The 44,464-nt window shown below is 45.7% G+C and carries 38 protein-coding genes, 1 pseudogene and 1 CRISPR repeat array; of the genes and pseudogenes, 16 read left to right on the forward strand and 23 right to left on the reverse strand.

The genetic code is table 11. The features are described 5' to 3' along the window. The first annotated feature begins 26 nt into the window (after positions 1–26). The 6 genes and pseudogenes from RIE73_RS22405 to RIE73_RS22430 all read left to right on the forward strand — a co-directional run bounded on the left by RIE73_RS22405 (position 27) and on the right by RIE73_RS22430 (position 6,426). Positions 27–2,339, forward strand: coding sequence for an eCIS core domain-containing protein (locus tag RIE73_RS22405; RefSeq protein ID WP_446403296.1), 2,313 nt, complete (start codon positions 27–29; stop codon positions 2,337–2,339). 18 nt (positions 2,340–2,357) lie between these two features. Next, a complete protein-coding gene (locus tag RIE73_RS22410; RefSeq protein WP_446403297.1) occupies positions 2,358–2,906 on the forward strand; it encodes a hypothetical protein in 549 nt (182 codons plus the stop codon). A gap of 79 nt (positions 2,907–2,985) precedes the next feature. After that, on the forward strand, positions 2,986–3,366 hold the full coding sequence (locus RIE73_RS22415; protein WP_446403298.1) for a hypothetical protein: 381 nt from the start codon (positions 2,986–2,988) through the stop codon (positions 3,364–3,366). Between the two features lie 47 nt (positions 3,367–3,413). Next, positions 3,414–5,678: an eCIS core domain-containing protein gene (locus RIE73_RS22420; protein WP_446403299.1), complete on the forward strand. Its 2,265-nt coding sequence runs from the start codon at positions 3,414–3,416 to the stop codon at positions 5,676–5,678. A gap of 11 nt (positions 5,679–5,689) precedes the next feature. Further along, positions 5,690–5,813 (forward strand): annotated as a pseudogene (locus tag RIE73_RS22425) (antitoxin); the annotation flags it as partial. A 451-nt stretch (positions 5,814–6,264) separates the two neighbouring features. Beyond that, positions 6,265–6,426, forward strand: coding sequence for a hypothetical protein (locus RIE73_RS22430; protein WP_446403300.1), 162 nt, complete (start codon positions 6,265–6,267; stop codon positions 6,424–6,426). A gap of 64 nt (positions 6,427–6,490) precedes the next feature. Here RIE73_RS22430 and selD read toward each other — a convergent pair whose 3' ends face one another. Beyond that, a complete protein-coding gene (gene selD, locus RIE73_RS22435; RefSeq protein WP_446403301.1) occupies positions 6,491–8,773 on the reverse strand; it encodes a selenide, water dikinase SelD in 2,283 nt (760 codons plus the stop codon). Between the two features lie 290 nt (positions 8,774–9,063). On the opposite strand from selD, the gene RIE73_RS22440 reads away from it, so the two are divergent. Both RIE73_RS22440 and RIE73_RS22445 read left to right on the forward strand, forming a co-directional pair. Continuing rightward, a complete protein-coding gene (locus RIE73_RS22440; protein WP_446403302.1) occupies positions 9,064–9,993 on the forward strand; it encodes an esterase-like activity of phytase family protein in 930 nt (309 codons plus the stop codon). 191 nt (positions 9,994–10,184) lie between these two features. Beyond that, a complete protein-coding gene (locus tag RIE73_RS22445; protein ID WP_446403303.1) occupies positions 10,185–10,847 on the forward strand; it encodes an HAD family hydrolase in 663 nt (220 codons plus the stop codon). A gap of 138 nt (positions 10,848–10,985) precedes the next feature. Here RIE73_RS22445 and RIE73_RS22450 read toward each other — a convergent pair whose 3' ends face one another. The 6 genes from RIE73_RS22450 to RIE73_RS22475 form a co-directional block, all read right to left on the reverse strand. Further along, entirely contained in the window at positions 10,986–11,534 is a 549-nt protein-coding gene (locus tag RIE73_RS22450) for a Uma2 family endonuclease (protein ID WP_446403304.1), read from the reverse strand. Positions 11,535–11,683: 149 nt separating this feature from the next. Next, positions 11,684–11,887 (reverse strand): hypothetical protein, encoded by a 204-nt coding sequence (locus RIE73_RS22455; protein WP_446403305.1) that lies wholly within the window; start codon positions 11,885–11,887, stop codon positions 11,684–11,686. A gap of 28 nt (positions 11,888–11,915) precedes the next feature. Further along, a complete protein-coding gene (locus tag RIE73_RS22460) occupies positions 11,916–13,751 on the reverse strand; it encodes a VWA domain-containing protein (RefSeq protein WP_446403306.1) in 1,836 nt (611 codons plus the stop codon). 111 nt (positions 13,752–13,862) lie between these two features. Continuing rightward, entirely contained in the window at positions 13,863–16,073 is a 2,211-nt protein-coding gene (locus tag RIE73_RS22465) for a caspase family protein (protein ID WP_446403307.1), read from the reverse strand. Between the two features lie 594 nt (positions 16,074–16,667). After that, positions 16,668–17,528, reverse strand: coding sequence for an EamA family transporter (locus RIE73_RS22470; RefSeq protein ID WP_446403308.1), 861 nt, complete (start codon positions 17,526–17,528; stop codon positions 16,668–16,670). 146 nt (positions 17,529–17,674) lie between these two features. Then, positions 17,675–17,833: a hypothetical protein gene (locus RIE73_RS22475; RefSeq protein WP_446403309.1), complete on the reverse strand. Its 159-nt coding sequence runs from the start codon at positions 17,831–17,833 to the stop codon at positions 17,675–17,677. Between the two features lie 156 nt (positions 17,834–17,989). Between RIE73_RS22475 and RIE73_RS22480 the strand changes: the two genes are divergently transcribed. Together RIE73_RS22480 and RIE73_RS22485 are read left to right on the forward strand one after the other, a co-directional pair. Next, positions 17,990–19,099 (forward strand): TRAP transporter substrate-binding protein, encoded by a 1,110-nt coding sequence (locus tag RIE73_RS22480; protein WP_446403310.1) that lies wholly within the window; start codon positions 17,990–17,992, stop codon positions 19,097–19,099. A gap of 198 nt (positions 19,100–19,297) precedes the next feature. Further along, a complete protein-coding gene (locus RIE73_RS22485) occupies positions 19,298–19,801 on the forward strand; it encodes a DUF3172 domain-containing protein (protein WP_006098983.1) in 504 nt (167 codons plus the stop codon). 157 nt (positions 19,802–19,958) lie between these two features. Here the strand turns inward: RIE73_RS22485 and RIE73_RS22490 are convergent, their stop codons facing one another. The 3 genes from RIE73_RS22490 to RIE73_RS22500 all read right to left on the reverse strand — a co-directional run bounded on the left by RIE73_RS22490 (position 19,959) and on the right by RIE73_RS22500 (position 24,725). Then, positions 19,959–22,274: a heavy metal translocating P-type ATPase gene (locus tag RIE73_RS22490; protein WP_446403311.1), complete on the reverse strand. Its 2,316-nt coding sequence runs from the start codon at positions 22,272–22,274 to the stop codon at positions 19,959–19,961. Positions 22,275–22,609: 335 nt separating this feature from the next. Then, complete coding sequence (locus RIE73_RS22495; RefSeq protein WP_446403312.1) at positions 22,610–23,614, reverse strand: pentapeptide repeat-containing protein; 1,005 nt, start codon at positions 23,612–23,614, stop codon at positions 22,610–22,612. Positions 23,615–23,975: 361 nt separating this feature from the next. Beyond that, positions 23,976–24,725 carry a DUF561 domain-containing protein gene (locus RIE73_RS22500; protein ID WP_446403313.1) on the reverse strand — a complete coding sequence of 250 codons (750 nt, stop codon included), beginning with the start codon at positions 24,723–24,725 and terminating at the stop codon, positions 23,976–23,978. Positions 24,726–24,925: 200 nt separating this feature from the next. Between RIE73_RS22500 and RIE73_RS22505 the strand changes: the two genes are divergently transcribed. The 4 genes from RIE73_RS22505 (at position 24,926) to RIE73_RS22520 (ending at position 27,678) form a co-directional block, all read left to right on the forward strand. Further along, positions 24,926–26,017, forward strand: a complete 1,092-nt coding sequence (locus RIE73_RS22505) for a protein kinase domain-containing protein (protein WP_446403314.1) — start codon at positions 24,926–24,928, stop codon at positions 26,015–26,017. A 3-nt stretch (positions 26,018–26,020) separates the two neighbouring features. Beyond that, a complete protein-coding gene (locus RIE73_RS22510; RefSeq protein ID WP_446403315.1) occupies positions 26,021–26,452 on the forward strand; it encodes an acyl-CoA thioesterase in 432 nt (143 codons plus the stop codon). Next, the gene (locus tag RIE73_RS22515; RefSeq protein ID WP_446403316.1) at positions 26,421–26,732 is read left to right on the forward strand and encodes a hypothetical protein; all 312 of its coding nucleotides are present in this window, start codon (positions 26,421–26,423) and stop codon (positions 26,730–26,732) included. Before RIE73_RS22510 ends, RIE73_RS22515 begins: the two co-directional genes overlap by 32 nt. A gap of 757 nt (positions 26,733–27,489) precedes the next feature. Continuing rightward, a complete protein-coding gene (locus RIE73_RS22520) occupies positions 27,490–27,678 on the forward strand; it encodes a hypothetical protein (protein WP_446403317.1) in 189 nt (62 codons plus the stop codon). A 254-nt stretch (positions 27,679–27,932) separates the two neighbouring features. On the opposite strand, the gene cas6 is transcribed toward RIE73_RS22520, so the two are convergent. The 13 genes from cas6 to cas3 all read right to left on the reverse strand — a co-directional run bounded on the left by cas6 (position 27,933) and on the right by cas3 (position 42,778). Next, complete coding sequence (gene cas6, locus RIE73_RS22525; protein ID WP_446403318.1) at positions 27,933–28,763, reverse strand: CRISPR-associated endoribonuclease Cas6; 831 nt, start codon at positions 28,761–28,763, stop codon at positions 27,933–27,935. Positions 28,764–28,882: 119 nt separating this feature from the next. Beyond that, positions 28,883–29,119, reverse strand: coding sequence for a DUF5615 family PIN-like protein (locus RIE73_RS22530; RefSeq protein WP_446403319.1), 237 nt, complete (start codon positions 29,117–29,119; stop codon positions 28,883–28,885). After that, positions 29,116–29,364 (reverse strand): DUF433 domain-containing protein, encoded by a 249-nt coding sequence (locus tag RIE73_RS22535; RefSeq protein WP_446403320.1) that lies wholly within the window; start codon positions 29,362–29,364, stop codon positions 29,116–29,118. The genes RIE73_RS22530 and RIE73_RS22535 overlap by 4 nt, the downstream gene beginning before the upstream one ends. A gap of 10 nt (positions 29,365–29,374) precedes the next feature. Continuing rightward, positions 29,375–31,197: a CRISPR direct-repeat array (repeat unit 37 nt; unit sequence GTTCCAATCCCTGATAGGGATTATAGAGGATTTCGAC). Positions 31,198–31,447: 250 nt separating this feature from the next. Then, the gene (gene cas2, locus RIE73_RS22540; RefSeq protein ID WP_446403332.1) at positions 31,448–31,720 is read right to left on the reverse strand and encodes a CRISPR-associated endonuclease Cas2; all 273 of its coding nucleotides are present in this window, start codon (positions 31,718–31,720) and stop codon (positions 31,448–31,450) included. 2 nt (positions 31,721–31,722) lie between these two features. Continuing rightward, positions 31,723–32,724 (reverse strand): type I-D CRISPR-associated endonuclease Cas1d, encoded by a 1,002-nt coding sequence (gene cas1d / locus RIE73_RS22545; RefSeq protein WP_446403321.1) that lies wholly within the window; start codon positions 32,722–32,724, stop codon positions 31,723–31,725. Between the two features lie 288 nt (positions 32,725–33,012). After that, on the reverse strand, positions 33,013–33,606 hold the full coding sequence (gene cas4, locus RIE73_RS22550) for a CRISPR-associated protein Cas4 (protein WP_446403322.1): 594 nt from the start codon (positions 33,604–33,606) through the stop codon (positions 33,013–33,015). 67 nt (positions 33,607–33,673) lie between these two features. Beyond that, positions 33,674–34,378 carry a type I-D CRISPR-associated protein Cas5/Csc1 gene (gene cas5d / locus RIE73_RS22555; RefSeq protein WP_446403323.1) on the reverse strand — a complete coding sequence of 235 codons (705 nt, stop codon included), beginning with the start codon at positions 34,376–34,378 and terminating at the stop codon, positions 33,674–33,676. A 310-nt stretch (positions 34,379–34,688) separates the two neighbouring features. Next, positions 34,689–35,705, reverse strand: a complete 1,017-nt coding sequence (cas7d, locus tag RIE73_RS22560; protein WP_446403324.1) for a type I-D CRISPR-associated protein Cas7/Csc2 — start codon at positions 35,703–35,705, stop codon at positions 34,689–34,691. Positions 35,706–35,915: 210 nt separating this feature from the next. Beyond that, a complete protein-coding gene (cas10d, locus tag RIE73_RS22565; protein ID WP_446403325.1) occupies positions 35,916–39,239 on the reverse strand; it encodes a type I-D CRISPR-associated protein Cas10d/Csc3 in 3,324 nt (1,107 codons plus the stop codon). Between the two features lie 158 nt (positions 39,240–39,397). Next, positions 39,398–39,622, reverse strand: coding sequence for a DUF433 domain-containing protein (locus RIE73_RS22570; RefSeq protein WP_446403326.1), 225 nt, complete (start codon positions 39,620–39,622; stop codon positions 39,398–39,400). A 55-nt stretch (positions 39,623–39,677) separates the two neighbouring features. Then, complete coding sequence (gene hepT, locus RIE73_RS22575; RefSeq protein ID WP_446403327.1) at positions 39,678–40,064, reverse strand: type VII toxin-antitoxin system HepT family RNase toxin; 387 nt, start codon at positions 40,062–40,064, stop codon at positions 39,678–39,680. Further along, the gene (mntA, locus tag RIE73_RS22580; protein WP_446403328.1) at positions 40,061–40,543 is read right to left on the reverse strand and encodes a type VII toxin-antitoxin system MntA family adenylyltransferase antitoxin; all 483 of its coding nucleotides are present in this window, start codon (positions 40,541–40,543) and stop codon (positions 40,061–40,063) included. The genes hepT and mntA overlap by 4 nt, the downstream gene beginning before the upstream one ends. 66 nt (positions 40,544–40,609) lie before the next feature. Next, the gene (gene cas3 / locus RIE73_RS22585) at positions 40,610–42,778 is read right to left on the reverse strand and encodes a type I-D CRISPR-associated helicase Cas3' (RefSeq protein ID WP_446403329.1); all 2,169 of its coding nucleotides are present in this window, start codon (positions 42,776–42,778) and stop codon (positions 40,610–40,612) included. A gap of 100 nt (positions 42,779–42,878) precedes the next feature. Between cas3 and RIE73_RS22590 the strand changes: the two genes are divergently transcribed. Together RIE73_RS22590 and RIE73_RS22595 are read left to right on the forward strand one after the other, a co-directional pair. Continuing rightward, positions 42,879–43,754: a WYL domain-containing protein gene (locus RIE73_RS22590; RefSeq protein WP_446403330.1), complete on the forward strand. Its 876-nt coding sequence runs from the start codon at positions 42,879–42,881 to the stop codon at positions 43,752–43,754. A gap of 180 nt (positions 43,755–43,934) precedes the next feature. Then, on the forward strand, positions 43,935–44,348 hold the full coding sequence (locus RIE73_RS22595; protein WP_446403331.1) for an Rpn family recombination-promoting nuclease/putative transposase: 414 nt from the start codon (positions 43,935–43,937) through the stop codon (positions 44,346–44,348). Positions 44,349–44,464 lie beyond the last annotated feature (116 nt).

The raw sequence follows: 44,464 nt of genomic DNA on the forward strand, positions 1-44,464 counted from the left end.
AATCATCAGGCAACTGAGGCGGTATCATGGAGTATAAACCTATACAAAAGAAAAATTCATCCTGGACTCCAACCACGGTACAGAAAAAGGGTAAAAGTCCAGGTAAAATGGGGCATTTTTCAATTCAACCCAAGTCAAACCTGTCATCTGCCCCATCCCAAGAAATCGGGGAATATTCCAGAGCCTCAGCCGATAGACTCGCCGCCAATGTAATGCGAGGAATCCAAGCCAAGGAACAGGAGCAAGCCGAAGGATCAACAGTACAGCGTAAATCTGAATCACCCTGGGCACCAACGTTTGATGCCCCCCCACCCTTAGCACAAAGCCCTGCTTCCCAATTAAGTAGAGACGTTGCATGCAACGTCTCTACTTTTGCCCCAGTCTCAGAAAATCCGATTCAACGCCAATGTGCTGATTGTGCCAAGGAAGAGAAAGAACAGGCGACAGAAGCAGGGAAAGACTTAGAGGAAATTGGCATTCAAACCAAGTTGACGGTAGGAGCGCCAGAAGATCCTTACGAGCAAGAAGCTGACCTTGTAGAGACGTTGCATGCAACGTCTCTACAGGTGATGTCAATGTCAGCGCCTGCTGATAGTTCAGCATCAGTTCAGCGTCAGTTGGACACCAATCACCCCCATCACCCCAATCAGATCTGGCAACGAGCACAATCGATTAAACCTGTAGTGCACAGGCAAATTGATCCGCGTGTGCAGATGCGCCAGATGATACAACGGGCAGCTCAAATCGATGGAAATCAAGCATCTGGGGATTTAGAGAGTCGGTTGAATGCGTCTAAGGGTGGAGGTTCTCCCTTATCGGAGGGCGTGAGAGGATTTATGGAACCGCGCTTTGGGGCAGATTTTAGTGGAGTGCGGGTGCATACGGGTAGTGAAGCGGTGCAGATGAACAAGGAGTTGGGCGCACAGGCGTTTACTCATGGGAGTGATGTTTATTTTGGGGAAGGGAAGTCACCGGGGAATAATGAGTTGACGGCGCATGAGTTGACTCATGTGATGCAGCAGAATGAGGAGGTACTACGCAACAAGAATGAACAAACAGAAAACTCACAGATCCATTCACAAGAAATACAAACTATAGTTTCTCGCCAGAGAAGTGAGGGATATCTGCAAGCTCAGGAAGAGCAATCTCACTCCCAATCTGAAAGTAACCCAGAAAGTAGTACTGTTGAGTACGCCATAGATGAAACAACAGGACAGCGTTACATTATCGAATATCGTATTGAACCAGGGAGGCAACCAGGTACTTTTATTTTTCTTGATGCCTATGATACCAATCGAAATCAAGTTTATGCGAACCAGCTTTATCCTCTGGATTATGAATACGAGGTTTACAACACTAGCCGTTTTCAATATGTGAGAAGGGCATCCTCTGGAAAAATTGAACATTTTCCGGTAGGAGAGAGCTTTCGACTCTACATTGGTGATGAACTTCTTGTACATGAACATCTCTTGTCGGTTGATTCCAATAATGCAGGCGAGTATGGAGAAAGTCTCCTAACTTCCCGGGAGCGTAGTGGGGTTCAAGAGCTACTTTCTGGCATGAATGGCATCAATCGTAATGCAGCCTTATTCATTGCAGGAGCTTTCTATCAGTGGTTACGTAACAACGGGGAACTGGGGCGATGGGTGTTAGAGGCAGTTTCTTTAGGTACTTCTAGCGTCAGCGAAGACTTAGAAGCAGTAGAAGAATCCCTTCCTAGGAGCGGGCCTTTTGAAATGGGTAGGACAGCCGGAGACCTCGCAGGCATCGTCACAGGAGTGTTAGAGATGATTGCTGGGGGTGGTGCAGTTGCAGGGGGAGGAAGTTTGTGTTTAACGGGAATAGGTTGCATTGCAGGTGCTCCTGCCACGGTGGTTGGAGGTGCTACAGCAGTACATGGAGGAAGCGTTGTTATTGAAGGAACGGGTAATATTGCCGAGGATTTCGCTGGGTTAGTTAGTCAGGTTTTTGCCATTAGTGGTGGAGGAGAGGAAAATGGAGGTGACACCAATGACATAAACTGGGAGTGGAAAAGTAAGCCCACATTTGGTCACACATTTAACAGACATGGGGCTGGCAAAAAGAAGACTCAACGGTTGAGAGGTAGAGCTGCTACTGAAAGTCAACCGCAAGGACAGTGGTTAAATAACGAGGAAGCTGCGGAATTTTTACGAAGCATATATCCGGATATATCCGAAGCAACAATAGTCAATATTCCAGAAGGACTCGGACAAATCATCATGCCTGATGGTTCAATTATTCCAGCCTCGCGAGCGTGGGTTATTCCTCGACGTGGAGGTGTTTACACAACAGCTTATCCTACTCTTGACACTCTGTAATATTCAGTAGAGGACATTATGCTTACACTACAGCTAGAAATTCGAGGAGACATGGAGAAATTACCTTCACCATCGCCATTAACTGATGGGGAAAGGCATGATGTTAGTATTGACATAAATAGCATATTTATTATTGCCTGTGAGAGACTTGAAGAAACAGGTATGGTTTTCTTTAAAATGAGTGGTTTTGGACGAGATCCTTGGCCTGTAGAGGTTTATCCTGACTTGGCATGTATTCTCGAACAGCTAGTCGAAGCGATCAATGCTATTCGTCAAGATAATTATCCATTTGATTTAGAACTCTATGAACAAGGCACGAATAAAACAATCATATTTAATGAAAAAAAAGACGCTCACACCATAGAAGTAAAATGTCGCGACTTTGTTCCTCAACGAGGAGATCATTACAGAGGAGCTTGGAGACCTAATCCAGACAAGGAATTAGTGAAGAAGAATGACATTTTATCACAACTTGTAGAGCTTAAAGCTTCTTTTATCCAAATAGTTCAGAATGCTTATCCTGATCTGGCGACTGAAGATTTATTTATAGAATGGTGTAAAAGCTGAAACCCATTCAATACGGCCTTTCACAAATGCTCTTTTAGTAGCAGGTAAAAGGGAACTGAAAACTTAAACCATTAATACCATGAGTGATTATCGTATTCTTATGAAGATCATTCTATCAACACAAAATCAACCTACGGAAAAAACACAGCATTTTAGAGGAGAGGAGAAAATTGCTGTTCCCGATAGTCTGCAAATTGTCAAGTATCCTGACGACGTTGAATACTATCTTTTGTATCTTGACAAAGAAGGAAACGAGCTAACAGATACATACCATGACCAACTTGAGGATGCACTTGCTCAGGCAGAGTGGGAATTTTCTGTGAGTCCTGAACAATGGGAGATTCTTGAAATAGTTTATGATTTAGCCATCATCTCAAGATGTCTTGGGTCAAGCCGCTATCCGGCGTTTTCTCGGAATGGACAGGCAGTAACATATCGGAGAATCACCCAGGATTCTTGAGGGAATCGGCTCCAATCCTTAAATTATCGGGCAACTGAGGCGGCATCATGGAGTATAAACCCGTACAAAAGAAAAATTCATCCTGGACTCCAACCACGGTACAGAAAAAGGGTAAGAGTCCATCTAAACTGGGGCATTTTTCAATTCAACCCAAGTCGAACCCATCATCTGCCCCATCCCAAGAAATAGGGGAATATTCCAGAGCCTCAGCCGATAGACTCACCGCGAATGTGATGCGAGGAATCCAAGCTAAAGAACAGGAGCAAGCCGAAGGGTTAACCCTGAGCGAAGTCGAAGGGTCAACGCTACAGCGTAAATCTGAATCACCCTGGGCACCAACGTTTGATGCCGCCCCACCCATAACACAAAGCCCTGCTTCCCAATTAAGTAGAGACGTTGCATGCAACGTCTCTACTTTTGCCCCAGTCTCAGAAAATCCGATTCAACGCCAATGTGCTGATTGTGCAAAGGAAGAGAATGAACAGGCGGGAGAAGCAGGGAAAGACTTAGAGGAAATTGGCATTCAAACCAAGTTAACCATAGGAGCGCCAGGAGATACTTACGAGCAAGAAGCTGACCTTGTAGAGACGTTGCATGCAACGTCTCTACAGGTAATGTCAACGTCAGCGCCTCCTGATAGTTCAGCGTCCGTTCAGCGTCAGTTGGACACCAATCACCCCCATCACCCCCATCAGATCTGGCAACGAGCGCAGTCAATTACACCTGTGGTGCAGAGGCAAATTGATCCGCGCGTGGAAATGGGGCAGATGATACAACGGGCAGCTCAAATAGACGGAAATCAAGCATCTGGGGATTTAGAGAGTCGTTTGAGTGCGTCTAAGGGTGGGGGTTCTCCGTTATCAGAGGACGTGAGAGGGTTTATGGAACCGCGCTTTGGAGCTGATTTTAGTGGGGTGCGGGTGCATACGGGTGGTGAAGCGGTGCAGATGAACCAGGAGTTGGGCGCTCAGGCGTTTACTCATGGGAGTGATGTTTATTTTGGAGCGGGGAAGGAGCCGGGGAATAATGAGTTGATGGCTCATGAGTTGACTCATGTAGTGCAGCAGGGGGGTGGGGTGCAGACTAAAGTCCAATCGCCAGAGACTGAGACAGGACATGTTATGCGCCAATCTGCATCACAAAAGATCCTTTCTATTACCAATTTCGCTAGCCATAATCAGACCATTAGGCGTTTTCCTGCAACTCAAGGTGGAGTGGGTGGCAAATTTTCGTCACCTAAGTGGCCTCTGGGTAAAAGAACCTTCGGTCCATTAATGGGAACAGCAAATTTACTCCTGGAAATTTCAGTCGAGGCAATTCAGGGGGCAGCCCCTGATAGTGGTCAATCTCAAACCAAAGTGACCTCTCCGATCACCAATTTTGCCAACGGACAGGTACCTACTCCTGTAGGACCAGGGGGTGGATCGACTAAGGTGCTAGTTGGCCCAGTCGGAAATGCCGAAAATGGTGCGATTGGAATTGGCGCTGAAGCGAAATATGAAATTGAGCAAGGAGTCCGCTCAAAAATTCTGGGCTGGCAACCTTCGATCAAGGGCGGTGGAGAACTCACCACAAAAGAAGCCAAATTTGGGGTTGCAGTGTCAGTTGATACAGATGTTGGATCAGTTCCCATAACCATGGCTCCCCTTGAATTCAATATTGTCAAGTGGGAACGGGGTGGCAAACCCCAATTCGCAGTTTGTACTACCAGTGCCGAATTTCAGCTTGCTGCTTTTCAACACACTACATCTGACGGGAATACCTACAAGGTTGAGGCAAAACCAAAGCTCGAATTTGAATTTGAACCCAATCCAGTATACATTGGCAAATGGGTTGCTCGGAACCTGGGTAAAGTAATAGCCACTCAAGTAGGTTTAACAAGTTCTATTATTGCAGCAGGCGTTCTCACGATCGGATTTGGGCTATATCAAATTGCCACCTCTGGTGAAATTACAGAACGCACAGAATTTGCCGTAAAAAAATGTAAGAACTATTGCAAATCGGCTCAAAATGTAATTCAGGGAAAAGAGCCAATCACTGAGGCTGGTGGACCGGAGGGAGCTGCTGCCGCCAGAAAAATCCTAGCTGGGTTGAACCAGAAGTTTCCACCAGAGCTAGTAACGGCGGAAGCCAAAAAATTACCGATCTACACAAATGCTTGGGGGGTAGCTTGGCCACTGATTAAGCAAAAGGCGATTGCTGATTACTGGGACGACCATAAATTTGAACATTTCGTTTATGGCGACAAAGGTGCTGGAAATGGTGGATTCAGAACCTTTAAGCGAGTGCTAGATGCAGTCGGTGATAGATGAAGAATAACACAATGAAAAAAGAATATGACCTTGACAAAATGAAAAGCAGACCCAATCCATTTTTCATTTGCCCAAAGATTAAAACAACAAGTAACTTTACTCTTGGGGATAGAAGTCATAGAATATTTTGAGGCAATGGTATAAGCAAAAGTGTGATCGCCGATCTTGTAGGGGGCGTTCTTTAATTTAACTCCTGATCTCAAACCAAACATCTGGATGAGAACGCACCATCTCCATTAATATTCTGGCTGGAGTAATTGAACCAATTGGATAAGTAGTCGGACAAAAGAAAACGGCACTGTATGAAGTTTTGTAATCCTTGTTGGACATCGGTTGTGGAGAAAGACAATCTGGGGGAAAAGGGGGGTTTGCGATCGCGTCCAATAAGCGGGTGATTCTCTCATCCTTGTGGGATGCTTCAAGCTACTATGGGATAAGGCTTGACGCTATAGTCTAAGTAGTCGGACAAAAGTTTTGGGAACTGTGCAAAGTTTTGTAAATGCGACTCTAACTCTCTTGAGGCAAAGGTTACAATCATTTTTTCCTTCTGGGTACAGTGCCGTTTATTTATGTCCGACTACTTAGCTTGACGGTAATTCATACTTCGCCACTAATTTTTTTGAGTAAGGCTGGGTATTTTGAGTTGTTGCGGGTGCTGAGTGCTGAGATTGTTGTGCCGATAGCGGTGCGAGATGAAATCTATGCTCATGGGGAGCTATTATCGGGTGGGCAAATTATGTTAATTTAACGATTTCACCATCAATTATATCCAGAAAGCCTACCCTACTCGCTTTACATTTCTTCAGAGACAACTAGAAGAATCTTATTGGTGGAACGCCTGAACTAGCTGGCATTACTTGACCAATAATGCGACTATCTTTATATCCTAATTCTTGCAGAATTTGCTCACAGTTTTCCGCCTGTTCACTAGGAATTGTCGCTAATAACCCGCCAGAGGTTTGCGGATCAAAAAGTACCGGATACTTGGCGCGATCGCAAATCTCTTCTTGATTCCTGATAAATTTTGCGGCTTGGACATTCTGGGGATACAGTGAACTGACAATTCCCTGTTGCACAAGTTCCGTCACCCCCTTGAGCAGGGGAATTTTATCCAACTCTAATTCCACCGCCACCCCCGATGCTTGCACCATTTCCACCAAATGTCCCATCAATCCAAACCCCGTCACATCAGTACAAGCCGTTACCCCATGATCTCTGAATACCTTAACCGCTTCCTGATTGGATAACAACATTGACTCCACCGCCTGATCAATCCAGCGCCCTTTTGCTTGTAAACGTTGATGTGCCGCGAATAAAATACCGGTTCCTAACGCTTTAGTCAGAATTACGCGATCGCCCGGTTTCATCCCACTTTTCTTAAGGATTTGCTGAGGATGCACTAACCCATTACAGGATAAACCAAAGGTTAATTCTGTCCCTTCCGTTGTATGTCCTCCCACCAACGGCGCTTGTACCTGCGATAATACCTTCATCGCCCCCGATAATAATTGATAGAGGGTTTCCTCCTGTTTGGCGGCTGTTGCATAAGGTACTGTTACCATTGCCAAAACACTCTGAGGTGTCGCACCCATGGCAAATAAATCGCTGAGACAATGATGGGTGCTAATTTGTCCAAAGATAAAGGGATCATTGATTAAAGTGCGAAAATAATCAATCGTTTGCACTAATAGTTTATCGGCGGGAACTTGCACCACCGCCGCATCATCGGGTGTTCCCAATCCGAGAATAATATTATCTGGCGTGGCGAAAGGATACTCATCCTGCAACCGTTTTAACACTCGTTCTAAGGTAGTGCTACCCACTTTAGAACCACAGCCAGCGCAATACATCGGCGGGGCGTTTTTCGGCTTCCCTAAACGGGGTGATTTCATCAAGTTCGGTGTTTTATGGACACCAGTATTAGCCGATTCCATTTCTGGCAAATCCCTAAATTGCCGCATAAACTTGCGATCAATATGATCCTTCCAACGCCATAATAGTCGGGAGTGCCAGCCAAAGGGACCCCAGGATGCGATCGCGCTTCCATCACCTGTGCCAATTAAACTCAAATACCGTCGTTGAGGTTTGTAAGGATGTAGCGTTTTTCCCTGTACAAAGCGACGCAAATTTTCCACTAAAGGCTTCCCTTGACGCACCGCAAATACCCCAGCTTTCGGACGAGGATGATTTACCATGGTGGCAATATCACCAGCGGCAAAAATATGGGGATGAGAGAAGGATTGTAACGTATCACCAACGGAAATAAAACCCTTTGAAGTGGTATGCAATCCTGATTCAGCAATCCAACTCGGTGCAGAGGCTTGGGTTACCCAGAAGCTGTAATCGCAATCGACAACTAAACCCGATTCACAGCAAATTTGATCCGGTAATATCTGAGAAACGGTTTCCCCTAGATGCACCTGAATTCCCCGCTTCCTTAGCAGCTTCTCAACATATCGCTGCGCCCAGGAATTATGCCCCGACAAGAGTTGATCACCCCGATTAAATAAATGAAGATTGACCGAGGTGTGATGACAGGTTTCAACCTGATGAATACGCCGTTGCATTGTCATCGCCAGTTCCACGCCACCTGCACCACCGCCGACAATTCCTAAACTCAGAGATTGCTGAGGATGTTGTGCAATGGTTTCAATAATTCGATTCCATTGCTTTAAAAATTGGGGGACAGGTTTGGCAGGAATGGCGTATTTAGCGACACCAGGAACCGATTCTTTGGCGGGGGTACTACCAATATCAATGGATAAGACATCAAAGGCAACGGGAGGACGATTGGCACAAATAACTTTATTTGAGTTTAAATCTAAACCTACGGCTTGATCAATATATAATTGAGCGCCAGCAAATTGAGCAAGACGCCGCAAATCGATATGACATTCATCAAAGGTATAGAACCCCGCCACATGACCCGGTAACATTCCGGAATAGGGGGTATGAGACACATTGGTGAGCAGCGTCAACCGTACTCCGGGCAAGGGATTCATCCCCAACATCCGCAGTGCGATCGCGTGGCTATGACCGCCGCCGATCAGGACTAAGTCTTTGTCCTTTGTTCTTTGTTCTTTGTCCTTTGTCATTGGTCAGGGGTTGACGCTTATATGCCTAATTTAACATAGTTACGTTTCTTTAGACTAACCTATTTATAATTATTGGCTTTGATTTGATTATCCTAATAGTAGGTTGGATCGAGGAACGAGACCCAACATCGTTTGGGTTCACTCCGTTCAACCCAACCTACAACTTTAATTGTGTCCACACTTACACGATTTTTATATGAATTTTATATAAAGTTTTAATGAATCCATAGCAAAATCTTCACGACGCTTATATAATTTAAACGACTTAGATTATTACTTAGTGCAGACAAATGTTAAAGCGTTCCTATCTATTGTTCAGTAGTCTACCCTCTCTGATTGTACCCTTAATTTTCACGTCTCCAGCCGCTGCCGTTCAACTGACCGGACGGGCTATTCTTGAGGCAGATACATTTGCCCCAGGTCCCACCTCAGGACAACAAATTTCTATCCCTTTTACCGATCAACAACCTGTGCAAGGATTTTCGGCTGTTTTACCGGGACCCAAACCCGGAACCTTTCGGGTTACCACAGATAACGGTTTTGGCAGTAAAAGTAATTCGGCTGACTTTCTGCTCCGGGTTTATGCCGTTGAACCCGATTTTACCACGGGTCAAGTTTTCCCGGTTAATTTCCAAACGGGCGAACGACTGGCTAGCTTTAGCCAGGACAGTTTTTTACAGTTAAATGATGGGACAAACCAGATAGACTTTCCAATTATTGCCGAACAATCATTTTATCCAGGAACCACCATTCCTGTAGACCAAAGGATTCAATCCAATCGTTGGTTAACGGGGGCTGATTTTGACATTGAATCCTTCCGTCAAGCAAGTGATGGAACCTACTGGTTTGGGGATGAATTTGGTCCGTTTCTCTTCCATGTTGCAGCGGATGGTCAAGTTCTGGATGCGCCAATTTCGCTGCCCAATTTTCTGGGTTTGGGTGATAACCCCTTGGTTCAGTCTCCTCATAATCCTCAATTAGACGGTACAGCCAATTTAGGCGGTTCTAAAGGATTTGAAGGGCTGGCACTCAATAGCAGTGGTAACAAGCTATATGCCATGCTGGAAGGGGCATTGATACCTGATAACCAAGGCGATCGCCTGCTGATTAATGAGTTTGATTTAGACCAGCAACAGTATACAGGTAAAACGTTTTTCTATCAACGAGATCCCCAAGGTCGAGCGATTGGTGTCTTATTTAAATCTAAAAAAAGGCAGTAATACTAAATCTAGGTTAACTACCCCCTTTTTGGTTGGGACAAGGCAGAAGGCAGATGGCAGATGGCAGAAGGTTCCCAGGAAAAAGTTAAAAAGGGGGTGACAAAGGCGGATTGAGTAGTATCTCTCTCAGGCTAGATTGATTTCCTAGAATGGCATCGGCATAATGAAGGGAAACAAAAGGAGAACCTGTGATGCCAAAGGTTGTTATTTTTGATGTAGACGGCACTTTAGTTGATTCCGTTGATCTGCACGCCCAGGCGTGGATTGAAGCGTTTAAACAGTTTGGCTATGATGTGCCTTACGATAAAATCCGTGATCAAATCGGTAAGGGGAGTAACTATATCATTCCTGTCTTTATTTCTCAAGCGGAATTTGAACGCCTTGGTGAGGATATTGCCACTTATCGCAAAGAATTTTATCAAGAAAATCTTCTGTCTCAGGTGCGTCCCTTTGAGGGAGTGCGCCAACTCTTTGAACGCTTAAAAGCCGATGGCAAAAAAGTTGTCGTGGCGTCTTCAGCTAGAACCGAAACCCTGACTCACTACAAAAAACTGTTGGATATTGAAGACTTAGTAGACGGTGCAACCTCTACAGACGATGTTGAAAAGTCAAAACCCCATCCCGATATCTTTCAAGCCGCATTAGGGAAGCTGGATGGGATGACACCCCAAGAGGCAATTGTGGTGGGGGATAGTCCTTATGATGCTATAGCCGCCTGTAAAATAAATCTAGATGTGATTGGCGTGCTTTGCGGTGGTTTCTCGGAAGCCGAGTTAAAAGAAGCAGGCTGTATGAGAGTCTATCAAAATCCGGCGGATTTACTTGATAATTATCATCAGTCTCCTTTGGTTTAACTGGGTGGACACAATTAAAGTTAACGGTTGAGATTAGGGAACAGGGAACAGGGAACAGTAAGGGTTTGAGGCTTTTTAACATAACTTCATAAGGTTGAGTTTATTTCCACCAACCTACTTAAGACGTGTATAAAAACGTTACTGTAGTAATCTAAGCACGTCCACTTCGACGTGCGGCAATGCTAATGGCATAATTATACCCGTCGAATACTTAACCACAGATTGATACTTGCCCTGGTTAGGTTCACGATGCACCCACAACTGACTCCCTGGAATATCAATCACCCAATAGTCTCGTATTTGATGCCGCGCATACATCTGAGCCTTCTCGTTTAAATCATAGGAAAGGGTTGAATTGGATACCTCAATGAGCCAATAAATATCGTTGGGTTGCGGATGACGCTGATCATAACGCGATTCTGGGGGTATGGCGATACAAATATCCGGTTGTGGCTCACCATCACTGGGTAATGTAACTGGCGCTGTAGCAAAGACAACTGCTTGAGTCCCTAAAAGAGCTTCTAGGTACTTCACACCGCGTCGATAGGTAACCCGATGAATCGGGAGTTCTGGAGCCATATCGATAATTTGTCCGTCGATTAGTTCAACCTCCCGACCTGCCAAAATGCCACTTTTAATCATCTGATGATAATCTGCGACAGTCCAGTGGGTTAATGTTCTAACCATAGGGATTTTGCGGCTATTTGAGTATTCAGCCTAATTGTGCTAGTTTAGCAAACTCTGAGAATGCCTCTTTGTTATTAGCTGTTCGGCATTTAAACCTTGATGTCAATAATAGCTCTCATCCTTGTAGTGCGAGCATCTTGCTCGCTACTCTAAGCAAGATCCCCAACTTTTTGGAGAAGTCGGGGATCTGTCTGTGTAATTAAGCCATCACTAATAGGTGTTATATCATGTCCGCCTAAACAGTCATTATTCCCTTGTACCTTGCAACCTTCTTCCTTCCCTTCTGCCTTCTGCCTTCTGCCTTCTGCCCTCTGCCTTGTCTCCACCGATAGCGTAAGTATTCCACCGGACATGATATTAATATCTATCTTACTTTCATAACTACTGAACTAATCGGCGGATTTTCCCATAGGCAATATAAGACCCTCCCTGGGGATTTTCCTTAACCTCATCCACTACATATAATATCCCTTCCTCTCGAATTGTGCGCGGAAAACGGATATTGTAGTCAGGATTATAGCCATCTGAAACCACTCTGGCTCGCAGTTTTTTCCCGTCCTTAATACACTGAACTAGAACCCCATCTCCTACCGTATCGGTGGTTTCTAAATCAGCCGCCGTTCCTTGGGCTTTAGCAGTTTGTAGTTTTTTCCCTTTTTGAGCAGTTTTTTGGGTGGATGCTTTTTCTTCACCGGGTTTAACCAGGCGGCGAATGGTTCCGGAGGCGCGATAAAATGTGCCATTAGCAGATGGGGTAATTTCATCCACGACATAAGTAACACCTTGTTCGCGGATACTGCGAGGAAACTGCACGTTTAAATCCGGATTATATCCCTCAGAAATGACCCGCACTCGTAGCTTACCCCCCATCCGTTCACATTTGACTAAAACACCACTATCGGGATTCGTTGTTACCTCTAACCCACTGGCTGCACCTGTTGTGGTTCCACGGAATTTTAAATCTTCGCGATCGCGGGTTTTTGTTTGATAGGATTGATCGCGCATTTCTTTGCGAATTGCCCGGTCAAATCGTCGATTTTCTAAACATTGGGCATAGTAGTCCAGTTGGGCTATTTCTTCGGCAATGTCAAAGAATTCGTCTAATGTCTTGCGTTTGAGTTCCTCAATTGTTTCCCGCAGTTTAACTACCGCTTGTTGAAAGTCTCCTTTATCCGCCAGGGAAACGGCTTCATCTTTTAATTTGGCAATTCTCAACTGAGAGGTTTGTTCCAAGACTTGCGGATCAGGCTGGATATCTTTGGCTTGTGCTTCTGAACCGACGGTTAAGGTAATGGAAAACTGATTGCTAATGTCTTGGATACTGCCTTCGACAATGGTTTGATAGTCATACGTCACCGTAGCAATCGTCGTCATTCCGGATTGCGATCGCGGCGACACGGTTAAGGGAATTGCTAAGGGCTTTTGTTCCACGCCATACACATCCCCCAAGACAATCTCTACCGTATCACCCACTTGGGAAAACCGATAGTTATTAAGAATCTCACCAACCTCCACAAATTCTTCCGGTTGTAGCCTCACCCTGAGATTTTGCGCCACAACCGACACCAAACTTTCCATCTCAATGTCAAACACTTGGGAGGCGTCATCGGGAGACTGAATAAAGTAGAAATTCCCCCGGGCGGCATTTGCCATGTTAATCAGTAAATCTTCGTTAAAATAATGACCAAACCCTAAAGTTGTGGTGACAATATCCGCCTCTGCTTTTTCTAAGGCGGTTTTCGTCAGCACTTGTGGATCTTTAATCCCATAATTTGCCAATCCATCAGTTAAGAGTAAGACGCGATTAATCCGTTCCGGACTTTGGTTGGCTTGAACTTGACTACATCCCAACAACCAGCCGCCACTTAAATTGGTGCAACCCCCAGCGCGGATTTTGCCAATTTTTGCTTTAATGGCGGCTTTATCGCCAACTAATTCTGGGGGAATAATCACCTCGGCGGTGTCATCGTAAATCACTACCGAAACAAAATCATCGGGGGTGAGATGATCAATAAGATTTTGGGCGGCTTGAATCGCATATCGTAGCGGCGTTCCCCCCATTGAACCCGACCGATCTAAGACTAAGCTGAGATTCAGCGGACGACGCGAGGAGTTCTGCTGATTCGACTCCGATCCCTGAAAGGTAATCAGTAAGTCTACGGTTGAGGGACTGTCTGCGGCAATTAACGATTGACTGAGGGTGTAACTGGCTTTCATATCCACCGATTGGCGTTAAGGGTTTAGATGGGATTATTTCATTTTAGTTTAACCAATGAGAAATAAGTTGTCAGGCTTTGGAGACATTCCGCCGGAACGTCTCTACCGATGTTAATCCTCGTCATCGTCATAAACGAAATCGGGCGGCGGTGGAATATCGGGAACCAGTTCAATCGTCATTCCCTGTTCAAACATGCAGGAATCTATATCCTCTTCGTCTAAGATTACCTCCCGATGCGCCCAAGCTAGACCTTGATCGGGAAGTTTTATTTCTATCCAGCCGCCTTTGGTTTGTTTGCCTGTGATCGGGACTTGTTCTCTAGTTAAATAGGTAATCACATTATCGCGAAATGATGCTGGATCAGAACGGACATTTCCGGTGACAATGACTGAACAAGTGGCAGGTTCTGGCGATGGTGTCGGTTCAGGAGAGGGAGAAGGAGATGGGGAGGGACTGGATTTTGCCGCTGTGGGAGAAGTAGTTGGTGATGAGACAACGGTATCCGTTGCATCGGTTGACGGTTGGATGGAGGCACGATTAAATAAACTAATCAGTAGAGCTAATGTAGCTAAACCGCCACCAATTCCTGCCCAAAGAAGGAGTTTGTTGGACGATTTGGAAGCAACGGGTTCAGGATTTAAGAAATTGCTGAGAGTTGATGATACTTGGACGCCAGCAGTCGGTTCGGTTTCGGGTTCCTCTGGCGTTTGCATATACCATTCGGGGATAGAATTGGGTTTTAAGCAGACTCTTTCCGGTTGATTGCCATTGGATGAGGTTGATTCTTGGGTTTGTTCAGGATTAATCGAGTCAAAGGTGGATGAGGGCGCGATCGCATTCTCGTCTTGTGGTGATGAAACCTCTGGCGGTGTGGAGGCGGAGGCGGGTGGTGCGGTGGGATCAATGGGTTTATCTTCTAGTTGGGGTGATACCTCCATCGGTGTGAATGACGGGATAGGGGGTGCTGAGGAATCAACGGGTTGATTGGCTGAGACACTATCCTCGGCTTCAGGTGACACTTCCCCAGGTGCAGAGGCTGACGGGGGTGCTGTGGGTTCAACGGATTGAGTCGGTGGGACGTTATCCTTGGATTGGGGTAACATCTCTGTCGGTGTGGAGGCGTCGGTGGTTTCTTTTTGATCCCGAATGAGTGAAACCGAACGCCGACTTAGAGAGTCTCGAATGTCTGTTCCGCCGCGTCTTTCCATATCCGGATCACTGTCGAGATTCGGTTGGGACCTCAAGCGGGATTGCTTTTGGGATAGGATTATTTGTTCGGTGTCTTTAATATCTTGATCTTTCAATCCTAAAGACTGTTGCAAATCTTTTAAGAGTTTACGAGACTTGGGGTTGAGGGAATTATCGGCTCGGAAAACTTCCCGAAACGCTTGTTTATATCGCTGTAATTTTTCCTGATACTCGCGATAGGGAGTTAAAACTTGGGCTTCTATCGCCGCACAATCGGCTGGAGTGAGATGTAGACTTTGGGCTAATGTATCCAAAGCCGAACGACCCCCAACAGAAATTTCACCCCCTCTGATCCAGCGCTGTGCTTCTTTACGATACTTCAAGGTGAGGCGATTTAGGGGGACTTGACTCAGGGCGATCGCTTGGTAAGGTTCGCTAGCATATAATCTAGGTTTTAAAGCGGGAGCCACGATTTTAAGCTGCTGAGAAACATAGTCATGAAGTTCCTTGACACAAATCCAATCATCATGATTGCGATCAGCGAGTCCCGTGGCGAGTCCTTCGATTAAGTAACGAGTGTAATCCGAGGGTTGAGATTGCTCGGATTGGTTGAAATAGGGTATGGAACTAAAACAACTCAGAAGCGCCCACTTCTCACCCGTCATTTGTTGTTTTAACCCAACCTGATTATAGTCGTTTGCCGTTATTTCCCAATCCCAAATATTGCTACAGTAACCGTCGATAATCACAATATTCTGCGGACAGGGACTGTGGCGAAGTATATCCTGGATTAAACCAGCTGGAACAACGGTTGCCTTGACTAATTCTTTGAGAGAATTGTCATCAGTCATGCGAGTGGCGGTGATGCCAGTTCCTAAATAGACGGTATCATTATAATCTTGGATACATTGACCTGAGAAAAACAACAACACGACATCTTCCTCGTCACGCTTACTCAATAGCGTTTCGATGGCTTCCCGCATCACGGGCGGATTCGGATTAAGAAGTGTTTCTATCTCATCAAAAGAATACTGCAAAACACGTTGCATCGCTTCAACAGCGTTAACGGCTCCGGGTACGGGGTGAAAACCATAGCCGTACTCACTTACCCCAATCAGCAATGCTATTTTCACAACTGGTGATTCCCTAGACTGCTACAACGTTTTGTGCTGCCTAATTTACTACCATCAAGATTTTTTCAGGCAATTGGTGACCCTAGGTTTAGAGTCACAGGTTCCACTAAGCGGTTGTACATTTTATCTGCTATAGTTATGGGTTTTGTCCGTGATGGCGGAATCAACTGACCCTTTCCTCATACTGCAAACAGCCAGGATGTCAAGGCAGATATTTAAATGTGTGTTAGCTTAGACCCTTGATGGTTGTCGTTGAGTACACCCTTTTTAAACCTTTGCTTCTGTGATATCTGGATAGACAGGCAGGTATCTACCGAAAGGTTTATTTTTTTGTCTATTTACAAACCTATACATTGATCGTAAACTAAATTTTTATTTGTGGCTACCATCGCTTTTTTTCTTGTGATTAGAGTTTGTGACAATTTGATAGCCAAGATACTATCCCCCTAAAGTGTTGAGCCAATGGTTATTGATTTTCAGGGGTTTACCCGATATCCAGGAATGGGGTATCTTATTTGAACGTCATAAAATTCACCCGATTGGAACTCTACGGCGACAAAAAAAATCCCAGATTATGTCTCTATTATTTTTTAGTCAGAGTGTAATTAACACAACCCCAAAAATCATGATTGCTGCACCAATTGACCGTTCTTTTAAGCCTTTCTCTTGAAAAATTAAATGCCCCAAGAGTACACTGAGTAAGGCGCTCATACGCTTAACCGAAATGACATGAGCCACCAGCGTCATGTCAATCGCCTGCATTTGGAAGAGGACAGCCGTACCGTGACAGAGTCCAATCGGTATCAAGGAGATAAAATTTTGGCGGATTTGGGTTAAGCGATCATCAGCCTTATACAACATGATTGGTGTCATCGCCGTAGCAATAAACGAATAATTCGCGATCGCCCAAAAAGTTGGTGAGGAATTTTGCACCCCAACTTTGTCAACGTTAGAGGTGATACTCCAAATAAACGCCACCAGGATCATTAGTTTCGGTCCCTTTTCCCGGAACAGAGATCTGAACGGTGCCAAGTAACCCTGCGCTTTTTCCTTCAAGTTTAAAATATAAGACCCTGCGACAATCAAGACCATACCGATGGCATCCATGATTGTCGGATATTCTTGGACAATCAGCGGAGAGGTGACTAATAGAAACAGGGGGGTAAACGTAATTAAAGGAACTGTAATCGATAAATCGGACACCTGTATCGCCTTAATATATAAAATCATCGAAATCACATTGAGACTGCCGCCAACCAGTAAGGCGAGTCCAAACCGATTCCCCAGTTCCGGGAGGTTAATGAAAAATAAAATGGGCAGCAATAAGGGAAGCGTGAAGACAATTAACGACCACGAGACAATATAAACATTAATGGTTTTTAAACCATGTTTACTGGTGACATCCTTGAGCGATTCAAAAACAGCGGTTAGGGTAGCAAATATAAACCAAGTCATGGGCAATTGGAATTTATTGAATAACTACAATCTAGGAAACTCATCATTTTTTGATGTATAACTTATGACTGATCAATCAGGACGGGTTTTAGTGATCCGTTATCGGTCACCAGCCAGGGCGGGTTTTGTTTTTCAGTGATCAGTGATCAGCAAGCTTTAGTGGCTAAACCCGCCCCTACAGTGGCTAAACCCGCCCCTACAGTAGCTAAACCCGCCCCTACAGTAGCTAAACCCGCCCCTACAGTAGCTAAACCCGCCCCTACAGTAGCTAAACCCGCTCCGACAATTGACTGGAGACGTGCCATGGCACGTTTCTACAGAGGGCAGGTTATACTTTTATACTCAAAGGGAAACTTCCTCTGGTAGAATCAGGGCTTGCAGAGAAAAAGTATCCCAGATTACCACAATCCCAAGGGCAAGCTGGGACAGTCAGTCATCAACTTGGTGCAACGGGCAAACTCATGAAACGTAGAAAATTTGTCGGGAATGCTGTCATTGGTGCAACAGGCACCGCCGCCTTAGCGGGGTGTCGCCCAACCGCCACTAATTCAGTGGCGCAAAGCGGTAGCCAACCCCGAATTCGATGGCGCATGGCAACGAGTTGGCCCCAATCGTTGGATACTATTTTTGGCGGCGCAGAAACCATGAGCCAGCGTGTCAGTGAAATGACCAATGGACGGTTCACGATTAAGCCCTTTGCTGCTGGTGAAATTGTACCCGGATTGCAGGTGCTAGATGCGGTACAAACTGGAACTGTACAATGTGGTCACACCGCTAGCTATTATTACATCGGCAAAAACCCAGCTTTGGCATTTGGCACAACTGTTCCCTTTGGTTTAGACGCCCAACAACAGAATGCCTGGTTATACCATGGCGGTGGTTTAGAGGCGATGCACAAGCTTTATAGTGACTTCGGCGTGATTAACTTTCCGGCGGGGAATACGGGAACTCAGATGGGCGGCTGGTTTAAGCAAGAAGTTAACTCGGTGGCGGAACTCCAGGGTTTGACCATGCGGATTCCTGGGTTAGGGGGTGACGTGATGTCCCGGTTAGGGGTTAATGCACAAGTGTTACCCGGTGGCGAGATTTACCTAGCACTAGAACGGGGGGCAATTGACGCGGCTGAATGGGTGGGTCCTTATGATGACGAGAAACTGGGCTTGCATCAAGCGGCTCAACTCTATTACTATCCCGGTTGGTGGGAACCAGGAGCAACCTTAGAAGTGCAAGTGAATAAGGGAGAGTGGGATAAATTGCCCAAAGAGTATCAGGAAGTCTTCAAAACGGCAGCCATGGACGCCAACCTAAATATGCTGGCACGGTATGATGCCTTAAATCAACAAGCCCTGGGAAAACTGCTGGAGGCTGGGGTGAAGCTGACGCCCTATTCTCAAGAGATTATGCAAGCGGCTCAAAAAGCATCCTTTGAGATATATGAGGAGAATGCGGCTCAAGATAGTACGTTTAAAGAGGTTTACGAGCAGTGGAAGGGCTTTCGCGAACAGATTTACCAATGGCATCAGGTGAATCAACTCAGTTTCTCTAACTTTGTGATGGCGAGTCAGGGATGAGGGCGTTTTGAGGATGGGCGTAGGGACACGACATGTCGTGGGGAGCATTGTATTGTGCATACTAGAAGAAGGAGGCTGAGATGTTCATACCCGGTAAAATATACTTAGTCACTGTATAGTGTTTTAAAACTGACCGTCTGATATTCTAAATCCCTCTAATCCCTCCCTGGCAATTTTAGCAACGTTGATTTAACTCCTATGAGACGCCGAACGAACCCTATCGCTTCTATCCTGAACGCCACCACCCTAGCCATTCTCGGCGGGATTTTTATCCTGGGAATTGGCGTTGGTATCGCCTTTAGTTCCACCGCCAGTCCCAATCTGGAAAATGTAGCATCCCGGGAAGCTATTGACCGCAGTGCGCCGAATCCGGAATTATGTATCCAGTACGGTGCCAGCGCGATGGTCACCGATATGCGGGTTTTTGTGACCCTCAACCCCTTTAACGTTTATGTCACCCAGCCGAGTATGCGCCCCGGATGTGTTTTGCGCCGGAACAACTGGGCAATTTTAGAGAAACGGAATCTGGTTACTTCGGATCAAGTGAAATCCTGTAAAAATCGGATGAATACCTTTGGCTTCACCGGTCCATTGGAAGGTAATCCAGAAATTGAATGTATCTATCAGAATGAGGTCGAGGATAACTTATTCCTTACCAAACCCGGAGGAGGCAGTTCACCCTCTGAAACCGATAAGTTTTAACTAATCCTGCCTACCTGATAGGGTGTAGAGACGTTGCATGCAACGTCTCTACATTTGCTGTGTAGGGGCGGGTTTTACGCCTATCGTTGCTGAAGCAGCAATCATCAGGACATAACCATTAAAGCCTTGGCACTAAAGTGCCTACTACAAACAATGACTAATCCCGATGCATTAACGGTCGTAGCGCATTTAACCCAGCCACGATCGCACTTCCATTATGCACCCCTGTGGCAACCAAGGGATGAAGTCCCACCGTTGACGCCAATCCCAACGCCGCCACATTAGGCGTAACCGCTAAGGCGGTATTCTGCTGCACAATTGCCAAAGTTTGCTTGCCGATCGCGATCGCATCCAGTAAACTGGCTAAGTCATTCTCCATCAACACCACATCCGCTGTTTCCCGTGCCACCGCTGAACCATCACCAAAGGAAATCGACACATCAGCATACGCTAACGCCACGGAATCATTTAACCCATCCCCGGTAAACGCCACTGTTTTCCCCTGTTCTTTTAACCGATGCACCACCTCGGCTTTAGTTTGGGGGAAGGCTTCGGCGTGAACCTGCGACAAGGGAATCTCTAACTCCTGCGCCACAGCGACGGCTTTAGTTTGGCTATCCCCGGTTAACAGATGAATCTCCATGCCATACTCATGCTGCAACTGATGAATCACCCGGCGGCTTTCTCCTCGCAAGGGATCTTTATATTGAATCACCCCTTGGAATTCATCCTCACACGCCACATAAATTAAGGATGAATCCGCAGAAATCGGACAATCGTGCTGACATTCCGATGATTCACCACAACAGGGATGCTGATCATAAAAACAATCTACATCAATTCCAGCTTGTCGCAAAAAGCGATCGCTGCCGACTAATACTCTCTCACCGTCAATTTCCGCCCGCACGCCTAATCCCACTTCATAATGCCACTCGCCACGAGGTAAGATATCAATACCCTGTTCCTCCACGTAACGCATCACCGCTTCCGCCACGGGATGAGTCAACCGTTGTTCTGCTGCTGCTGCAAGTTCTAAGATACGGTGTGCCGACAAGCGATTGGTTACGGTTTCCACCGCCACAACTTGAATATTCCCCTGGGTTAACGTTCCCGTCTTATCGAAAACAATCGTATCCACTTGAGCCAGTTGTTCCAAAGCTCGTCCTGAACGGACTAAAATACCATGGCGCGTAGCATGGGTGAGGGCGGCGAGAAAGGTGGTGGGAATCGAGACGCGCATCCCGGTAACAAAGTCCAGGGTGAGGATAGAGGCTGCCCTAGCCGGATTCCGAGTAATTGCCCAAACCCCACTGGCGAGGAGAAACGCGGGCATAATTGACCGTTCTGCCAATTGCGCCGCATAATTTTCCATACGGGTATCATGAACGGGGGCTTGCTGGGCTAACTGAATACTCGCACCCGCGCAGGTATCTGCCCCAACCCGTTCCACTTTGATATATAATTCCCCTGATCGCACTAATGTGGATGCATAGACGGTTTGTCCCGCTTCTCGTACCACAGGCATGGATTCCCCGGTGAGTTTCTGTTGATCAATCGTGGCATTTCCCCGCAACACCACGCCATCGATGGGAATTTGTTCGCCCGGATAAACGATTACAGTATCCCCAAGTTTTACCTCAGTCAGAGGAACCTGCTGTTTTTCCCCATTACACTGCACCCAAGCATATTGTCCGATAGAATCGAGTAAATCCGTGGCTTGAGCCTGAGACGAACGAGCCGTGCGATCGCGGATAATGTCTCCTAATTCGTGCAGTGTCATCATCAGGGCGGGTGTCAGCCAGTTTCCCTGAATTGAGGATAGCGTAATTGCCACCAAATCCAAGCTATCAATCGTGAGGCGCTGTTCCCCCAGCAAACTTTTGATGGCACGTTTCGCCACAGGTAACCCCGCCACAGCGACAGAACCCGCCACCAGCGATTGAGGAATAGGCAGGCGCAACGGACCGGCTAACAGGGCGAGGAGAGTAGCCAGGGCGGGACGTTTCAATTCAGACCATTCACTGTCCTCCGTCGTCTCCTCTGGACTCTCATCAACCGGGGAAATCTGATCCTGTTCCTGGTCTAGAGTACCACTCTTAAGTTCGCCTAACCCGTTATCCTGACCTTCTTGAATCAACCTCAGCAGCACCCGATGCATCTGAACATCAGATAGCTGCTGATTGTCATAGCCAATCACCATAGACGCGGCGGCGCGACGAATACGCACCATTGTCACCCCATCCTGAGACGCCATCAATGCTTCTAGCCTCTGGGCATAATCCGCATCATCCACCAACCGAGGCACGCGAAATCGCACCCGTCCGGGAATCGAATGCACTACGCGACAAGGGTTTCTCCCAGACACAGCCTTCTTGCCTGACGGCTTTGCCCTATTGAAATTATTGGAGTTATCATAACTTGTGTAATTGGCGTAGCTTGCGATCGCGTCCCATCGGGTGTCCAGATTTACCATACTCATGCCTCAGCACTGTTGATTGGTTGTTAGGCATTTCTACTATAAAACGTTAAGGACGGTTAATTCAGAGTTGGCAATTTTTATTCACAAATTATTAAGATATTAGTTGATAATTCAACAATTTTTATGAAAGTTTAGATGCTTTTTGTTGATTTTGTAGTAAAATAAGAGGATATCTATAGTATAAGTTATTGCGAATTATTTCTATTTGTTATCTATTGGCTGTAGGGGCAGGTTTGATCGAGCAGGGTTTGACTCAAACCGATAACGTGACTAAACCCGCCCTTCTAGCGAAGTTGAAGGAAAAGAAATTAAGTTGTTAACCCCAACGGTTAACTGGCTTCACAACCTGTATTCGAGGTAGAACCATCTGGCATCGTCACCCCACATAAATTCGATTTTCTCAACTCAGCATCACTTAAATCAGCACCATTGAGATTAGCGCCACTCATGTTAATATCCACAAGACGAGCGGAGTTCAAATTCGCCTCACTCAAATTTGCATTCACTAGGAACGCCTTAAGTAGATTTGCATTACTGAGGTTCGCTCCCGTGAGATTTGCATTCTCCAAGTTAGCCATTTCTAAGTCACTATTGCTCAAGTTTGCGTTGATGAGCTTAGTATTAACTAAAAGAGCATAACTCAGATTTGCTCCGGTTAGATTGACATTAAGTAGGTTAGCATCGACTAAAAAAGCATGAACCAAATCTGCCCCAGTTAAATTAGCATTGACTAAGTTTACATCCATCAAATTGGTATGATGGGTGTAGACCCAGTTCCCATCTTTATAGGTATCACTACCCAGTTTAGCTTCTGTCAGATTGGCGTCTTCCAGATTTGCTCCCATTAACCAAACACCTTTCAAAGAAGCATAACTAAGATCTGCATTTTTAAGATTAGCCAAGGTGAGGAAAGTCCGACTTTTTCTCCGCGCATCCAAATTGGCTTTTCTGAGATTAGCATTTTCTAGAGTTGCCCGTTCGAGATTACTCCCTTTCAAATTAGCTTCACTCAAATCAGCATCGTTCAAATTAACTCTTGCCATATTAACATCGACCAAACGAGTAGAATGCAAATTAGCACCCTGAAGATTCGCATTCACCAAGTAAGCTTTCGTTAAATCTGCATTGCTGAAGTTCGCGCCAGCGAGATTTGATCCGGCTAAATTAGCACCCCGAAGTTCTGCACCACTGAGATTCGCACCACTCAAGTCACATTCAATACATTCTTGGGTTTCTAAGAATTCCTTGAGGTGTTCAGGGTTTTCTGCTTGAGCTGGAAAGCTTAAACACAGGGGAGTCAGCCAGATAGCAATGGTCAACAGGTTTAGTTTCATCGCAGGATAGATGTATTTAGTCCACCCATCCGTACTTCTCAACTCATTGTGCTTATGCAGTTTGGTTATCTAATTTTATTGTGATAACAATTAATGATGGAAATGCCTATCCAGTCAAGTATTCCTAGAAACCTGAAGTCCTTCTGGTTGACGGCGTTGCCTCGCCAGAAAGAGCGCTTGCTCCTTACCCTATCTCCTCTTATGGGCTTTTGTGTTCCTTACCGATTTACCCCATACCCCACACCCCATACCCCATACCCTGCCTACCTTTGACTTAGTTTGTCACCCCTTCAGGATAAAGAGGGTAACCATTAACCCCTCCCTAACCCTCCCCTTGTCAAGGGGAGGGAACTCGAATGACTTAAACGCCCACTCGTGTCAGGTTAACCGTTGCCAAGGCTTCCACCAAACTGCGGACAGCCGCAACCATCGCCACTTCGTTGTCTAACTGATTCACCGCTGAACCCACGCCAACGCCAGCCGCGCCTGCGGCAATTGCCATGGGTACAGTGACACTGGATAAGCCAGAAGCACAGAGTACAGGTACAGATACGGCGCGAGAAATTTCCGATGCAGCGGCTAACGTGGGAGCCGCTTTTTCAATCAAGCCCAAGGTTCCCGCCGAACGAGGTTGACTGCTGGTACCGCCTTCGGTTTGGATAATATCTGCCCCAGCTTGCACCAGTTTTTCTGCCAGTTCCACTTGCTGATCTAATGTCAGAATATGCGGAACAGTAACAGATAGGGTAATATCAGGCAAGCGCGATCGCGTCTGTTGGGTTAAGGCTAAAACCTCTGCTGCCTCAAACCGCCGCCCTTGGGCGTAGAAGCTATCGAAATTCCCGATTTCAATCAAATCAGCCCCGGCTTCCACCGCACTGACAAATCTCTGGGGTTCTACGGCTGAAACACAAATCGGCAGATTTGTCAACCCTTTAACCAGGCGAATTAAATGAGGATCAGCGGCGATATCAACAAACGTCGCCCCACCCCGATCCGCCGCCTTAACGGTAGCACTCACCCGCTGGGAGTCAAAGTTATTCAAGCCACTAATCACTTTGAGGACTTGGCGGTATTCAAAAGCTTTTTGTAGTTTTGGATGCATAGTCATCGTTACACGTCTGCTCTATATCTTAACGATCTGCGGTTTATTTGGAGAGAAGTGAATCGCCCCAGTCGCCTACATTTATTCATGAATAGGAAATATCTATTGTGCCACTTATCGGGGCGTCGTGTAAATTTGAAGAAAGATCAGATCTTTGCCTAAACTAAGAGAAGGCTGGAGAGCTTGTACCATCTGATTCGAGAAAAATGAATTTTGCGCCGGGAAACCTGTCTTCCTTCCACTCGGAAATTTTACAGCAAACCCAACTTGGTCAGCTTTGCGGTCAAAATCAACTCTTTTGCGATCGCTATGAGATCTTGCGAATGTTGGGTCGCGGTGGGTTTGGCGTCACCTTTCTCGCCAAGGATGCTGAGTTACCGGGTCAACCCCTGTGCGTGATTAAGCAACTTTGTCCCAAAGTTGATGACCCGAAAGCCTTGGAGAATGCTAGCCAGCGGTTTGAACGAGAGGCAACAATTCTCGGCAAACTGGGTAGTCACTCCCAGATCCCCATGTTACTTGATTACTTTGAGACTGGGGGAGAATTTTTTCTGGTTCAGGAATACGTGCGGGGTTCCACCTTAGCGCGGCTAGTTAGGCGCAGTGGTCGTTTCTCTGAGGTAGCCGCCAGACAGTTTTTGGGGGAAATGCTACCCCTACTGGACTATATTCACCGCAATAAGGTGATTCACCGAGATATCAAGCCGCAAAACATTATCCGTTGTGAAGATGATGGTCGGCTGGTGTTGATTGACTTCGGCGCGGTTAAGGACAAGTTGGTGCAAGCCCTCGACAGTAGCATGAAACTCGCCTCCACTCATTTTATCGGCACCGTCGGATTCGCCCCACCGGAACAGTTTTCGCTGCGCCCGGTATTTGCCAGTGATATCTACGCCCTAGGGATGACCTGTCTATACTTGTTAACCGGAAAAGCGCCTCTGGATTTGGACAGCGATCGCCAAACGGGTGCCTTATACTGGGAACGCTTGGTGCATATTAGTCAGCCATTTACACAAGTGCTGCGGAAAATGACCCATGTATCGCTGACGAATCGCTATCATTCGGTTCAGCCGATTCTGCAAGACCTTAAGTTTAAATCCTCTTATGATGATCTGGCGCAGTATTTAGTTAAGCAACCCCAGCCGAAAACGAACACCTCAGTCGATCAAGATGGGAGTAATCGCCAGGATTATCGAACTCCAGCCGCCAAAAAAGCGATTGCGATTCGGGACTGGAAACAACGACGAGACAAAAAGCGACGGCGTCCGAGTCAACCGCCATTGGGGAATTCTAATTGATACATGTCCTTTACCTATAACCGCACCGTTCGCTTTCACGATACCGATGCTGCTGGCGTCGTTTACTTTGCCAATGTTTTGGTGATGTGTCACGAAGCCTATGAAGACTCTCTCGCCCAGACGGGTATTAATCTGAAGACATTTTTGAGTAACGCGGCTGTGGCTGTGCCAATTATCCACAGTAGTATAGATTTTTTCCAGCCCCTGTTTTGTGGGGACAAGTTGCTGATTAATGGGACACCTCAACGGTTAAGCGATAGCAAGTTTGAAATTACCTATCGGGTTGTCGATGCTGCTTCACCGCAACGACACCTGACAACCGCCTTAACTCGCCATGTTTGTATTGACACGAACACTCGCACTAAAATTCCCTTGCCAGAGGCGATGGGGGATTGGCTAGATCATGTCCGGTGGAATACTGACACTATCGGTTGAGACAAGGCAGAGGGCAGAGGGCAGAGGGCAGAGGGCAGAGGGCAGAGGGCAGAGGGCAGAGGGCAGAAGGCAGAAGGCAGAAGGCAGAAGGCAGAGGGCAGAAGGCAGAAGGCAGAAGGCAGAAGGCAGAGGGCAGAGGGCAGAGGGCAGAGGGCAGAGGGCAGAAGGCAGAAGGCAGAAGGCAGAAGGCAGAGGGCAGAAGGCAGAGGGCAGAAGGCAGAGGGCAGAAGGCAGAAGGGTTCCAAGGGAAGGAGGAAGGTTGCAAGGTACAAGGGAATAATAACTGTTGGGACGGACATGATATGATGACTTCGCCCTGAAAACAGTGCCAATTGCCAAACTGTACCAGTCCAGATGTCGCCAACGTTACAGATTGGGTGAGATGGATGGGTTATTGAATAGTCAATCAAAAGAGTTACCTATTATTCTCCCGAAACAAAACTATATTTTTCTACTGTTGAAGTATCGACAGCAGGAGATTTAGTTATGGAATCTGTTCTGATTGTGACGCTTTTGGGTATTATATTCATACTGGAAGTTTTAACCAGAAATGATCATGTTTAACCTGAACTTGACAGGCGATTAGGACAAAGCCCAACGCTGAAACCTTGACCAGTCAATCTTTTACCTTGGAGCATTCTGCCTTTTGCTATAACTCTCCTGCCTGAGTCGCTTAAGCGATCGGCAAATTCCCCCTAATCTTTATTAAATCTTTACTTTTTGAAGAGAGTTATGTGGATCTACGTGCAATTGCTGATCGGGTAACAGCAAAATTTTCAGTATCTTCACGGACGCTATTTAGGAGGGGTTCTGGTTTATGATTTTAATTGATATCTAGTTTTATTTCGGTGGTTTTTCATCACCAATTCATAGCAGAGTTTTCCACTAGGGCAGCGCGGCAGAAATAACTAACCAGTTAACAAGCTTCTTAAAAGCAGCTACATTATGTTCCTTATAGTCTTCTGCCATCTGCCTGCGGACTTCTGCCTTCTTGTACTAGAGTCTTGTCAGTGCTTGAGTAAGGTTATTTCAGGGCAATGTTTAACATAAAATTTACTTGTAACTTAACTGCCACAGCATTAATTTTGGCACTCCTGAGTTTTAGCTTAACCGCCGTACAGGAGAGTTCAGCGCGATCAGTCAAACAACAGCGATTTGCTCAAATTGAGAGTGGGATTAAATTAGTTGGCGTGGTTCGGGCGAAACAATGGCGTTATCAAAAGTAAGTTATCGGTGCGGGAGGGTGGGTTTTGTTGTTCATTTATCGGTAAATAGTTGAATTTAATCCTGAACCCGCCCCGACAATGGTTTCCTCTTTTCAAAGGGGGGATTAATAAAATTAGGCGGGTGGAGAATCCAGTTTATTTATCGGTGGGAAGGGCGGGTTTTGTTGCTCATTTATCGGTAAATCGTTGAATTTAATCCCTAAACCCGCCCCGACAAAATAACCAATGTGTAGAGATATTCCGGTGCAACGTCTTTACGACTTCATCCGCCGCACCATCCCCATTCCCATTGTCGTTTTCCGCCCGACGCCAGAATAGAGGGCAAAATCGGCTAAAGCGTTAATTTGCTGAATCGCCTCTGCTTCAGGTTTCCCCATAATCCGAAAATTGAGTGCGCCAACACAGCCAATAAATTTACTGCGAGAATCGGCAACTAATTCGGTGTGAATGTCAAAGAAACTGGGGAAAACATGATCGACTAATGGTTTCGGGAATTCTATGCCACTGTATTGATTCCAGCGCTTAATTAAACTGTTAAAGACTAACTCCCTGGTGGGTAAGGCACAATCATATTTACTCTGACGAAATGCGGTGGGGGTAGAGAAGGCGAAATTCAGAGTGCGATCGCGCGTCGATGCTTGGTCGTATAATTGTTGATAACTGAGAGCATTTGCCCAACATCCAGGCATTCCTTTTTGGGGTGTGCCTAGAATACTGGTAATCTGCAAGTTAGCTGGACCTAAATGCCAGGGTTGTTCGGGATTCAGGTTTAGCCACAGGTGGGTTAATTGACTGAATAAGGTATCATCGAGTAGGGAAATTCGCCACCAACAGGGAGTTCCTGTGGGAATTGGTTTATGGTGTTGCCAGTGGAGGTTTGCTGATGCTGAATCACCCCGATGCTGAAGTTGTAGGGGACTCAGGGTGAAGGCTTTATCGGATTTGGCTTCGTGGAGATAATCGCCTAGGTTTCTATCGACAGAACTTACCAGGTTGAGAAATAGGGCGTGTAAATGGCGTCCACTGAGAAACTGTGGTGGAATTGGCGATTGGGGAAGCAGGTTGAGAATTAGGCTATGGGGCATAGTTTCCATCCCTGATAGGGATTATAGAGGATTTTGACATTCGAGCATTAGAGGAATCCGAAGTCCGAAAAGGTTTCAATCTCTGATAGGGATTATAGAGGATTTTGACCCTTTTTTTTTCATTCATCTGTCTCTTCTGGCTCAACAGGTTGATACTCCTGAATCACTCCCCGTCGAATAATCCACAGTTTCCCAGCGATTTCTGCTTGTTCCAACCCAGCAATTAATACTTCAATTAATTGTGTATCTGCTGTTGAAGATAAGCCTTGTCCCGGTACTGTCGCTACATCATGTCCTGCTGAACGTAACAGTGTGGCAATGCGACTACCGAGATTCTCATCTAACTTCAGCTTCATCGATTCATCTCCAGAGGAATCTCAGCATAGGAATCCCTTGATAGTTCTGCACCATAGGCAATACAAGCGAGAATGTCATTCTGCTCTAAACCCGGATAGTCCTCTAGAATTTCATCAATGGTCATCCCACTGGCGAGAAAATCGAGTATTAGAGATACCCAAATGCGGTGTCCTCGAATGCAAGGTTTGCCGAAGCAAATAGTCGGATCAATTGAAATTCGAGATAACAGATTATCCTTGGTCATGTTTGTTATCGTTTCAATCCCTGATAGGGATTATAGAGGATTTTGACTGTCGAAGCATTTGCCGGGACGATTTCCGCTATTGCCCGTTTCAATCCCTGATAGGGATTATAGAGGATTTTGACCGTGTTCAAACCGCAGGTCAAATCCGCAATGAAAGTTTCAATCCCTGATAGGGATTATAGAGGATTTTGACGGCGTCAGGGCGATCGCGCCCAGCACCCTCTTCAGTTTCAATCCCTGATAGGGATTATAGAGGATTTCGACTCTTATTTTGAAGTTGCAGCTGACGCTTATGAGCGTGTTTCAATCCCTGATAGGGATTATAGAGGATTTCGACCAGATCTTCTTAAACAAGTAAAGCGCAAGTGGCAAGTTTCAATCCCTGATAGGGATTATAGAGGATTTCGACATTTAAACTTTAGGGCGTCTAGGGCGCACAAAAGTTCCAATCCCTGATAGGGATTATAGAGGATTTCGACTATATATTTGGGGGAGAGTATGACTTAGAGATGGGTTCCAATCCCTGATAGGGATTATAGAGGATTTCGACCCGTAAGAGGTGATCTGGCTTTACTGGAATCGCCCGTTCCAATCCCTGATAGGGATTATAGAGGATTTCGACACAACAGCCGAAGAAACAGCAACAGATGCAAGCAAGTTCCAATCCCTGATAGGGATTATAGAGGATTTCGACGCGCCCCCAACGTCTGAATCTACTTTGATCGTTTCGTTCCAATCCCTGATAGGGATTATAGAGGATTTCGACTTGAAGAAAAAGCCAATAACGCAGAGTATGCTGCGTTCCAATCCCTGATAGGGATTATAGAGGATTTCGACCATACTCACACTTGTGAGTAGCTTGATAACAGCAAGTTCCAATCCCTGATAGGGATTATAGAGGATTTCGACATTCAACATTTATTGGGCGGGGTGCAGTCTTCTCGAGTTCCAATCCCTGATAGGGATTATAGAGGATTTCGACTTTATTTGCTCGGCGAAGGAAGGTTCCCAGCCTGTTCCAATCCCTGATAGGGATTATAGAGGATTTCGACGTCCTAGCGTTGCAGAATCAGGTTCCGGACTTTGGTTCCAATCCCTGATAGGGATTATAGAGGATTTCGACATGAGAAGCGATCGCCCTCTCTCGCAAAAATTCGTTCCAATCCCTGATAGGGATTATAGAGGATTTCGACCCGGTGGTGAAGTGCGATCGCATTTGAAAAACTAGGTTCCAATCCCTGATAGGGATTATAGAGGATTTCGACAAATGCTTGGTAACGGGATTATCCCACAGGAGATGTTCCAATCCCTGATAGGGATTATAGAGGATTTCGACCACACTAAGAAATGGAACGGGCGAAATTTATCGAGTTCCAATCCCTGATAGGGATTATAGAGGATTTCGACTCATCAGGAGGCACATCTATCCTTAAATCTAAAGTTCCAATCCCTGATAGGGATTATAGAGGATTTCGACTTGGCATTATGCCAGGTACTCCAGCAACTGCCCCGTTCCAATCCCTGATAGGGATTATAGAGGATTTCGACGAAAAGCTGAGATTGTAACTCGCTAGAGCAGATAGTTCCAATCCCTGATAGGGATTATAGAGGATTTCGACCGATGTTGCCCTATGGTCTAGCGGAGTTTAGTTCGTTCCAATCCCTGATAGGGATTATAGAGGATTTCGACCCAGTTTTGAGCCGGCGCCGAGGGTTGGCACCGCAGTTCCAATCCCTGATAGGGATTATAGAGGATTTCGACAGGAGTGCGGCTAATCCTTTGAGGGCGAAGAATTGTTCCAATCCCTGATAGGGATTATAGAGGATTTCGACTGCCGACCTCTGAAACGCTTACTGTATATAGTTTTCAAGGTTCGATTCCGAGAGACTCCATCTAATATACCATTTCAGACTTCGAGCTAGCAAGAGGTCTCTCAAAAAAACATCTAAAACCCTCTCCCAGTAAGCGTTTCAATATTTCCGAGACCCTCAGCTTCGGGGTGGTGTCCTCAAACCCAGACCCCATCAGGGATACAGCCTATTAATCACCACAGCCTGAGAAAACACCTACCCCTTCTCGGATTTAAGCAAAGAAAATCGAATTATCCCTTATGGGTTCGCCGCCGATGCGTTCAACCTTCCCTTGACAACAGCCACAGAGGAAATAGAAGCGAATGCTATCCTGGTCTGGCTTAATCACCTTAGAAAGACGCGATCGCATTTTGGCATACTGGGTATCACTCAAACTGCACTCAAACACACTATACTGCATCCACTGCCCATAAGACTTAAGAATACTGTGTATTTTCGTCCGGCGCTTGTCTTCCGGGATATCGTAGGTCACAACAACATACATCATCAATACAACACTAACGGTGGATACTTGTCAATTTCACCCATTAAATACTTCGCCAACAGTCGCGCCTGGATTTCAAACGCCTCCTGATACGTACATTTGCGCCCTAACACTGGATGCTTAAACGTAGACTGTTTCTTTTGTTCGTATAACTTCAGAAACTCCCGCCGCCCGTCTGGAGATAAGTAAACCACCTCACTCAGGGGTTCGCTGACAAAATCATCCGGTTTGAGTATCCGGGAATTAATCGCCTTGAGAATTGTCCCATCTACGATTAAAGGGCGAAACTCTTCCATCACATCCAATGCTAAACTGGGACGACCATAATGTTGGCAATGAAGGTAGCCTAAATAGGGGTCAAATCCGACAATATTCACAGCACTTTGCAGATCATGGCGCAGCAGAGTATAGCCAAAATTTAATAACGAGTTCACGGGATCGGTAGCGGGGCGATGTCTGACTCGAAACTTAAACCCTTCGGCGCGAATAAGCTGATTAAACACCTTAAAATATGCCGCACTTCCCGCCCCTTCTAATCCGCGCAAGGAATTAATTGTCTTGGTTTTGTCTAGGGAAGTAATCGCCTTACTAATTTGAGTGATGGCTGATTTTAACGTCAGTTCTGGATATTCGCGCTGATTGCGACTGAGTAGAGTGCGATAATTTTTCAGCTTTCCCCGAATAAATCCCTGGACAAGATGCAGCGCTGCTGCTGATTCTCCAGCCGCTTGCCATTGGGCTTGGCGAACAAAGATATTTTTGGTCAGTTCCGGTTCCAATCGTCCCAAATATTTCCCGGTTCCAGTGATAAAACTGAGGGGAATTTTTCGGTCTAAGAGTTCAGTAACCACGGCTGGCGATACCGTCGCCCGTCCGCATACGACTATCCCATCTACTTTAATCAGGGGGACATCTAAGAGTTTCTGTTTGTTGGCTTTGACGCTAAGGCGTTCATCGGTTTTGCCGATAAATGAGTCGTCTTGGGTGATGTAAACGGTTCCCATATTATTTGTCCTTTTTGTTAGTAGTGAAGACTTTAGTCCTCTTAGTTGGCGGCGCTAAAGCGCCGACTACAAGCTGAGTCATCTTGGGTGATGTAAACGGTTCCCATATTATTTGTCCTTTTTGTTAGTAGTGAAGACTTTAGTCCTCTTAGTTGGCGGCGCTAAAGCGCCGACTACAAGCTGAGTCGTCTTGGGTGATGTAAACGGTTCCCATATTATTTGTCCTTTTTGTTAGTAGTGAGGACTTTAGTCCTCTTAGTTGGCGGCGCTAAAGCGCAACTACAAGCATTATTCCTCTTCCCGATATCGCCCCACTTTTTTAGCAGCTTGAGGTAAACATTGGGCATAAAAACTGCATCCTTTACAGCGCTTAGTGTAAATCGGTTTAGGCATTTCCCCAGTTTCTAGTAACCTTGTCACCGATTTAATCGTATCCAGAGTTTCCTGTCGCAATGCATCAGAAATCTCAACCCATTGTCGCTGATGGGAATGGGCATAATAAATATAGCCACGATGAATCGATTGTCCCGTCATTTCTTCTAAACACAACGCCTGGGCGCACACCTGCAATTCATCATTATCCCATTCCCCTTTCCGCCCCCGCTTATATTCCACGGGATAGAGTTCACCAGATTCTGACTCAATTAAATCCGATTTACCAATTAGGTGATACTGTTCCGACTTCAGCCAAATCGCCCGCACCTGCCAAACTTCCTCCCGTTGAGACTCACCGATAGTGTGAACGCGATCGTGTAAACTGGTGCCATCAATGGTATAGTAATTCTCGCTAAATTCTCCCGCACAAAACATCCGCCAGCAACGGTGGGGACAGTAGGAATATTGGTTGAGAGAGGCGATGGGAATGTAATCTGTATTGTTCATTCGTTTTATCTGTAATTATTAGGATATTGATTTGCATGGGTACGGCACTGCCGTATCCTTATCTAGGTTATTTACTAAAACGATACTGCATCAGTGCAGGAATTTTTAGACGGTTAAATCGGTAGTATTGTCCCTGCAAGGTAACCATTTTAATCAAGCTAACCGGAGGCATATTGATCACGTCATAACTAATAACCCGATGGCAAAACATAACATCTAGTGGGTTAAGCGGATAGGGAAATGTAAACGATTCCGTTCCTGTCGATACCTGACTTTTCTGGGTTTCCATAATCTTCACCCGTGCCTTACTTGCCCATTTGCCTAAGCGAATCCAACTGGGTAAGGTTAAAGGAGTTTGGCTAATCACAAAGCCTTCAAATCGACTTTCTGGGGCAATCTCTTTTGCCCTGCCAAAACTGGGAATATTTTTCTGGGTTTTCTTCATTTCCACATGATAGCGATTATCGGCATATTTCCAGGTATTGAGAACTGAGGTATGTTCAATTGAACGGGCGGGTGTGACATAAATGCCTTGTTGATTCAACGGGGTTAACTGTGCCTGATACTGGGGAACCTGTTCGGCACAAAAATAGCGATAAGATGCCTCTGGGGAAACGGTGGTGGCATATCGTTCACTATCGACTAATCCAAAAGCATAAGAGAGGGCATAATTGTGGAGTATGGGTTCGGTTTCATAGAGTCTGCCTATTTCACGAGTGGCGAAATAAAGACTATCGTGTAATTCAATTTGATAGCGATAAAGGATTGTCATCGGGTTTACTGGGTTGGGGATTGGGGATTGGGAAATTTACTCAATAAGAGATCCCCCCTAGCCCCCCTTAAAAAGGGGGGGACAAGAGATTCCTCAACGTTAACATTTCCTCTAAAAAGGGGGACAAGAGATTCCTCAACGTTAACATTTTCTCTAAAAAGGGGGGAACAAGATATTTCTCACTGTTTCCCTTAAAAGAGAGGAGCAAAAGATTTCTCAAAGTCCCCCTTTTTAAGGGGGATTTAGGGGGATCTAAACGTGAACCATGTTGAACTGACGTTGATGCCAATGCCAGCTTTGCCTCTCTACGTCATTTTGTTGATTTAGCTTTCGCCTTTTTCTTAGAACTAATGTGTTTTTGGGCATACTCTTTGGCTTCCGCATCGGCTTGCTGTAATATTGCTTTCATTCCGGCTTCACTTCCGACCAAGGTTTTCACCTCATTTAGCAACGGTTGAAAATCACTGCCAATATAATCGGTGTGGACAATAAATTCTTGAGTCATTAACTGTTCAATCGCGGTTGTTGCAGCATCTATGACATCCTCTTCATCTAACGGGTCAAGAGTGGGTAACGTATTCTTTGCCTTCATTTGGTCATAAATGGCTTGAGTCCAGCGTAAATTACTGGTAATCTCTCCATCAGCAAAAATTACCCCAAGTAATTCATTGCGGACTCGTCCCGTGCGGGTGGTTTGTGCGCCATAATGACGGGTACGGAGGATAGTATTGAAGACGTACAGAAAGCTGGATTCTGTGGGATCTTTGAGGGTGACAATACTGGGGAAAAAGACTTGAGGACGAATATGATCCTGTTGATTAATTCGACTGGTGACTTCTCCGGGTTTAGACCCCTTTTCTCCTTTCGATGTCATGGTGCCATTTTCAAAGGGTGCATTCAAGGTAAAGGTTTCGTGGGACTCATCAAAGGGGGTAATGGAAAAGGCAGTATCCACAACAACTTTAGACTTTTCTGAACCCGAATCTCCAATGGCAAATCCATAGATAATACAGTCGGGATTATCCATAGCAAAACTGACATTATATTCACATTCGTCTGCCGTAATTAAACCATAGTTTCGTAGTAACTCTCGCCCGACTAAGCGTTCTGGGGTAGACTGTTTCCGCTTGAACATGGAGAGGCGACTAATCGTATTCTTATCTTGAATCCCTGCCCGAACTCGTGCCTTATTCAGTTCGCCATCAGTTTGAAACAGAGGGTAGGATTCAGTAATCCGAATAGTCAGAAAATGAGCGTATTTTCCCATCGGCTTGTAGGGAAGTTCTGAATGAAATAGATTCGTGTCGATAGTTTTCAGAAATGGCATTAGTTTTCTCCTAAGTAGTGATGAATCATTGAACCAAAGGTCATTAATCCTGCCCGGTTAAAGTGTTTCTGATGAAGGACAGGGGTGAGGGAGGGCGCAAGCCTTGCGCCCCTACATTTGTACATTTGGGGGTATCTAACGTGCTTACGGCTATATTCCTCTGCATTTTTCTGCGTTTAACTCGGCGTTAAAATATAGTTTTTTCATGAATTAATCTAAGGTTTTACTCACTCCATCCTCAGTTAATTCCTCCTGGCGCTGACGATTTTCCTTGTCATCTTCCAGACGATACAAGAACTCACAAGTATCCCGAATTAAATTCAGTTGTCGCCCAGCTAACCGGGCGCGATCGCACCGAAATGAGTTCTCAAAAACTTCCACCACAAAGTAGTGGGCAAATTCGATAATTGCCTCCCGTTCTTTTTCCCGATGACTCATCACCCAACGCCCCTCAGCCGTTGACCCGTGAACCCGATCCATCAGTTTAAACACTTCCGCCGCTACCGCCATTACTAACGCTTCCCCCTGAAATACCGTGGTATCAGCTTTGAGAATCGTATCAGCGGCAATATCAATCGGTTTTAACACCGCATTGGCTTTAGGATTATAGCGCTTATTTGCCCGATAAAATTGGCGATACAGTTCCATCAACCGTTTAGGATGATTGAGACTCGATTGTTCGGTCACGATTAAGTCCTCCTGATTAGAATCATAATAAGTATATGGGTCAAAACAAGGGTAAAACTGATAGGCATAGAGGCGAATTTTATTTAACGGGGCGGTATCCTGACTATGGCGACGCACCCAGCGGTTGAGATAACTAAACACAGACAACGGACTGGTTTCAAACTCATTCGCCAGTTCGGTTAATTTGCCCCAATTTGGGTCATACCCAGACTTACCAGCTTTAGCATTAACATCCAGATGAATCGCATACGCCGCCGTCAGCACATTCAATGGTGCAGAATGCTGAATTCCATTTTCTGTCCAGCCTTCTAGGATATAATCTAAGCGGAAGCGATCGCGTCTCACTAAAGCCCGAAATGCTGGGGGTGTACTATCCAGAAAAACTGTCTCTTCAAACGCCGCGCCATCAGTAAACGGCGGAATGGGAGACTCAGACACCACCGTTTTTACATCTAGAATCATCGGAAACGCTAACGCTAACCAACTGGGCATTACCCACGACTCCGTATCCGTACTCTCGCGCCCCGGTGGGATTGCCATGAAGTAAAATGTCATCGGTTGATCATCGGGATATGCCAATTTAAACGTGCGATCGCGTCCCGGTTCAAGGGTGTTTTGAATCAGAAACATATCCACACTCTGATAACGGCGACGACTGAAATCAGCCCTCAACTCCTGACTAATAAAATGATTGCGAATCTGGGTATTAAATCGGGTTTGGGCAATCCCACTATAGGCTTTTTGCAGGAATTTATTCGTCTCTGGCGTAAAATAATAGGTGGGATAAAAATACAGATAGCGATATTTCCCATCCTCAAACCGTTTACCTACCGCCTGGGTTTGGTTCATCAAGATTTGCCGCAACATCATCTCAATTCCAGCAATACTAGAGATATTCCGTTTAGCATTAGAACCGCCCAGCATTTGCTTATTCGTATATACCTGCGGCGTAAACAAAACTGCCGATTCCATCTGTTCCGTTACCGTATAGGGAGAATGGGAAATCGAACAGATTAACTGACGCCCTCGCCCGGATTTCTTCGCCGCTTGATACGTCGCCAATTCCGCTAAAAAGACATCAACAGTCGCCTTGTCATCTTGATGACTGGGTAACATCACCACCCGTTCCAGCCAAAGCCTTAAATCATCCCAGCCATCGGGTAATGGATATTCAGATACCAGAGGTTGAATTAACTGCGTCACATAGGCAATTAACTCCTCCCCCGTTTCGCGAATGGTTTCCAACCCTGGATGCTGTTGCAGATATTTCGCCGCCAAAAAATACCATTCATACGGAACACCGCCTGTATTTCCTTTTAATTTATTCTGCTTCAATCGTTGATTAATCTGCTGAATCTCCCGAATTGGCGGCAAATACTCACCCAGATGCCAATATTCCGCCAGTTTATGGACTAAATCCAGAGGGGGAAGTTCAGGTAACTGCTTATCCTGCTTCCGCGCCGCTTCAATTTGACTCACCCGTTCCCCCCAAATCTTACGACTGACTAAATCACCAAATTCGGCTAATTGATCAATGCGGATATCATCGCCAAATTTAAAATCATAATCGGCGGATAAGATTCCCTGTTGCTGAAACTTAACCAGGTGATCACTGCGACTCTTGGCGACTGAGGGTTTATTCGGATTTAAAATCCGCAACGTCGCATCTAAAGCTACCTCCATTAACCCAGACTCATCAAAAAATAACTGATAATAGTCCGCATATTTCAGTCCCTTCCCATCACGCCCAAATCCCGTTTGTCTCAGGCGCAATTGTTCCCGACACAGCGATTTAATCCTAGCGACAACCTTATCCGGTAAACCCGCTAGTGAAATCCCAGGCGCGTGGCGATGTGCCAAATAAATAACCCCGGTAGGTAAATAGAGTAAGGGTTCAATATCTGGATGTGTCTGATGAATCTGAATTAAGGCATTATTCACCACATTGGTTAATACGCCACGATTCTCGGCAATACTGTGATAAGTAAATATCAGTTGTCCATCACTAAGACTGTGAATAAGTTCTTGAAGTCTAGGATTTGTCGCGTCTTGCGGATGCTTAACAATCGACGCCAACGAGTCAGCCAGACAGGTTAACTCAGACAAACAGCGCAGCGTGCGATCGCGCAAGACTGGATTGAGTCCATATTCAGAGAAATTCCAGTTGGTATCCCAGCGTCGTTGGGCATTATACGCCATGCATAATAAATCATCAATATACTCAGAATAGGTGTCGGGACTGTCTGGATTAATTAAGGAATCTAATCCCAGTTGGCGAACTTTCTGATCAATAATCTGCTGATGTTCGTCTAGGGACAATTTCCGGCAATCTTTGGGGACATCGGGGAACTTTTCAAAGTCATGGAGAATAAAGGCGGCGATGACTAAGCGGCGTTCAAGTTCTCCCACAACTCGTTTAACGGTTGTGTTTAAGGTTTCGAGTCGCTTTTCAATTAAATTGGCGGGAAATAAGCCATTGAGTAAATGGGTATTGAGAGATTGATCGGATGCATTGTCTCGGCGTACTTTTTCTTTCCCTTCGGCTTCTCGCTGTTGATCTAAGTAATCAAAGAATTTGCCCCCTTTGGCGGTGACGCCAATGGCGAATTGTAAGAGATTGGGTAAAACATACTCACCAAAATCCCGCATCACGGGGTCATTGGGATTCTGTGCTTGAATCGCGTCTCGCAGTAAGTTTAGGGTGAGTAAGGATTGGGGAGTTTCAATGGTGCGATTTGAGGGTTCTGTATTAAAGCCTAAGTCGTCATCGTCTAGCCAATTATCATCGGGTTCTGGGGTTATATCGAATAGAGATAACTGGTTAAATTGCTGAGATTTTTTCGTCATGGTTTACCTCTGTTTATTTTAATCCTTCTGTCCTTTTCTAACAGGGCGCACGTCGGTGCGCCCCTACGGTTCTTGTCTATTTGCTGTTTGTAGTTTGTAGGGTGTGTTAGCGAAGCGTAACGCACCTTGGTTAGCTTTGATCACTCCATAGATAAAAGTCAAACGTTATTATCAGCAATGAACCGACGCGCATAGAGTAAACAAGCGTGTACATCTTCCGGTTCTAACCATGAATAACTGGCTAACAATGTCTCGACGGTATCACCTGCTGTCAGCATTCCGAGAATGTGTTCAACGGCTAAACGACGACCCCGAATAATTGGCTTACCGCCAAAAATTTGGGGATTGACTGTAATTCTTGCGAGAGTTGTTTGCTCATTCATTGTTGACCTCCGACTCTAATGATTTGATATAATCTGTAATTTGTTTGATATACAATTAATATTGAATTAAAGCCTTTGGAAGGGTAGCAAAAACTATAGTGCTATCTATATCTTTATACTGATGTACTAAAATATTTTTCATTCCCGCTGCTTGTGCCAGTTCGCTGGCTAATTCGGCGGTGATAATACCTTGACGTCCAGCTTCGATAAATGCCTCCGTGTATTTTACTGTGCTAATTTGATAGCGCCGTACCAAAATATATTTATTAATATCCGTCGCAGCTTCAACCATTAACTGTAAAAGCCTTTCCACGATAAGTTGTTGTCGAAAATCCGCTAAGTATTCATTGAGGCTGATCGACCGAAACTCTTCTAAAGCATTTCGATATTTAGCGATTAACCGAAGTCTCACTAAAATAACTTCAGTATCTAGGTTAGTCATACACCCCACTTTTGTAATTCCATATCAATAAGCTGACGTTGGTCTTGGCGAAACTGTTTTAATTCTGATTCACTTCTCAAGGATGTCAAACGAAAATACTCAAATCCTCCTGCGTCTTTTTCATAAATGAGGATGCCATCACGGGCGATAAAATGAGCCAGCAGCCACGGACAGGTATTCAGTTCAACGACATCAATGATATCGCTGTTAATGCCAAAAATTTGATCCAGAATTAAGGGAACTTCAAACCCCTTAAAGGCATTGTTAGCAATATGAGATTTGCGGAGATTTGGATCATAGAGGGTGGCAAAATCCCAATCACTATCATCATGGGTTTCTCCTGTCGCCCTCGAACCAAATAGAATGAGCATTTTTAAGTAAGGAAGTTTTTCTGGAAGTTGGGACGATAGTTCCTTGAGTTGTTGTATTGTGGGTTGATTTTGCTGCATTTTGAGAGTAAATGAAGTTGAATTAATCACACACAAAGTTTGTCGTCAGCGTTTCGGCGTTGATGGCGCTAAAGCGCAACTACGAACGAATCTAGCTTACGCAATCCATATTTCTCCTCCCTCCCCCCGCAACCGATAGGCTAAGGTATCCAGTAATAATGCTGATTGACCTAACGCGATCGCATAAGGGGCTGTTGCTTCGTGTATACTGTACTGGTCGCTGATGGGATAGATCTGAAAGTGCATCGGTAAGCGTAATCGCCGCCTCACTTCTACGACGGAACAACCCAGTACATAACTGACTAATCCCTGCTTTTGTAACCGTTGGTTAATTGCACCCACCCAAGGGTTATCGGGTTGCCAAACTTGAATCCCGGTGAGTACCTGCACCTTGAACGCCTCTGCAATCGGTTGTAAGTCTCCTGGATAGGTAAACCGCCAGTTTAATCGTTCCTCCCGATAGGTGTGCAGTTTCATAAACCCCAGACAGTATTCAAACCGCCCTTTGGCAATCGGTTGTCCAGTATCTTTGGCTGTCTGCTGAAGTGTCCGTGTAAATCCGGCTTTTGTCCAGCATTCAATCTCTAGGTTACTCAGAATTCCCGGTAGGTTGTAGGTTTTAAATCGGTCAACGGGATTGTCCTCAGTTAAATCATAGAGTCCACATTGCAAGGAACTCACGCCGCGAAAACTTGCCGCATCTTCAGCGATGGGATTGCCTTTCTTTCCAGATATTTTTTGCCAGTCTTGCGCCCATCCCCGAATCCGCCCCGCCACTCGCTTCAATTGGGTATTAAATACGGCTTCGCTGAGTTGACAAAACTTTTCCCGACTCTGGGCATACTGAGACTGAATCGTGCGATCGCGTAACTGATACGCTAAGAAACAGGACTGAACTGCCCCCCAGCGGGAATAATAGCCGCGAAAGTCGTTAATCTGGCGATAATTTTCGACAATGGTTTGATGCAAAAACGAGCGATCATAGTCTCCAGTGGGGCATAATGGTGGTACTTCCCCAGTAAACAAGCGTTCGACTAAAAAGTTGGGGACTAAGGCATAAGCGGTAAAGGTTTTAAACTTGACAAATTTACCATTTCTGTCATACCCCTGATGGCGTCCTAACCGCCCCAATCGTTGAATAAAGTTCCCCGCATCAGCGGACTCAAAGATTAAGAAATTAATCTTAAAATCCACGCCGACATCAATCGTACTCGTACCAACGACTAAATCCGCCGCCAGCGATCGCGCTTTTTCTCCTATCCCCGATAACCCGGTATTTTCCCCCACCGTTAACCCCAAGGGCTGCAACTGTTCCCGCAAAAAGGGTACCAGTCGCTTCACAGCCGCAATAGAATTGAGAATTATCGCCCCTTTACTCCCTGGATGCTGCTGAAACTGAGCTAAAATTAACGCGAAATGGTTAACTATCCAGGCTTCCGAGGCGTTAAATGAGGGGGCGAGGGGGATAAAGTTGAGCGTAATTGACCGAGAAACTTGCCGCCAATGCTGCTGTTCTAATTGTTGACATTGGTCTACGGCATCGGGAAACTGATAGGTATTGTTAATTAGTTCGACCCGGAATCCGGCTTTTTTCAATCGCTCAATTAACGGCGGTTCTGGTGTCGCGGATAGAAATAGGAATTTTTTGCGGCGATTGGTACAGCGAATTAGCAACAGGGTATTAATGATACTGGCAACTTGGGGCGGATTAAAGACGTGAAATTCATCAAATATAAACAGGTCAAAATCCTTATCAATCCGCCCCCATAACCGATCCGGACTATCCCCCTTCACCAAATACGCCCCGCGATGTAAATAATGGAAAATATCGGGATTGGTGAGTAACACTTCCGCCTGACCGCTACGAGAGGCGATCGCGGCGCTTTTTATTAGTCCTTTATTTTCGGCATATTGTTCTAAGTCTGCCCCAGATAATCGCACAACACGGGGGTCATTCCCAGGCTGGAAGCTGTCAATATAGCCGCGAATCTGGAGTTCTTGATCACGGGCAAGTTCATTGGTAGGATAGAGTCCAATGGCATAACTTCTCCCTTGCAGGACATCTAAATAAGCGGCTAAACTTTTCCCATCTCCAGTCATGGCGGTGTTAAAAATAACATCAATCTCTGGGTTCCGTATTGCCGCTAAAGTTTCCACTTGATGTCCCGAAAGGGATGACCAGCCTTTGGGTAAGCTAATCCCTTCGGGTACTTTTTCAGCCGGACAAGAATAGATGGGTTTGAGCGTAATTTGATACTCGGACATATCCTTAAAACAGTGTCCGTAACGTCTTGTTATTTCCCATGATGACACTCAAAATAGAAAATGAGCCGCACTATCCGGATAAAGTGTCCGTATAAATTCGATGAGTCGTAAAGGTCAGTCGATCACCCTCTCCCTATCCGCACGAGACAAAGCCGAACTGGAAGCGATCGCGCTAGAATTAGGTATCTTATGGGGAGAGCGTGCCAATATCTCCAAACTCGTAGAAGCGATCGCCCGTCGTCAGTTATTGGTATTACCGAATCAGGATTGGGCAGAGAGTCGCATCCAGGCGTTAGATCGGGTAATTGGCGCGTTAACCGACATCGGCGAGATGGAACAAGCGCGGATTGTGGCAGAATTATTACTCGAACGCAGCGAACTCTCGATTCCCCTACGCCGCAAAATTGAAGGGTTTGTCGATAATTTACCCCCACCGTGGCGGATAGAGATTGACAGTTATCTGCGCCGCCAGCATCCCTTTGAGTTATCCTATCAAGATGCCCCAGGGCGTTTATGGCAGTTTACGATTCGCCATGGCAAAATTAATCTCCACGAAAAACGTCAGTACCTCGATTGCTGGTGTGAAGAAACCGAAGGAAACCTGGATATTCCGGAGTTACAGCATAACTGGAGTTTGCGATTGGATCGGATTCAAGATGCCGCGATAACGCCGATTAAGGGACAATGGCGACGCAATTTGGATCAGATTGAGGTGGAAATGCATCTATTTAGAGGGTTAGCTTTTGCCTATCAAGCCAGACGCGAGGATCAGGAAAATGACTGGTTACCGGATCAGCCACGAGTGCGGCGGGTGGTGAGAAGCGTATCGAGTACGTTTTGGTTTCTGCGGGAGGTGAAGCAATATGGCAAAGACTGTCAAATCATCGTCCCTGACTCGGTGCGATCGCGTTATATCGATGAGTTAATCGCGACTTGTAATCAGTACAATTTGAACGTTTCAATCCCTGATCAGTAGGTAGACACAATTAAAGGCGAGAAGTGGACTCGCTACCTGAAAAGAAGTGCGATCGCGCTGTTTTTTCTCGGTCTATACATATTTGTTTAAATTAGTCAAGATAATCCTGATAGGAATTTTGCACGCCTAGGGTGGCATAGTAGCCGTTGTCAACGGTGCGATGGAAAGCCAAAGGAGAAAGTGAAAACTGATACCCTGTTCTATAGCCTATTTAAAGAATTTCCCAGTATCTTCTTTGAACTGATTAATCAGTCAACAGAACAAGCAACAACCTATCAATTCACGTCCCGTGAAATCAAACAACTGGCATTTCGACTTGATGGTTTATTTTTCCCCAAGAATGAAAACCCCGAAAATCCCTTATATGTCGTCGAAGTTCAGTTTCAACCCGATGAGGATTTATACTATCGTATATTTGCTGAACTCTTTCTCTACTTGAGACAAGATAAACCCTCTTGTCCTTGGCGGGTTGTCGTCATTTATCCGACTCGCCGGATTGAACGAGAACAACCATTACAATTTCGGGAACTGTTTACCAGGGTTCAACGGATTTACTTGGATGAGTTAGGAGACGATGGTTATCCAAAACTTTGACGTTTTGAACTTAAGTAGGAACGGAGACCATAAACTCCCGCCGAGCCTAAAAGCTCCAAGTTGTGTGCCGCATTGTGGTCAGCATGGGCAAGGTAGCCACAATGAACACACCTAAA

Source organism: Coleofasciculus sp. C1-SOL-03, from assembly GCF_040220555.1.
In the GTDB taxonomy this organism is placed as follows: Bacteria; Cyanobacteriota; Cyanobacteriia; order Cyanobacteriales; family Coleofasciculaceae; genus Coleofasciculus.

What these genes read in the sequence shown, in the direction of transcription:
- RIE73_RS22405 (WP_446403296.1), top strand. Translation starts at nt 27, where the DNA reads ATGGAGTATAAACCTATACAAAAGAAAAATTCATCCTGGACTCCAACC.
- RIE73_RS22410 (WP_446403297.1), top strand. Translation starts at nt 2,358, where the DNA reads ATGCTTACACTACAGCTAGAAATTCGAGGAGACATGGAGAAATTACCT.
- RIE73_RS22415 (WP_446403298.1), top strand. Translation starts at nt 2,986, where the DNA reads ATGAGTGATTATCGTATTCTTATGAAGATCATTCTATCAACACAAAAT.
- RIE73_RS22420 (WP_446403299.1), top strand. Translation starts at nt 3,414, where the DNA reads ATGGAGTATAAACCCGTACAAAAGAAAAATTCATCCTGGACTCCAACC.
- selD (WP_446403301.1), bottom strand. Translation starts at nt 8,773, where the DNA reads ATGACAAAGGACAAAGAACAAAGAACAAAGGACAAAGACTTAGTCCTG.
- RIE73_RS22440 (WP_446403302.1), top strand. Translation starts at nt 9,064, where the DNA reads ATGTTAAAGCGTTCCTATCTATTGTTCAGTAGTCTACCCTCTCTGATT.
- RIE73_RS22445 (WP_446403303.1), top strand. Translation starts at nt 10,185, where the DNA reads ATGCCAAAGGTTGTTATTTTTGATGTAGACGGCACTTTAGTTGATTCC.
- RIE73_RS22450 (WP_446403304.1), bottom strand. Translation starts at nt 11,534, where the DNA reads ATGGTTAGAACATTAACCCACTGGACTGTCGCAGATTATCATCAGATG.
- RIE73_RS22455 (WP_446403305.1), bottom strand. Translation starts at nt 11,887, where the DNA reads ATGTCCGGTGGAATACTTACGCTATCGGTGGAGACAAGGCAGAGGGCA.
- RIE73_RS22460 (WP_446403306.1), bottom strand. Translation starts at nt 13,751, where the DNA reads ATGAAAGCCAGTTACACCCTCAGTCAATCGTTAATTGCCGCAGACAGT.
- RIE73_RS22470 (WP_446403308.1), bottom strand. Translation starts at nt 17,528, where the DNA reads ATGACTTGGTTTATATTTGCTACCCTAACCGCTGTTTTTGAATCGCTC.
- RIE73_RS22475 (WP_446403309.1), bottom strand. Translation starts at nt 17,833, where the DNA reads ATGGCACGTCTCCAGTCAATTGTCGGAGCGGGTTTAGCTACTGTAGGG.
- RIE73_RS22480 (WP_446403310.1), top strand. Translation starts at nt 17,990, where the DNA reads ATGAAACGTAGAAAATTTGTCGGGAATGCTGTCATTGGTGCAACAGGC.
- RIE73_RS22485 (WP_006098983.1), top strand. Translation starts at nt 19,298, where the DNA reads ATGAGACGCCGAACGAACCCTATCGCTTCTATCCTGAACGCCACCACC.
- RIE73_RS22490 (WP_446403311.1), bottom strand. Translation starts at nt 22,274, where the DNA reads ATGGTAAATCTGGACACCCGATGGGACGCGATCGCAAGCTACGCCAAT.
- RIE73_RS22495 (WP_446403312.1), bottom strand. Translation starts at nt 23,614, where the DNA reads ATGAAACTAAACCTGTTGACCATTGCTATCTGGCTGACTCCCCTGTGT.
- RIE73_RS22500 (WP_446403313.1), bottom strand. Translation starts at nt 24,725, where the DNA reads ATGACTATGCATCCAAAACTACAAAAAGCTTTTGAATACCGCCAAGTC.
- RIE73_RS22505 (WP_446403314.1), top strand. Translation starts at nt 24,926, where the DNA reads ATGAATTTTGCGCCGGGAAACCTGTCTTCCTTCCACTCGGAAATTTTA.
- RIE73_RS22510 (WP_446403315.1), top strand. Translation starts at nt 26,021, where the DNA reads ATGTCCTTTACCTATAACCGCACCGTTCGCTTTCACGATACCGATGCT.
- RIE73_RS22515 (WP_446403316.1), top strand. Translation starts at nt 26,421, where the DNA reads ATGTCCGGTGGAATACTGACACTATCGGTTGAGACAAGGCAGAGGGCA.
- RIE73_RS22520 (WP_446403317.1), top strand. Translation starts at nt 27,490, where the DNA reads ATGTTTAACATAAAATTTACTTGTAACTTAACTGCCACAGCATTAATT.
- cas6 (WP_446403318.1), bottom strand. Translation starts at nt 28,763, where the DNA reads ATGCCCCATAGCCTAATTCTCAACCTGCTTCCCCAATCGCCAATTCCA.
- RIE73_RS22530 (WP_446403319.1), bottom strand. Translation starts at nt 29,119, where the DNA reads ATGAAGCTGAAGTTAGATGAGAATCTCGGTAGTCGCATTGCCACACTG.
- RIE73_RS22535 (WP_446403320.1), bottom strand. Translation starts at nt 29,364, where the DNA reads ATGACCAAGGATAATCTGTTATCTCGAATTTCAATTGATCCGACTATT.
- cas2 (WP_446403332.1), bottom strand. Translation starts at nt 31,720, where the DNA reads ATGTATGTTGTTGTGACCTACGATATCCCGGAAGACAAGCGCCGGACG.
- cas1d (WP_446403321.1), bottom strand. Translation starts at nt 32,724, where the DNA reads ATGGGAACCGTTTACATCACCCAAGACGACTCATTTATCGGCAAAACC.
- cas4 (WP_446403322.1), bottom strand. Translation starts at nt 33,606, where the DNA reads ATGAACAATACAGATTACATTCCCATCGCCTCTCTCAACCAATATTCC.
- cas5d (WP_446403323.1), bottom strand. Translation starts at nt 34,378, where the DNA reads ATGACAATCCTTTATCGCTATCAAATTGAATTACACGATAGTCTTTAT.
- cas7d (WP_446403324.1), bottom strand. Translation starts at nt 35,705, where the DNA reads ATGCCATTTCTGAAAACTATCGACACGAATCTATTTCATTCAGAACTT.
- cas10d (WP_446403325.1), bottom strand. Translation starts at nt 39,239, where the DNA reads ATGACGAAAAAATCTCAGCAATTTAACCAGTTATCTCTATTCGATATA.
- RIE73_RS22570 (WP_446403326.1), bottom strand. Translation starts at nt 39,622, where the DNA reads ATGAATGAGCAAACAACTCTCGCAAGAATTACAGTCAATCCCCAAATT.
- hepT (WP_446403327.1), bottom strand. Translation starts at nt 40,064, where the DNA reads ATGACTAACCTAGATACTGAAGTTATTTTAGTGAGACTTCGGTTAATC.
- cas3 (WP_446403329.1), bottom strand. Translation starts at nt 42,778, where the DNA reads ATGTCCGAGTATCAAATTACGCTCAAACCCATCTATTCTTGTCCGGCT.
- RIE73_RS22590 (WP_446403330.1), top strand. Translation starts at nt 42,879, where the DNA reads ATGAGTCGTAAAGGTCAGTCGATCACCCTCTCCCTATCCGCACGAGAC.